Annotated in this window: 52 protein-coding genes, 6 tRNA genes and 1 pseudogene (2 of these 59 only partly in view); 31 read left to right on the plus strand and 28 right to left on the minus strand. The window is 52.9% G+C overall.

Annotated elements, in window-relative coordinates; genetic code table 11:
- From EC840_RS21905 to uraH, 3 genes are all read left to right on the plus strand, one after another.
- On the plus strand, nucleotides 1-1732 hold the 3' portion of the coding sequence (locus EC840_RS21905) for a sensor histidine kinase (protein WP_113876966.1). The gene continues 2 nt to the left of window position 1, outside the view; 1732 of the gene's 1734 nt are visible here — the last part of the coding sequence; the start codon is cut by the window's left edge — 1 of its three bases falls inside, at nucleotide 1; it ends in the stop codon at nucleotides 1730-1732.
- A gap of 63 nt (nucleotides 1733-1795) precedes the next feature.
- Nucleotides 1796-2566 (plus strand): LytTR family DNA-binding domain-containing protein, encoded by a 771-nt coding sequence (locus EC840_RS21910; RefSeq protein WP_112290750.1) that lies wholly within the window; start codon nucleotides 1796-1798, stop codon nucleotides 2564-2566.
- Nucleotides 2567-2804: 238 nt separating this feature from the next.
- Nucleotides 2805-3212: a hydroxyisourate hydrolase gene (gene uraH / locus EC840_RS21915; protein WP_112290748.1), complete on the plus strand. Its 408-nt coding sequence runs from the start codon at nucleotides 2805-2807 to the stop codon at nucleotides 3210-3212.
- Nucleotides 3213-3272: 60 nt separating this feature from the next.
- Here uraH and glk read toward each other — a convergent pair whose 3' ends face one another.
- Nucleotides 3273-4238 carry a glucokinase gene (gene glk, locus EC840_RS21920; RefSeq protein ID WP_112290747.1) on the minus strand — a complete coding sequence of 322 codons (966 nt, stop codon included), beginning with the start codon at nucleotides 4236-4238 and terminating at the stop codon, nucleotides 3273-3275.
- Between the two features lie 303 nt (nucleotides 4239-4541).
- Here glk and EC840_RS21925 point away from each other — a divergent pair, with 303 nt between their 5' ends.
- Nucleotides 4542-5804, plus strand: coding sequence for an ion channel protein (locus EC840_RS21925; RefSeq protein WP_113876965.1), 1263 nt, complete (start codon nucleotides 4542-4544; stop codon nucleotides 5802-5804).
- Here the strand turns inward: EC840_RS21925 and EC840_RS21930 are convergent.
- On the minus strand, nucleotides 5801-6499 hold the full coding sequence (locus tag EC840_RS21930; protein WP_132967070.1) for an aspartate/glutamate racemase family protein: 699 nt from the start codon (nucleotides 6497-6499) through the stop codon (nucleotides 5801-5803). The two genes, EC840_RS21925 and EC840_RS21930, sit on opposite strands and share 4 nt — an antisense overlap.
- 105 nt (nucleotides 6500-6604) lie before the next feature.
- On the minus strand, nucleotides 6605-7078 hold the full coding sequence (locus EC840_RS21935; protein ID WP_112290742.1) for a multidrug/biocide efflux PACE transporter: 474 nt from the start codon (nucleotides 7076-7078) through the stop codon (nucleotides 6605-6607).
- A 143-nt stretch (nucleotides 7079-7221) separates the two neighbouring features.
- Between EC840_RS21935 and EC840_RS21940 the strand changes: the two genes are divergently transcribed.
- Entirely contained in the window at nucleotides 7222-8109 is an 888-nt protein-coding gene (locus EC840_RS21940; RefSeq protein WP_112290740.1) for a LysR family transcriptional regulator, read from the plus strand.
- On the opposite strand, the gene EC840_RS21945 is transcribed toward EC840_RS21940, so the two are convergent.
- Nucleotides 8098-9756: an alpha-keto acid decarboxylase family protein gene (locus EC840_RS21945; RefSeq protein WP_132967072.1), complete on the minus strand. Its 1659-nt coding sequence runs from the start codon at nucleotides 9754-9756 to the stop codon at nucleotides 8098-8100. The two genes, EC840_RS21940 and EC840_RS21945, sit on opposite strands and share 12 nt — an antisense overlap.
- 328 nt (nucleotides 9757-10084) lie before the next feature.
- Here EC840_RS21945 and mgrA point away from each other — a divergent pair, with 328 nt between their 5' ends.
- Together mgrA and EC840_RS25705 are read left to right on the plus strand one after the other, a co-directional pair.
- Entirely contained in the window at nucleotides 10085-11074 is a 990-nt protein-coding gene (gene mgrA, locus EC840_RS21950) for an L-glyceraldehyde 3-phosphate reductase (RefSeq protein WP_112290737.1), read from the plus strand.
- A gap of 159 nt (nucleotides 11075-11233) precedes the next feature.
- A complete protein-coding gene (locus EC840_RS25705; protein ID WP_132967074.1) occupies nucleotides 11234-11659 on the plus strand; it encodes a DUF2502 domain-containing protein in 426 nt (141 codons plus the stop codon).
- Nucleotides 11660-11723: 64 nt separating this feature from the next.
- Here the strand turns inward: EC840_RS25705 and EC840_RS21960 are convergent, their stop codons facing one another.
- Nucleotides 11724-12953: an Nramp family divalent metal transporter gene (locus EC840_RS21960; protein WP_112290734.1), complete on the minus strand. Its 1230-nt coding sequence runs from the start codon at nucleotides 12951-12953 to the stop codon at nucleotides 11724-11726.
- Nucleotides 12954-13369: 416 nt separating this feature from the next.
- Between EC840_RS21960 and EC840_RS21965 the strand changes: the two genes are divergently transcribed.
- Complete coding sequence (locus EC840_RS21965) at nucleotides 13370-14557, plus strand: NupC/NupG family nucleoside CNT transporter (RefSeq protein WP_112290733.1); 1188 nt, start codon at nucleotides 13370-13372, stop codon at nucleotides 14555-14557.
- A gap of 138 nt (nucleotides 14558-14695) precedes the next feature.
- Here the strand turns inward: EC840_RS21965 and EC840_RS21970 are convergent.
- Both EC840_RS21970 and EC840_RS21975 read right to left on the minus strand, forming a co-directional pair.
- Nucleotides 14696-14771: transfer RNA gene (locus tag EC840_RS21970), tRNA-Ala, on the minus strand.
- A gap of 75 nt (nucleotides 14772-14846) precedes the next feature.
- Nucleotides 14847-14922, minus strand: a tRNA-Ala gene (locus tag EC840_RS21975).
- A gap of 353 nt (nucleotides 14923-15275) precedes the next feature.
- On the opposite strand from EC840_RS21975, the gene EC840_RS21985 reads away from it, so the two are divergent.
- Nucleotides 15276-16067 carry a formate/nitrite transporter family protein gene (locus EC840_RS21985; protein ID WP_113876956.1) on the plus strand — a complete coding sequence of 264 codons (792 nt, stop codon included), beginning with the start codon at nucleotides 15276-15278 and terminating at the stop codon, nucleotides 16065-16067.
- 89 nt (nucleotides 16068-16156) lie between these two features.
- On the opposite strand, the gene gltX is transcribed toward EC840_RS21985, so the two are convergent.
- Nucleotides 16157-17575 carry a glutamate--tRNA ligase gene (gene gltX, locus EC840_RS21990; RefSeq protein WP_120161621.1) on the minus strand — a complete coding sequence of 473 codons (1419 nt, stop codon included), beginning with the start codon at nucleotides 17573-17575 and terminating at the stop codon, nucleotides 16157-16159.
- Between the two features lie 263 nt (nucleotides 17576-17838).
- Here gltX and EC840_RS21995 point away from each other — a divergent pair.
- From EC840_RS21995 to EC840_RS22010, 4 genes are all read left to right on the plus strand, one after another.
- A tRNA-Val gene (locus EC840_RS21995) sits at nucleotides 17839-17914 on the plus strand.
- A gap of 46 nt (nucleotides 17915-17960) precedes the next feature.
- Nucleotides 17961-18036, plus strand: a tRNA-Val gene (locus EC840_RS22000).
- 43 nt (nucleotides 18037-18079) lie between these two features.
- A tRNA-Val gene (locus EC840_RS22005) sits at nucleotides 18080-18155 on the plus strand.
- A gap of 7 nt (nucleotides 18156-18162) precedes the next feature.
- A tRNA-Lys gene (locus tag EC840_RS22010) sits at nucleotides 18163-18238 on the plus strand.
- Between the two features lie 58 nt (nucleotides 18239-18296).
- Here the strand turns inward: EC840_RS22010 and eutC are convergent.
- From eutC to EC840_RS25325, 3 genes are read right to left on the minus strand one after another with little or no spacing between them, the layout of a single operon-like run.
- Nucleotides 18297-19106: an ethanolamine ammonia-lyase subunit EutC gene (gene eutC, locus EC840_RS22015; protein WP_112290726.1), complete on the minus strand. Its 810-nt coding sequence runs from the start codon at nucleotides 19104-19106 to the stop codon at nucleotides 18297-18299.
- An 11-nt stretch (nucleotides 19107-19117) separates the two neighbouring features.
- Nucleotides 19118-20500, minus strand: coding sequence for an ethanolamine ammonia-lyase subunit EutB (locus tag EC840_RS22020; protein WP_129639099.1), 1383 nt, complete (start codon nucleotides 20498-20500; stop codon nucleotides 19118-19120).
- 8 nt (nucleotides 20501-20508) lie between these two features.
- Nucleotides 20509-20658 (minus strand): hypothetical protein, encoded by a 150-nt coding sequence (locus EC840_RS25325; RefSeq protein WP_165353116.1) that lies wholly within the window; start codon nucleotides 20656-20658, stop codon nucleotides 20509-20511.
- A 212-nt stretch (nucleotides 20659-20870) separates the two neighbouring features.
- On the opposite strand from EC840_RS25325, the gene EC840_RS22025 reads away from it, so the two are divergent.
- Entirely contained in the window at nucleotides 20871-21383 is a 513-nt protein-coding gene (locus EC840_RS22025) for a nucleotidyltransferase family protein (protein WP_165353178.1), read from the plus strand.
- A 97-nt stretch (nucleotides 21384-21480) separates the two neighbouring features.
- Nucleotides 21481-21822: a FlxA-like family protein gene (locus tag EC840_RS22030; protein WP_129639101.1), complete on the plus strand. Its 342-nt coding sequence runs from the start codon at nucleotides 21481-21483 to the stop codon at nucleotides 21820-21822.
- 47 nt (nucleotides 21823-21869) lie between these two features.
- Here EC840_RS22030 and EC840_RS22035 read toward each other — a convergent pair whose 3' ends face one another.
- Entirely contained in the window at nucleotides 21870-22796 is a 927-nt protein-coding gene (locus tag EC840_RS22035; RefSeq protein WP_132967080.1) for a LysR family transcriptional regulator, read from the minus strand.
- Nucleotides 22797-22893: 97 nt separating this feature from the next.
- Here EC840_RS22035 and EC840_RS22040 point away from each other — a divergent pair, with 97 nt between their 5' ends.
- Nucleotides 22894-23883 carry a bile acid:sodium symporter family protein gene (locus EC840_RS22040; RefSeq protein WP_129639103.1) on the plus strand — a complete coding sequence of 330 codons (990 nt, stop codon included), beginning with the start codon at nucleotides 22894-22896 and terminating at the stop codon, nucleotides 23881-23883.
- A 79-nt stretch (nucleotides 23884-23962) separates the two neighbouring features.
- On the opposite strand, the gene EC840_RS22045 is transcribed toward EC840_RS22040, so the two are convergent.
- From EC840_RS22045 to zipA, 3 genes are all read right to left on the minus strand, one after another.
- Nucleotides 23963-24205, minus strand: coding sequence for a DUF3820 family protein (locus EC840_RS22045; protein WP_112290716.1), 243 nt, complete (start codon nucleotides 24203-24205; stop codon nucleotides 23963-23965).
- A 3-nt stretch (nucleotides 24206-24208) separates the two neighbouring features.
- On the minus strand, nucleotides 24209-26230 hold the full coding sequence (ligA, locus tag EC840_RS22050) for an NAD-dependent DNA ligase LigA (RefSeq protein WP_112290715.1): 2022 nt from the start codon (nucleotides 26228-26230) through the stop codon (nucleotides 24209-24211).
- 71 nt (nucleotides 26231-26301) lie between these two features.
- The gene (gene zipA / locus EC840_RS22055) at nucleotides 26302-27300 is read right to left on the minus strand and encodes a cell division protein ZipA (RefSeq protein ID WP_129639105.1); all 999 of its coding nucleotides are present in this window, start codon (nucleotides 27298-27300) and stop codon (nucleotides 26302-26304) included.
- A 223-nt stretch (nucleotides 27301-27523) separates the two neighbouring features.
- On the opposite strand from zipA, the gene cysZ reads away from it, so the two are divergent.
- From cysZ to crr, 5 genes and pseudogenes are all read left to right on the plus strand, one after another.
- Nucleotides 27524-28309, plus strand: a complete 786-nt coding sequence (gene cysZ, locus EC840_RS22060) for a sulfate transporter CysZ (RefSeq protein ID WP_120161611.1) — start codon at nucleotides 27524-27526, stop codon at nucleotides 28307-28309.
- 210 nt (nucleotides 28310-28519) lie between these two features.
- Complete coding sequence (gene cysK / locus EC840_RS22065) at nucleotides 28520-29485, plus strand: cysteine synthase A (protein WP_112290710.1); 966 nt, start codon at nucleotides 28520-28522, stop codon at nucleotides 29483-29485.
- Nucleotides 29486-29886: 401 nt separating this feature from the next.
- Complete coding sequence (gene ptsH, locus EC840_RS22075) at nucleotides 29887-30144, plus strand: phosphocarrier protein Hpr (protein WP_013574433.1); 258 nt, start codon at nucleotides 29887-29889, stop codon at nucleotides 30142-30144.
- A 50-nt stretch (nucleotides 30145-30194) separates the two neighbouring features.
- Nucleotides 30195-31992 (plus strand): annotated as a pseudogene (gene ptsI / locus EC840_RS22080) (phosphoenolpyruvate-protein phosphotransferase PtsI).
- On the plus strand, nucleotides 31971-32480 hold the full coding sequence (gene crr / locus EC840_RS22085) for a PTS glucose transporter subunit IIA (RefSeq protein WP_112290707.1): 510 nt from the start codon (nucleotides 31971-31973) through the stop codon (nucleotides 32478-32480). Before ptsI ends, crr begins: the two are co-directional and overlap by 22 nt.
- A 190-nt stretch (nucleotides 32481-32670) precedes the next feature.
- Here the strand turns inward: crr and EC840_RS22090 are convergent, their stop codons facing one another.
- From EC840_RS22090 to EC840_RS22135, 10 genes are all read right to left on the minus strand, one after another.
- Complete coding sequence (locus EC840_RS22090) at nucleotides 32671-34002, minus strand: ATP-binding protein (protein ID WP_205951164.1); 1332 nt, start codon at nucleotides 34000-34002, stop codon at nucleotides 32671-32673.
- A gap of 4 nt (nucleotides 34003-34006) precedes the next feature.
- Nucleotides 34007-34690 (minus strand): response regulator transcription factor, encoded by a 684-nt coding sequence (locus EC840_RS22095; RefSeq protein WP_101076260.1) that lies wholly within the window; start codon nucleotides 34688-34690, stop codon nucleotides 34007-34009.
- Nucleotides 34691-34792: 102 nt separating this feature from the next.
- On the minus strand, nucleotides 34793-35677 hold the full coding sequence (gene cysM, locus EC840_RS22100) for a cysteine synthase CysM (protein ID WP_132967082.1): 885 nt from the start codon (nucleotides 35675-35677) through the stop codon (nucleotides 34793-34795).
- A 115-nt stretch (nucleotides 35678-35792) separates the two neighbouring features.
- Nucleotides 35793-36887, minus strand: a complete 1095-nt coding sequence (gene cysA, locus EC840_RS22105; RefSeq protein ID WP_113876016.1) for a sulfate/thiosulfate ABC transporter ATP-binding protein CysA — start codon at nucleotides 36885-36887, stop codon at nucleotides 35793-35795.
- Nucleotides 36877-37752 carry a sulfate/thiosulfate ABC transporter permease CysW gene (gene cysW / locus EC840_RS22110; protein WP_112290701.1) on the minus strand — a complete coding sequence of 292 codons (876 nt, stop codon included), beginning with the start codon at nucleotides 37750-37752 and terminating at the stop codon, nucleotides 36877-36879. Before cysW ends, cysA begins: the two co-directional genes overlap by 11 nt.
- Entirely contained in the window at nucleotides 37752-38582 is an 831-nt protein-coding gene (gene cysT, locus EC840_RS22115; protein ID WP_112290699.1) for a sulfate/thiosulfate ABC transporter permease CysT, read from the minus strand. The genes cysW and cysT overlap by 1 nt, the downstream gene beginning before the upstream one ends.
- Nucleotides 38582-39604 carry a thiosulfate ABC transporter substrate-binding protein CysP gene (gene cysP, locus EC840_RS22120; protein WP_132967084.1) on the minus strand — a complete coding sequence of 341 codons (1023 nt, stop codon included), beginning with the start codon at nucleotides 39602-39604 and terminating at the stop codon, nucleotides 38582-38584. The genes cysT and cysP overlap by 1 nt, the downstream gene beginning before the upstream one ends.
- Before the next feature lie 211 nt (nucleotides 39605-39815).
- Nucleotides 39816-40715, minus strand: a complete 900-nt coding sequence (locus EC840_RS22125) for a Dyp-type peroxidase (RefSeq protein WP_113876015.1) — start codon at nucleotides 40713-40715, stop codon at nucleotides 39816-39818.
- 105 nt (nucleotides 40716-40820) lie between these two features.
- Nucleotides 40821-41450: an RpoE-regulated lipoprotein gene (locus EC840_RS22130; RefSeq protein ID WP_132967086.1), complete on the minus strand. Its 630-nt coding sequence runs from the start codon at nucleotides 41448-41450 to the stop codon at nucleotides 40821-40823.
- A 144-nt stretch (nucleotides 41451-41594) separates the two neighbouring features.
- Nucleotides 41595-42038, minus strand: coding sequence for a DUF2919 domain-containing protein (locus EC840_RS22135; RefSeq protein ID WP_113876013.1), 444 nt, complete (start codon nucleotides 42036-42038; stop codon nucleotides 41595-41597).
- Between the two features lie 203 nt (nucleotides 42039-42241).
- Between EC840_RS22135 and EC840_RS22140 the strand changes: the two genes are divergently transcribed.
- Nucleotides 42242-42640, plus strand: coding sequence for a YgiW/YdeI family stress tolerance OB fold protein (locus EC840_RS22140; protein WP_181955542.1), 399 nt, complete (start codon nucleotides 42242-42244; stop codon nucleotides 42638-42640).
- Nucleotides 42641-42713: 73 nt separating this feature from the next.
- On the opposite strand, the gene EC840_RS22145 is transcribed toward EC840_RS22140, so the two are convergent.
- Nucleotides 42714-43139 (minus strand): GNAT family acetyltransferase, encoded by a 426-nt coding sequence (locus tag EC840_RS22145; RefSeq protein WP_013574419.1) that lies wholly within the window; start codon nucleotides 43137-43139, stop codon nucleotides 42714-42716.
- Nucleotides 43140-43414: 275 nt separating this feature from the next.
- Between EC840_RS22145 and amiA the strand changes: the two genes are divergently transcribed.
- The 4 genes from amiA (at nucleotide 43415) to EC840_RS22165 (ending at nucleotide 46835) form a co-directional block, all read left to right on the plus strand.
- Nucleotides 43415-44299, plus strand: coding sequence for an N-acetylmuramoyl-L-alanine amidase AmiA (amiA, locus tag EC840_RS22150; RefSeq protein WP_112288884.1), 885 nt, complete (start codon nucleotides 43415-43417; stop codon nucleotides 44297-44299).
- A 134-nt stretch (nucleotides 44300-44433) separates the two neighbouring features.
- Nucleotides 44434-45384, plus strand: coding sequence for an oxygen-dependent coproporphyrinogen oxidase (gene hemF / locus EC840_RS22155; protein WP_132967088.1), 951 nt, complete (start codon nucleotides 44434-44436; stop codon nucleotides 45382-45384).
- On the plus strand, nucleotides 45384-45833 hold the full coding sequence (locus tag EC840_RS22160; protein ID WP_112288886.1) for a YaiI/YqxD family protein: 450 nt from the start codon (nucleotides 45384-45386) through the stop codon (nucleotides 45831-45833). Before hemF ends, EC840_RS22160 begins: the two co-directional genes overlap by 1 nt.
- 54 nt (nucleotides 45834-45887) lie before the next feature.
- The gene (locus tag EC840_RS22165; RefSeq protein WP_132967090.1) at nucleotides 45888-46835 is read left to right on the plus strand and encodes a nucleoside hydrolase; all 948 of its coding nucleotides are present in this window, start codon (nucleotides 45888-45890) and stop codon (nucleotides 46833-46835) included.
- 96 nt (nucleotides 46836-46931) lie between these two features.
- Here EC840_RS22165 and maeB read toward each other — a convergent pair whose 3' ends face one another.
- Nucleotides 46932-49217 carry an NADP-dependent oxaloacetate-decarboxylating malate dehydrogenase gene (gene maeB, locus EC840_RS22170; RefSeq protein WP_132967092.1) on the minus strand — a complete coding sequence of 762 codons (2286 nt, stop codon included), beginning with the start codon at nucleotides 49215-49217 and terminating at the stop codon, nucleotides 46932-46934.
- A gap of 385 nt (nucleotides 49218-49602) precedes the next feature.
- Here maeB and tal point away from each other — a divergent pair, with 385 nt between their 5' ends.
- The 3 genes from tal to yegD all read left to right on the plus strand — a co-directional run bounded on the left by tal (nucleotide 49603) and on the right by yegD (nucleotide 54149).
- Complete coding sequence (gene tal, locus EC840_RS22175) at nucleotides 49603-50553, plus strand: transaldolase (protein ID WP_112288889.1); 951 nt, start codon at nucleotides 49603-49605, stop codon at nucleotides 50551-50553.
- Nucleotides 50554-50663: 110 nt separating this feature from the next.
- Nucleotides 50664-52658 (plus strand): transketolase, encoded by a 1995-nt coding sequence (gene tkt, locus EC840_RS22180; RefSeq protein WP_132967094.1) that lies wholly within the window; start codon nucleotides 50664-50666, stop codon nucleotides 52656-52658.
- A gap of 138 nt (nucleotides 52659-52796) precedes the next feature.
- Nucleotides 52797-54149 carry a molecular chaperone gene (gene yegD, locus EC840_RS22185; protein ID WP_132967096.1) on the plus strand — a complete coding sequence of 451 codons (1353 nt, stop codon included), beginning with the start codon at nucleotides 52797-52799 and terminating at the stop codon, nucleotides 54147-54149.
- A gap of 75 nt (nucleotides 54150-54224) precedes the next feature.
- Here the strand turns inward: yegD and EC840_RS22190 are convergent, their stop codons facing one another.
- Nucleotides 54225-55178, minus strand: a complete 954-nt coding sequence (locus EC840_RS22190) for an aldo/keto reductase (protein ID WP_113876009.1) — start codon at nucleotides 55176-55178, stop codon at nucleotides 54225-54227.
- Between the two features lie 262 nt (nucleotides 55179-55440).
- Between EC840_RS22190 and mdtD the strand changes: the two genes are divergently transcribed.
- Complete coding sequence (gene mdtD / locus EC840_RS22195) at nucleotides 55441-56916, plus strand: multidrug transporter subunit MdtD (RefSeq protein WP_132967098.1); 1476 nt, start codon at nucleotides 55441-55443, stop codon at nucleotides 56914-56916.
- Nucleotides 56913-57118 carry the beginning of a two-component system sensor histidine kinase BaeS gene (gene baeS / locus EC840_RS22200; RefSeq protein WP_112288894.1) on the plus strand. 1180 nt of this gene lie beyond the right edge of the window, so only the first 206 of its 1386 coding nucleotides appear in the window; its start codon is at nucleotides 56913-56915; its stop codon lies off the right edge, out of view. Before mdtD ends, baeS begins: the two co-directional genes overlap by 4 nt.

Below are 57118 nucleotides of genomic sequence, written 5' to 3' on the forward strand. Positions count from 1 at the left end.
GCCTCACATTTTCGATATGTTGCTGGCGGTCTTTGACCGTGCGGCGCTGATGCTCATTTGTCTGTTTTTCCTCACGCGTACCCCGCTGTTCCGTAAACTGCTGCATAAAGAAAACGAGAGCCACACGCCGCTGGAGCTGGCGGCGGTGACCGCCATTTTCTCGCTGTTTGCGATTTTCGGTACGCTTTCCGGGATCAACGTCGAAGGCTCGCTGATTAACGTACGCACCATCGCCATTATGTCCGGCGGGATCTTGTTCGGCCCCTGGGTCGGGATTATCACCGGCCTGATTTCAGGCACGCACCGTTTTCTCATCGACATTCACGGGCCGACGTCGATTCCGTGCCTGATCACCAGTATTACTGCCGGTTTCCTTTCCGGTTACATCAACAAAAAAGTCAAAAAAGCGCTGCACTGGAAAGTCGGGATCATCGCCGGAATGCTGTGCGAAACACTGACCATGGTGCTGATTCTGCTGATGGCACGCCCATTTTCGCTCGGGCTGGATATCGTCATGAATATCGCCGCACCGCTGATCCTCGGTGCCAGTTCCATCGGCCTGATTGTGTTACTGGTGCAAAGCGTCGAAGATGAAAAGGAAGTCATTGCCGCACGACAGGCGCGGCTGGCGCTGGATATCGCCAATAAAACGCTGCCCTATTTCCGTAATATAGACGGCCGTAATATCGAAGGCCGAAATATCAACGCCGAATCCCTGGCCAGCATCTGCCGCATTATCCGCGAGGATATCGATGCCGATGCGGTGGCTATCACGGATACTAAAAACATACTGGCATACGTCGGCGTGGGCGCGGATGAATACAATATCGGTCATGAATCGCTGAGTGAGATGACCAAAGCCACACTGGAAAGCGGCGAGATCACGGTCAGAAACAATGATGAAATGGATCGCACGCCGCAGATCCACTCGCTGATTATTATTCCCCTGTGGGAAAAAGGCGAAGTGACCGGCTCGCTGAAAATTTATTATTGTGACCCGCACCGTATTACGTATTCGCTGAAAGTGATGGCCATCGGGCTGTCGCAAATAATGTCCACGCAGATGGAAGTCTCACGTACTGAACAACTGCGCGAAATGGCCAATAAAGCGGAAATGCGCGCATTGCAGAGCAAGATAAACCCGCATTTCCTGTTTAACGCGCTGAATGCGATTTCATCGTCGATCCGCGCCCGCCCTGACGTGGCGCGTCAGCTGATCATCAATCTTTCCCGTTATCTGCGCTACAACCTGGAACTGAATGACGAGCTGATCGACCTGCGCAAAGAACTGCATCAGGTACAGGATTACATCGCCATCGAACAGGCGCGTTTTGGCAGCAAACTGACGGTGATTTATGACATTGATGACGATATTTCGGTGAAAATCCCCAGTCTGCTGATCCAGCCACTGGTAGAAAACGCAATTGTTCACGGCATTCAGAAATGCAGCGGAAAAGGCGTGGTGGTGATTTCAGTTAAGCATCAGGCTGAGGGAATTAAAGTTTCCGTGAAAGACACCGGCCATGGCATTAATCAGGAAACCATTGACCGCGTAGCGCGCAATGAAATGCCCGGTAATAAAATCGGCCTGCTGAATGTGCATCACCGCGTTTCGTTGTTATACGGGCAGGGTCTGACCATCCGGCGACTGGAGCCGGGCACCGATATTTCTTTTGTTATTACTCACGCTCCTGCGAAAGTCACGGCGGCCATACAGAGCCAGATTGCCTGATCCGCAGGGCGTTTTCATTTTACCCGCCCGCCTTTCGGGCCACCGCACCAGGGAGATAATTCAGTGAAAGCAATTATCGTCGAAGATGAAGTACCGGCTCAGGAAGAGCTGAGTTATCTGATCAATACGCACAGCAGCATTCAGGTTGAAGCAATATTTGATGACGGACTGGACGTGCTTAAATATCTGCAATCGCATGAAGTGGATGCGATTTTTCTCGATATCAGCATTCCTTCGCTCGACGGCGTTTTGCTGGCGCAAAATATCAGTAAATTTGCCCATAAACCTTATATCGTTTTCATCACCGCCTATAAAGAACACGCTGCAGAAGCCTTTGAAATCGAGGCGTTTGATTACATTCTCAAGCCTTATCATGAGTCACGCATTGTCACTATGCTGCAAAAGCTGGAGTCGCATTTTCGCCGTGATAAAGAACTGGCTGGTAAAGAGACCGGAGAGAAACAGGAAGGGATCCCGCCTGTAACCGGCAACGCGCAGCGGGTGAGTCACAGTATTAATCTGATCAAAGACGAGCGGATTATTGTCACGGATATCAACGATATTTATTACGCCGCCGCGCAGGAAAAGGTGACGCAGGTCTATACCCGCAAAGAAGAATTCACCATGCCGATGAATATCACCGAATTGTGCAACCGGCTGCCGGAGGAACATTTTTTCCGCTGCCATCGCTCATATTGCGTGAACCTGTCAAAAATCCGCGAGATCGTACCCTGGTTCAACAATACCTATATTTTGCGCTTAAGCGATTTAGATTTCGAAGTACCGGTGAGTCGCAGCAAGGTGAAAGAATTCAGGCAGTTAATGCGGTTCTGATGGGGGCCTGACGGGGTCTGAGACGGAGGGCGTTATTTTTTGGCGTCTGACTCTGAATTATTACAAAAATGTCATCAACCCGTCATCCTCAGGTTAGCCAGTAATCAGTAGACTTTGTTTCGTCAAGACAGAGGATATTTCGTACTTTCTCATGTCTGTGATGAGAAAAACCTAAATATAGCTCTGCAAAATATTCTGCGTTATTAACAAATAACATTGAGTTCAAAAGGACGAACATATGTTTAAAAAGAAATTATTACTCGCCGGTATTATCAATGCTCTGTGTCTGACGTCTGCGTATGCAGCGAACCCTCTTAGCGTCCACGTTCTGAACCTGCAAAACGGGCTGCCATCACAGGGTGTAAGCGTATCGCTCGAGAAGCAGGAAGGTAACAAATGGGTGCAGTTGAGCAGCGGAGTAACCAACGAACAAGGAAGAATTCCGGCGCTGTATCCCAATGAAAATGTGATGGAGAAAGGGAATTATCGGGTAACGTTCAAAACTGGCGAATGGTTTGAAAAGCACCATACCGCTTCATTTTTCCCGGAAATCCCCGTTATTTTTAAAGCGGATGGCTCAGTGCCTCACTATCACATTCCTCTGCTTGTCAGTCCTTACGGCTTCTCGACTTACCGCGGGAATTAAAGTCAGCAAAGCAATAATGATGGGAGTTTGCTCCTCCCCTGCGATGGGGAGGAGCAAAACTTAGATCGTCATACCAATTGACTGACGTAAGTACGCACCTGCACCCAGCAACCCTGGCTGATCGTGGGTGATCAGGAATACCGGAATATCCATCAGGTAATCTTTGAAGCGGCCTTTATCTTCAAATGCGGCGCGGAAACCGGACGCTTTGAAGAATTCGAGGAAGCGCGGAACAATGCCGCCAGCGATGTATACACCGCCAAATGTCCCCATGTTCAGCGCCAGATTGCCACCGAAACGCCCCATGATCACACAGAACAGCGACAGCGCGCGGCGGCAGTCGACGTTCTCATCAGACAGTGCCAGTTCGGTCACGTCTTTCGGTTTGAAGTTTTCCGGCACGCGGTCGTCCGATTTCACGATAGCGCGATAAAGATTCACCAGCCCCGGACCGGAAAGGATCCGCTCGGCAGATACGTGGCCCATTTCGGTACGCAGCTGCTCAAGAATAATGTCTTCTTCTTCGCTGTTCGGTGCGAAATCAACATGACCGCCCTCGCCCGGCAGGCTAAGCCACTGCTTATTAGCGTGGATCAGATGCGCGACACCCAGACCGGTACCGGCGCCATAGATCACAGCCGGTTTTCCGTCCTGCGCTTTTTTACCGCCGAACTGCAATAAATCCTCTTCTTTCAACATCGGGATCGCCATCGAGACGGCGGTGAAATCGTTGATCACTTCCAGATGTTGCAGACCTAAACTTTTCTTCATTTCTGCAATGGAGAATGCCCAGGTGTGGTTAGTCATTGCCACCCAGTCGCCGGTGATCGGGCAGGCAATGGCGATGCAGGCATCTTCAATTTCCTGTTTTTGCTCAGTAAGATACTCACGGACTGTGGCTTCGAGGCTGTCATATTCCAGCCCGGAAAAGGTCTTCGCCTGCGAAATCTCGCCGCTGTCCAGCGCACAAAGCGCCAGACGGCAGTTGGTGCCCCCGACATCGCCCACCAGGGAGTATTTGGTCATGTTATTCTCCGCAAAAGTAAATTCGTTATGCTGCGCTAAAGAGTACGCTGCCAGACACGCAGATGTAAGTTGTCTTCATCAATTAAAGCGACTGGCCAAACCCCGCCTGTGGGGCAAAGCTTACAGTTTCGTGTGGGCAAAATAGCGGTAATTGCTATACGCTGCAACGCAGTTTTGAACCCGCGCACATTTATGCGGTATGTCACACAAAATAATGTTGAGCGCCCGCAAACAGACTTCGCCAGGATTCATCTAAGCTATTAGGGCAAACAAAGCGATAACGATAAATAAGGAAATTCTTGCATGTTTCATCCCCGCGCCAGAATTATGCTGGCTTTCGCCCTGCCCGCCGTCATTATCGGGGTGCTTTCCAGCCTGATTCTGGTCTTTATCATGATGATTGCTGGTGCATTGCAAAACCTGCTGTGGCAACACATTCCCGCCGTTTTACAAGTGAATACGGAATCGGCCAGCTGGACACTGTTTATGCTGACGCTGACCGGCATCGGTGTTGGCGCGATTATTAAGTATATGCCAGGCCACGCGGGGCCGGATCCGGCCACTGAATCGCTGATTGGCGCGCCGGTGGCGGTAAACGCATTACCGGGTCTGGCGCTGGCGCTGATGGTCGGACTGGCCGGCGGCGTCAGCCTCGGGCCGGAACATCCGGTCACGGTGATTAATATCGCACTGGTGGCGTGGCTGGGTGGACGTCTGATGCCTAAAGTGCCGACCACTGACTGGGTCATTCTGGCGGCAGCCGGGACTGTCGGCGCACTGTTTGGCACGCCGGTCGCGGCGGCGCTGATTTTCTCGCAAACCCTCGGTACCAATAAAGATGTGCCGTTATGGGATCGCCTGTTTGCCCCTTTGCTTGCCGCCGGTGCCGGTGCGCTGACCACCGATCAGTTCTTCCAGCCGGATTTCTCGCTCAGCATTCCTTCTTATGATTCTTCCAGCCTGATCGACATTTTCAGTGGCTCCGTCGTGGTGCTGATCGCCATCGCTCTGGGGATGATCGCCGTGTGGCTGTTCCCGCATATGCACCGGCTGTTCAATACGATTCAGAATCCGATATTACGCCTCGGCCTTGGCGGTTTTGTGCTGGGTCTGCTGGCGCTGATCGGCGGAGAAATCACGCTGTTCAAAGGTCTGGATGAAATGAAAGAGCTGGCACATTCCAATCAGCTGTTTGAGATGGGACCTCTGCTGGCGATTACGCTCACCAAACTCGCGGCATTAGTGGTCGCTGCCGCCTGTGGTTTTCGTGGCGGGCGCATTTTCCCGGCGGTGTTTGTCGGGGTATCGCTCGGGTTGATGTTGCATCAGTACGCACCGGATGTGCCCGCAGCGGTGACGGTTTCATGTGCGGTAATGGGGATGGTGCTGGTGGTGACACGCGACGGCTGGCTGAGTCTGTTTATGGCCGCCGCCGTGGTGCCGGGGCTGAAACTGTTGCCATTGCTGTGCATTGTCATGCTGCCAGCCTGGCTGATGCTGGCCGGTAAGCCGCTGATGCAGGTCGCAAAACAGCGGCTGAACCGGCAGATCACAGAAGAAGATTAATCCTGTTTTAACGCAAATTCCGCCGCCGCCAGCGCATGAATGGCGGTGGTGTCGAACACCGGTACGCTCGCGTCTTCGGCACCGACCAGCAGGGTGATTTCGGTACATCCAAGAATGATCCCTTCCACGCCCTGCTGTTCTAATTTACTAATAATCCGGCGATATTCCTCGCGGGAATCCTCCTTAATCATGCCCAGACACAGCTCTTCGTAAATGATGCGGTGGACAATCGCCCGGTCGGCTTCGTCCGGCGTCACCACGTCAATCTGATGCTTTTCCTGCAAACGTCCGCGATAGAAATCCTGTTCCATGGTGAAACGCGTGCCGAGCAGGCCGATTTTACGCATGCCCTGCCCTTTGATTTTTTCGGCCGTCGCATCGGCGATATGCAGCAGCGGCAGGCCACCGATGCGTTCGATATCGTCCGCGACTTTATGCATGGTGTTGGTGCACACGACGATGACGTCCGCGCCAGCGCGCGCCAGTGAATTCGCGGCGTTACCGAGAATTTCACCCGCCTGCTGCCAGTCACCGGCCATTTGCAGCTTTTCGATTTCATAAAAATCGACGCTGTAGAGAAACAGTTTGGCCGAATGCAGGCCGCCCAGTTGCTGTTTCACATGCTCATTGATCATGCGGTAATACGGCACGGTGGATTCCCAGCTCATACCGCCAATCAGCCCTAACGTTTTCATCTTGACGCCCTGTATTTTCCGGATGCCAAAACCATAACCGACAAAAAGCCCGCGGACAAAGAAAATGTCGGCGGGCTTTTTTGTGCTGCTTTACAGAAATGAGAATTACTGTTTAGCCGGGCAATCCTCTGCTGCCAGACGACGGTTCATCCAGCGCTGACGGAGTGTGTCGTAAACCCAGTTGTACGCCACGGTATACGGCAGGAAGAACAGGAAGAACCCGATTTCCAGCATAAAGGCGTCCAGCAGTCCGATACCCAGCCACAGCGCGGCAATCGGCAGACCAATTATGATAAATCCGCCTTCGAAGCCCAGCGCGTGCGCCACGCGGATTTTAAATGTCCGCACCACACGGGAAACCGGCCAGAATTTGTCAAACAGGCTGTTATAGACGATGTTCCAGACCATGGCTGTCGTTGACAGCATGATTGCCAGTGCGCCCATTTCCCAGACCGGTTTGTTCAGCGCCCAGGCGGCGGCCGGCGCTGAAATCAGCACGGCGAGGGTTTCAAAACCTACCGCATGGAAGATGCGTTCGCCGAATGTTTTCTGAGAGATATTCCGTGTTTGCTTAGACATAAAAACCTGCCTGATTCCTGATTGTTGTTACGTTAAATGCTACGTGACGGCTGTCACAGGCGGTCATTATCATCACTAAATGAGATAGGTAAAAGATAGAAAGTATCGATAAAATAGATGGATTGAAATCAAAGGATCATCCTATGCGTTATTCCCCGGAAGCCCTGATAGCCTTTGTCGAAGCCGCCGATGCCGGATCGTTTTCAGCGGCAGCGCGTAAGCTGCGCAAAAGTCAGTCCACCGTCAGCACGGCAATTGCCAATCTGGAAGTAGATTTAGGCGTCACATTATTTGACCGCCAGAGCCGGCATCCGGTGCTGACTCCTGCCGGACAGCGCGTGCTGAGCCACGTTCAGGCCATTCTGGCCGCCAGCGAGCGGCTCGATGAACTGGCGGTACGCTTATCAACGCAGGTGGAAACCCGCCTGACGTTTGTGCTGTCCGACACTTATCAGCCGACCCATCACGAAGCGCTGCTGCGCCGCTTTGAGCGCCGGTATCCGGATATTGAATTTGAGTGTCAGATAGCCGAAGACCAGGACGTGATCGACCTGTTGCAGTCAGGCCGCGCGCATATCGGCATGGTTGAAGTGCAGGCGAGTTATCCGCCGGATATTGGTGTGGCGCGCCTGCCGGAGCAAACGGATATGTCGATTTTTTGCAGCCGCGAGCATCCGCTGGCGAAAATGACTGACCTGCAACCGGAGCAATTAAACACCTTTCGCCAGCTCTGTCTGCAACCTTACAGCCGCCGGGAAATGCCCCGGGCGCAGGGGCAAATCTGGTCAGCGCCCAGTTATCTGATGCTGCTGGAAATGGCGGAACAGGGATTTGGCTGGGCGACGTTGCCGCACTGGCTGGTGAAACAGTTCGGACATGACAAACTGGTCAGCCTGCCGATGCGCGGCTGGCCGAAGCAGATCTCGGTGGATGCAGTGTGGAGTAAGAACAATCAGCCCGGTCCGGCGGGGTCCTGGTTCATCGACCAGCTCATTGACCCGCCGTTACCGGAAACCGATTTACTGCCCTGAGTTACGCTTTGCCAACGATTTGGTGACAGAATTTAGCAGCTCAGGGATATCCATTTTCGGCAGAACCACTTCTATCCAGGCCATCTGACGCTGCGCGGTAGCCTTTTCAATCGCGTCTTTCAGCGCCTGCGGCGACTCTGCCCGCGCGCTGAACACCTCTTTGCCGCCAAATGCCGCCGGGAACTGGGTCCAGTTCCACTGCGCGATGTCGTTATAACGCTGGGTTTCGCCGTGGATCGCCCGCTCGACGGTGTAGCCGTCGTTATTAATTACAAAAACAATCGGGGGCAGACCGTAACGGATGGCGGCACCTAATCCCTGAAGGGTCAGTTGCGCAGAACCGTCGCCGATCAGCAGCACCACGCGGCGATCCGGTACGGCAATCTGCACACCAAACGCCGCAGGCAGCGTAAAGCCAATGGAACCCCACAATGGCTGGACAACGAACTGGCAATCTTGTGGCAGATTCAGCGCCGCAGCACCGAAACAGGCGGTGCCCTGTTCGGCAACCAGCACGTCGCCCGGTTGCAGTAAATCCTGAATCTGTTGCCAGAAGGCATATTGCCCGAGGCTGTTATCGTGCGACAAAGGCAGGGTGTTACGTTTAACGGCGTAGGACGCTGAGCCGCAGCCCAGTTCGGCGGTAAGCCGGTGCATCACACTGACCGTTTTTTCGAGCGGCAACTGGTGGAAGATCTGATCACCTACACGGGCAAAAAAGGGCTGGAGGTCGATGCATTTACCGGACGGAAGTTGCTGGGTAAAACCAGCGGTGATGGTGTCGGTGAATTTCACGCCGACGGTAATCACCACATCCGCTCCTTCAATCGCTTCTCTGGTTGATGGTGCGCTGGCGGCTCCCGAGTAAGTCCCGGCAAAGTGCGCCTGCTGTTCGTTGAATAAACCTTTACCCATCAGCAATGTGGAATGCGCGAGCGGCACGTCTTCCATCCATTGTTCCAGCGCCTTTTTCACTTTAAAACGGTCTGCCAGAAAATCCGCCAGTAATGAAACGCGTTTGGCTCCCCGCAGATGCTTTTCCGCCGCGGCAACAAAAGCTTCAAGAGAGGAAGGCGAGAAAGGTGGCTGCCTGGCCGGCAGCGGATGCGCTCTGGTGCTGACCGGCAGCGCGACGACATCGCTTGGCAGCAACAGATATCCCGGACGCGAGGTGTACATCACTTCTTCGATGACGCGGTCGATTTCGGTCAGCGCATTTTCCGGCGTCAGGGAAGCCTGCGCCACGCTGACCGGTTCTGACATCCGCATAAAGTGGCTAAATTCGCCATCACCCAGCGTGTGATGCAGCAACTCGCCTTTACGTTGCGACGTCAGCGCCGGTGCGCCGACGATATGCACCACCGGCACATATTCGGCGTAACTGCCGGCAATGCCGTTCAGCGCACTCAGCTCGCCGACGCCAAAGGTGGTCAGCAATGCCGCAATCCCTTTGGTACGCGCATAACCATCTGCGCCATATGCCGCATTTAATTCATTGGTGCAGCCAACCCAGGTGATTTGCTGATGGTTAATGACGCTGTCGAGAAATTTCAGGTTGTAATCACCCGGCACGCCAAACAGTTCGGAGATCCCGCTAAATGATAAGCGGTCTAAAAGATAGTCACCTACGGTGTATTCATTTTCCATGACGATCCTCTGTTAAAAATAGAGTAAACAGTTAATCCCACTAACTGAAGTATTACTCTATTTCGGAAAATAGGATATTTATTATCCGAAACAGATAATGGAAACGCAGAGTTACAGCCCTGCACTGCATTAACGCAGGGCGCGTTATTCAGCAGTTACGGTAATACGCAGGAAGAATAGTCACGGTTATCAACCACCATGAGCCTAAGGATTGTTCCGGATGTGATCTGAATAGCTGGAAATGCTTGTGAAAGCGCATACACTAAAATCGTTTTTTTATGACATTGTTAACCTTCTGTTCACTCCTGAATTTATTATAAGGACTCACATGGTGTATCAAGCCAGTCCAACCCGTTACGAAAATATGGAATACCGTCGCTGCGGCCAGAGCGGTTTAAAACTGCCTGTCGTTTCACTCGGCCTGTGGCACAACTTCGGCGATAACGCCCATTTTGAGAATGGCCGGAAACTGATCCGCCATGCTTTCGACCACGGGATCACCCATTTCGACCTCGCCAATAACTACGGCCCCCCTCCGGGATCTGCGGAACAGCATTTTGGCCGCATCCTGCAGGAAGATTTACTGCCTTATCGCGATGAGCTGATCATCTCTTCCAAAGCCGGTTACACCATGTGGGACGGCCCTTATGGTGACTGGGGTTCGAAAAAATATCTGGTCGCCAGTCTGAACCAGAGCCTGAAACGCATGGGGCTGGAGTACGTGGATATTTTCTATCATCACCGCCCTGATCCGGACACGCCGCTGGAAGAAACCATGGCAGCGCTGGATTTGATCGTGCGTCAGGGCAAAGCGCTGTATGTCGGTTTATCGAATTATCCGGCTGATCGCGCCAAAAAAGCCTTCGACATCCTGAAAAATCTCGGCACGCCGTGCCTGATCCATCAGCCGAAATATTCCATGTTTGAGCGCTGGGTAGAAGCGGATCTGCTGGATACGCTGGCGGATAATGGTGTGGGTTCAATCGCCTTCTCGCCACTGGCGGGCGGCGTGCTGACAGACCGTTATCTGGCTGGCATTCCGCAAGATTCACGAGCCGCCAGCGACAGTAAATTCCTGACCACCGATCAGCTGACCGAAGAAAAGCTGGAGAAAGTGCGTAAGCTTAATGAGATTGCGCAAGCGCGCGGTCAGAAGCTTTCGCAGATGGCGCTGGCGTGGGTTCTGCGCGGCGACCGCGTGACCTCCGTGCTGATTGGTGCCAGTAAAACCAGCCAGATTGATGATGCGGTGGGCATGATCGCCAACCGCCAGTTCAGCGCGGAAGAGCTGGCATCAATCGAAGGCATTTTGGTGTAAACGCTTACCCGAATGAGCAAAAAACGCGCCTTTATGGAGAGTGTGTAAGCTTTGCGTTAAGGCGCGTAAATCATTCAAAACAGGATTGTAAGCAATAGAACCCGTGCCCGCTTCACCTTATAACTGTCAGCATAAATTATAAGGAATCTGGGGCCGCTCATGTTAAAGCCAGTATTATTCGCCACATTGTTCTTTGCCCTGCTCCCTGCGGCGGTACCCACCGTGCAGGCCAGCAGCTTCAGCCTGAATACGCCGGGCCTTTCTATCAATATCGGTGACCGCGATAACCGGGGTTATTACTGGGACGGCTACGACTGGCGTAACCCAGGCTGGTGGAATAGCTATCGCGGTCATCATTATGGTTACCGTGGGCCGCGTGGTCATTACTGGGATGGTTACCGCTGGCGCGATCAGGGCTGGTGGGATCAGCGCCATCCGCCGCGTCGCCCGATGCCACCGCCGCATTATTATCATGGCGACCATGGGCGTCCGCATAATGACTACGGGCGCGGTCACGGTCACGGACATGACAAAGGACGCGGCCACGACGATCACCGTGGCGGTCACGGCGATCATCGCCACTGAACAGAAACAAAAACGGGACAGTTTGCGCTGTCCCGTTTTTTATTGCCTGACGTGTGTCCGGACGCTATTTCAACATGCCGATCAGCAGATAAAGGTTGAGGCTGACGACTATCAGTACAATCAGCCGCCCTGCCCACTGCACGGTTTTGGTGTTGACCATATCGCCCATCAGGCTGCGGTTACCGGTAAAGGCCAGCAGCGGCAACAGCGCCAGCGCAATCCCGAAGCTCAGCAATACCTGGCTCATGACCAGAATACGTGTGGCGTCTAATCCCATCAAAATCACAATAAATGACGGCATCATGGTGACCGTACGGCGCACCCACAGCGGAATGTAGAATTTCACAAAGCCCTGCATCACCACCTGTCCGGCCAGTGTGCCGACCACTGTCGACGATAACCCCGCCGCCACCAGGCTCAGACCAAAAGTGGTCGCAGCGGCGTGACCGAGCAAGGGTTGCAGGGTCAGATAGGCTTCATCGAGTTCACTGATCCCGCTGTGTCCGCTGAAATGGAACGCGGCAGCAGCGGTTGCCATCATCGCCAGATTCACGAAACCGGCAATGGTCATGGCAATGCCGACATCCAGTTTGGTGGCGGAATAACGCTGCGCTTTAGATGCCTTGCCGCCCCGCTGGGTCAGCGAGGAGTGCAGATAAATGACGTGCGGCATGATGGTCGCACCGAGGACACCGGCAGCCAGATAGACGGAATCTGCCGTCGGCAGCGAGGGGATCAGCATCCCTTTACCGAGCGCCATCATGCTTGGCTGCGAGAAGAACAATTCGACAATATAAGCCGCTGCGACAAAAAGCAGTAAACCGGCGATCACCAGTTCCAGCGGCTTTTGCCCACGCTTTTGCAGCCCGAGGATAATAAAGGTGGCAATCCCGGTCAGCACCGCGCCTTGTAACAGCGATACGCCGAGAAGCAATTTGAAGCCGATCGCCGCACCAATGAATTCAGCAAGATCGGTGGCCATGGCGATGATTTCCGCCTGCACCCAGTAAGCCCACACGGCCGGGCGCGGGAAGCGGTCACGGATATGTTCGGCAAGATTTTTACCGGTCGCAATACCGAGTTTGGCAGACAACAACTGGATCAACATCGCCATGACGTTGGCCCAGACCACCACCCATAGCAACTGATAGCCATAAGAGGCACCGGCCTGAATGTTAGTCGCAAAGTTGCCCGGATCGATATAACCGATGGCGGCAATAAAGGCTGGCCCCATCAGTGAAAGCTTCATCTTTCTGGACGCGCGGCCTGAGGATTCGGCCCGGCTGTTCAGCATAGTTAGTTAACCCTTACAATTATTACGCTTACATCAATCATATCTAATTGATAATGATTATCAAGTGTATTTAGAATGATCTGAGTAATTACTCTGATAGGCAGTAGCAGTAAGCGAGAGGGTGATAACTGAAAGGTGAATCGCTCACCCGACTTCAGAAAGCCAGACGCAGCGCACTTTCCTAAAACAGACATTTACAGGCCAGATTCAGAACGCATTACGGCACATGATAAAACTAGCACAGGAAAGCTAATTGTGCTTAGTTTTATTAACATCTTGATTTTTTGTGTGATAGGCCGCGATTTGTTGCAATTCGTGTTTGTAATTTCTATATTTGCAATCGACTTCACGTTTTAAATGTACGCGTTACATAAAATGTCCGTCGAAATATAGCCTGCCTCTAATTTGGAGCACCCATGTCCCGAATATTGCACTTTGTATTAGCGTTGGCCGTTGTCGCTGCACTCGCTTTACTGGTGAGCCGTGACCGGAAGAATATCCGTTTACGTTTCATTGTTCAGCTTTTGGTCATCGAAGTCTTATTAGCCTATTTCTTCCTGAACTCTTCAATAGGTTTAGGTTTTGTGAAAGGCTTCTCAGACTTGTTTGAGAAATTATTAGGATTCGCTGCGGAAGGGACCGGCTTCGTATTTGGAGGCATGAGCGATAAAGGATTAGCGTTCTTCTTCTTGAAAGTCTTGTGTCCGATCGTGTTTATCTCTGCACTGATCGGTATTTTACAACACATTCGCGTACTGCCTTTCGTCATCCGTATTATCGGTACGGTTCTGTCGAAAATTAATGGCATGGGAAAGCTGGAATCTTTCAACGCCATCAGCTCCCTGATTTTGGGCCAGTCAGAAAACTTTATCGCGTATAAAGATATTCTGAGCAAAATGTCTGAAAAACGTATGTACACGATGGCAGCCACAGCCATGTCGACGGTTTCTATGTCGATTGTGGGTGCGTACATGACCATGCTGGAACCGCGCTTTGTTGTTGCTGCGCTGGTGCTCAACATGTTCAGTACTTTCATCGTACTGTCGTTGATCAACCCTTATAAAGTTGATTCAGAAGAAGACCTGCAAATCGGTAACACGCACCAGGGTCAGAGTTTCTTTGAAATGCTGGGTGAATACATCCTGGCCGGTTTCAAAGTGGCTATCATCGTTGCAGCCATGTTGATTGGTTTCATCGCACTGATTTCCTGCCTGAATGCGTTGTTCGACGTCGTATTCGGCATCAGCTTCCAGGGCGTGCTGGGTTATGTCTTCTATCCATTCGCATGGATGATGGGCGTACCAAGCCACGAAGCCTTGCAGGTAGGCAGCATCATGGCAACCAAACTGGTTTCCAATGAATTCGTTGCGATGTTGGATCTGCAGAAAGTTGCGACCGAACTGTCACCACGCGGCGTGGGCATCTTGTCCGTGTTCCTGGTGTCTTTCGCAAACTTCTCTTCTATCGGTATCGTTGCCGGCGCTATCAAAGGCCTGAACGAGCACCAGGGCAACGTGGTTTCACGCTTCGGCCTGAAACTGCTGTACGGCTCAACGCTGGTCAGCGTGTTGTCTGCTTCTATCGCGGGTCTGGTACTGGCGTAAGTAAGCAAACGACTGAAAGACTAAGAAACCCGCTTCGGCGGGTTTTTTTATGGCGGTAATTCAGGGATAAACAGAACGTGAGGAAATCACCGGATCGCAGAAAGCAAAAAACCCGCCGAAGCGGGTTTCTTTAATATTTGGTGGAGATAAGCGGGATCGAACCGCTGACCTCTTGCATGCCATGCAAGCGCTCTCCCAGCTGAGCTATACCCCCACACGAGGTAGTCCACATTTTACTTCTTTTGTTTCCCCTGGTAAGGAAACAGCCAACTTGCTCTGGAAAGGAAGTTGGTGGAGATAAGCGGGATCGAACCGCTGACCTCTTGCATGCCATGCAAGCGCTCTCCCAGCTGAGCTATACCCCCAATTCATGCCCGTAAAAACGGGTGAACGGGGCGCATAATATGAAACGTCGCTACCCCTGTCAACGGCTAAATCCGTTTCTGAATTCAAGCGCTGAAAAAGCCGCCAAATACCCCATTTCGCAGGGAAAAATCCGCTTCCATGAAGCAAATTTTTAGCCGGATGCATTGTTTTACAATTTGGCCGCCAGCCCGCATTTTTCCTAGCTTTCTGATCTCGCTACGCATTTTCTTAACATCTATGTCTGAATGATTAATGGAATGTTAGCAGACTATGAAAATCGTCTTGTTTTGAGATAAATCTCAGAATAGACTGCTCGCGCAATAATCATAACTTACTACATTCGAGCACTCCCATGTCCTTGTATTCACCTAAAGAAATCGCATCCATCGCTGTCACGGCGGGCGTTAACAAAAGCCATGCTTCCGTGTTGAATTTGTTAATTTTGGGCTTCCTGGCTGGCGCATTCATCGCCACCGGATTCCTGCTGGATCTGCACGTAATAGGGACGTTACCTGCATCCTGGGGTTCATTCAGTAACTTGCTGGGCGCGGCAGTCTTCCCGGTGGGCATCATACTGACGGTATTAGCAGGGGGAGAACTGCTGACCGGTAACATGATGACCTTACCTATCGCCTGGTTCGCGCGTCAGATCAGTCTTTACGCCGTTCTGCGTAACTGGTTCTGGGTGACTCTCGCTAACCTGCTGGGCAGCCTGGCAGTGGCCTATTTCTTCGGCCACGTTCTGGGTCTGACGGAAGGCGCCTTCCTGAGCAAAACCGTTGCCACTGCCACCGCGAAAGTGAACGCTGACTTTATGCACGCATTCATTTCCGGTATCGGCTGTAACTGGCTGGTGTGTCTGGCAATCTGGCTGGCCTTCGCCAGTAAAGAAGTCGGCGGCAAAGTGATCGGTATGTGGTTCCCGGTCATGGCGTTCGTGGCCATCGGCTTCCAGCACGTGGTGGCGAATATGTTCATCGTTCCAGCCGCTATTTTTGCTGGTGCGCTGAGCTGGTCTCAGTATTTCCCGAACTTCGTGGCCGTATTCCTCGGTAACGCTGTCGGTGGCGCTGGTTTCGTCGGGCTGATGTACTTCCTCGCCTACCGCCCTACCGCTCAGGCTCCTGCAACTGAACAACGTTAATTAAGACATTTTCACGCGAGCGTTTCGCAGAAAGTAAAAAAGCCAGCCGGTTTCCCGAGCTGGCTTTTTTTATCGCTTTTTAACAGCGATTACTGAGCTTGCGTTTCGCGCTCAGCAATAAAGGCTAACGCCATATCGATACGCGCCAGCACACGGCTCTGGCCGATAGCGTGAACGGTCACGTCAACACCCGGAGACTGACCTGCACCTGTTACCGCAACGCGCAGTGGCATGCCGACTTTACCCATCCCGACTTCCAGTTCATCCGCCGTGCCCTGAATAGCATGGTGAATGTTCTCAGCAGTCCAGTCAGTGATCGCAGCCAGTTTGGCGCGAACGACTTCCAGCGGCTGACGCGCAACCGGACGTAAGTGTTTCTTCGCCGCATCGGCATCAAACTCTGCAAAGTCTTCGTAGAAGTAACGGCAGGATTCTGCCATCTCTTTCAGCGTCTTGCAGCGCTCGCCCAGCAGGGTCACGATTTCGAACAGCTGCGGGCCGTTACGGGTTTCGATACCGGCCTGCTCCACATGCCACAGCAGATGGGTCGCCACGTAATGCGGATCCATCGTATTGATGTAGTGATGGTTCAGCCATTGCAGTTTTTCAGTGTTAAACGCACTGGCAGATTTGCTGACGTTCTCCAGTGAGAACAGCGCTTTCATTTCGTCGCGGCTGAAAATTTCCTGATCGCCATGAGACCAGCCCAGACGCACCAGATAGTTCAGCAGCGCTTCCGGCAGATAGCCGTCGTCGCGGTATTGCATTACACCCACCGCGCCGTGGCGTTTGGACAGTTTTTTACCGTCGTCGCCCAGAATCATGGAAACGTGCGCGTAAACCGGTACCGGTGCGCCCAGCGCTTTCAGGATGTTGATCTGACGCGGGGTATTGTTGATATGGTCTTCGCCACGGATAACGTGAGTGATTTCCATATCCCAGTCATCAACCACAACGCAGAAGTTATAGGTCGGGGAACCGTCGGTACGGCGGATGATCAGATCATCGAGCTCGTCATTGCTGAATTCGATCGGGCCGCGGATCTGGTCATCAAAGATGACAGAACCTTCCTGCGGGTTACGAAAACGCACCACGCACGGCTCATCGGCAGCGTGATGTTCGTGGCTGTCACGGCAACGACCGTCATAACGAGGCTTCTCGTTATTGGCCATTTGTTCTTCACGCAGCGCTTCCAGACGTTCTTTAGAGCAATAGCATTTATACGCGGTGCCGTTTTCCAGCATCTCATCAATAACTGCATTGTAGCGGTCAAAACGTTTGGTCTGGAAATACGGGCCTTCATCCCAGTCCAGATTCAGCCAGTTCATGCCATCCATAATCGCGTCGATTGCTTCCTGAGTGGAACGCTCGAGATCGGTATCTTCGATACGCAGCACAAACTCGCCGCCCAGGTTGCGGGCAAAGAGCCAGGAATAAAGCGCGGTACGGGCGCCACCGACGTGCAGATAGCCGGTCGGGCTTGGGGCAAAACGGGTTTTGATTTTCATCTGGGTGCAACCTTAATAACGCAACGCCGAAAAACGTCGCTATCAATTAACAAAAAGTGGCTGACATTCTACCACTCTGCCCTGATTCCTCAACGCACAACCACGGGCAGTCGTGTGGTTTAAGGCCATGAATGCGTAAAGAATCGACTACGCGGGCGAGAAACGCGTCATGTTGTCTAAAAATAAGCCGAACGATCATTTTTGTTTTTAAAAAGCGTTGACGTAATTTCAAGTATCCCTATAATGCGACTCCATCACGACGGGGGCGATTAGCTCAGTTGGTAGAGCATCTCCTTTACACGGAGGGGGTCGGCGGTTCGAGCCCGTCATCGCCCACCACTCTTTAAGAGTGCCGCGTTGTGATAAGTAGGAAGAATTGAGAAATGGGCGATTAGCTCAGTTGGTAGAGCATCTCCTTTACACGGAGGGGGTCGGCGGTTCGAGCCCGTCATCGCCCACCATTTCTCAGCAAGTTTCTTCTTACGTGGGGAAGTACCCAGAAGTGGGCGATTAGCTCAGTTGGTAGAGCATCTCCTTTACACGGAGGGGGTCGGCGGTTCGAGCCCGTCATCGCCCACCACTTCTGCGGGCCGTTAGCTCAGTTGGTAGAGCAGTTGACTTTTAATCAATTGGTCGCTGGTTCGAATCCAGCACGGCCCACCAATTCAGAGAAAAGCGCCTTTAGGCGCTTTTTTCGTTTCTGTGTCTCCAAAAACATCCCCTATTCCAGCTTAAACATCGGCACGACTTTATTGTGCAGCGCCGGGTTATCGCTTTCATCCTTCAGATTTACCCCCGACAATTTCCGCTGGAAAGATTGTTCGAGCAGCCACGCTAGCTTAAAAGCCGCCTGCGGATAGTTCAGCCCTTCCGGACGCACATTCGAAATACAATTTCGTTCTGATTCCAGCCTTTTGGTATGCGGCTCCCAGGTCATGTAAATCCCTAAACTGTCGGGAGATGACAATCCCGGACGCTCGCCGATCAAAATTGCCACTGCTCTGGCTTTCATCGCCTGCGCAATATCATCGCCCAGCGCAACCCGTGACTGATGCGCCAGCACTACCGGCCCGATTTTCAGCTCCAGCGTGCGCAGATAGGGCAATAATGCCGCAATCAGCGGCACGGCCTGCCGGTGTACTGCTTTCGATGATAAACCGTCGGCGATGACCAGCACCACGTCAGCAGGCTCCGGCGTGAGCCGTTGTAATGCCTGACGGCTTTGTTCAGATAATTTGCGTCCGAGATCCGGACGGCACAAATAGGTCGCCCTGTCAGGCGCTGCGCTGGCCACCGTCAGGGTATCCAGCCCGAGCGCGAATAATTCAGGCTCAAGCGACTGACTGTCGAATGGCTGATGCACTGCGTCACGCGCCTGCGCATGGGCTAAACCAAAGCGCAGCAGCTCGTCCGTCGGCAAACTCGAACCGGTGCGCCCCAGCGCGATACGTGCGGCGGTAAACTGACGCAGCGTTTCCCACGGGTTGTTATGCACCAGAGGCGACACCTCCTGCCCTTTTTCTTTATTCATCAGCACAGACCTCAGCTCAGTTGCGGCAACTGACGCAGTAACGGATGGGATGCACGGGTATCCTGCAAGGCGCCCTGCGGATCAATTATTTTCATTTTCTCCAGCCAGACGGCAAATTCCGGCGCATGTTTAAGCCCGAGTAATTCGCGGATGTACAACGCATCGTGGAAAGACGTGCTCTGATAATTGAGCATGATGTCATCCGCGCCCGGTACGCCAATCAGGAACGTCAGTCCGGCGGTGCCGAGCAGCGTCAGCAAAGTGTCCATATCATCCTGATCCGCTTCAGCGTGGTTGGTGTAACACACATCGCAGCCCAGCGGCACGCCGAGTAATTTGCCGCAAAAATGATCTTCAAGTCCGGCACGAATGATTTGTTTACCGTCATACAGATATTCCGGGCCGATAAAACCGACCACGGTATTGATCAGCAGCGGCGAAAAATGGCGGGCGATGGCATACGCGCGCGCCTCACAGGTTTGCTGATCGACCCCGAAATGCGCATTGGCGGATAAACAACTGCCCTGCCCGGTTTCGAAATACATTACGTTATCGCCCAGCGTGCCGCGTTTCAGGCTGAGAGCCGCCTGTTGTGCTTCCGCCAGCAGCGCCAGATTGATACCAAAACCGCTGTTCGCCGCTTCGGTTCCTGCAATCGACTGAAACACCAGATCGACCGGCGCGCCACGTTCCACCAGTTTGATGGTGTTGGTGACATGCGTCAGAACGCAGGATTGCGTGGGAATTTCAAAACGCGTAATGATGTCATCCAGCATGTAATTCAGATTTTCCAGCAGCGGCAGACTGTCGCTGGCGGGATTAATGCCAATCACTGCATCGCCGGAACCGTACAGCAAACCGTCGAGCATACTGGCGGCAATGCCCTGCAAATTATCCGTCGGATGATTCGGTTGCAGGCGCACGCTCATGTGTCCCGGCAACCCGATGGTATTGCGAAATTTGGTGATCACCCGGCATTTCTTCGCCACCAGGATCAGATCCTGATTGCGCATCAGTTTGCTGACCGCAGCGGCCATTTCCGGCGTGATCCCACGGGCGACAGCCGCCAGCACATGGCTGTCGGTTTTCTCACTCAACAGCCAGTCACGAAAATCCCCGACGGTCAGATGTGAAATCGCAGCAAACGCCGCGACATCGTGGGTATCAACAATCAGCCGCGTGACCTCATCGTCTTCATAGGGCACCAGCAACTGTTGCAGGAACGTTTTGAGCGGCACGTCGGCCAGCGCCATTTTCGCCGCCATGCGTTCTTCTGCGCTGGAGGCAGCCACTTCAGCCAGATAGTCTCCCGACCGTGCGGGCGAGGCCTTTGCCATCAGTTCGCGCAAATCCTTAAACTGATAACTGCGGTGATTTAATGTCGTCTGAAACATAACACTCCTTAGCTCACCGGGTTATTTACCCCTTTTTGCAGGCACCGGTCGCAGGCCAGCAACATCATGGCGGCGAAGATCAGAAACAGTAAGGTATTGTAGTAAATCATAGCCATCAGGCAGACTGTTGCAAAGGCTGTACCACTTGAGAAACCCATAGCCGCCGCGGCCTGGCGCCGTATTCACGGACTGTCTGCTTCATTTTGGCGCGGGCTCCGGGAGCGGCGAACCCGAAACGGTGCGCTGAAAAAACGTCACAAAATCGCGTTACAATTCGGGCATCGCCAAAAAAGGAGTACTGCACGTGATCAACCGGAAACTGCAAATTATCACCTGGCTCAGGGAAGAACCGTTGCATCTGCGGGCGCTGATGCAGGCCAGCGAACTGGGGCTGAACGATGCCTGGCTGGCGGCGGGATTTGTTCGCAATCTGGTCTGGGACCGGCTGCACGGTTATGAAAATGCCACGCCGCTTAACGATATCGACGTGGTGTATTTCAATCCTGAGGATTGTTCGGCAGAAGCAGATGAGCGGTACGAGCAACTTCTGCAGGAAAAATCTCCAGACTTGCCCTGGTCGGTAAAAAATCAGGCACGCATGCATGAACGCCACGGACACGCGCCTTATGTTTCCAGCGCAGAGGCCATAAGTCATTGGGTTGAGGTGGAAACCGCCATCGGCGCAAGGATGAATGACGCCGGACAAATTGAGCTTAACGCCCCGCTCGGGCTGGATACCCTGTTTACCTTCACCATCACGCCCAATCCGCGCCATGCGATTGCGAGCGTTTTTGCCGGACGCGTCAGCAGTAAAGGCTGGCTGGAACGCTGGCCGAAGCTAAAAGTGCAGGGTTTGAACGAAAGAAAATCGTTAAATCTGTAAGGAATATGAAAAGCAGGTAAAGCCTCACAGCGCGATGCCGATACCAGTTAAGCACCGGTACGTGCAGAAAATTTGATTCCCACAAAGTGAGGCTTTTATGACGACTATCAGCGCCACCAGCAGTTCGGTGAGCACGGCGTCCACCAGTGACTCCGGCAGTGCCAGCCAGATTGCCCAGCTGACTAAACAGATTGCCAAACTGACTGAGCAGGTGAAAAACCTGAGCAGCTCAGGCGGCAGTTCTGAAGACGTTCAGCAGCAGCAGGAACTTCTGCAACAGCAAATCGAGATGCTGCAACAGCAGATTGCTCAAATCGAACAGCAGCAGGCTCAGAAGGCACTTCAGCAGCAGCAACAACAGCAAGCCGCGGCCGAAGCGAAAAAAGAAGTAGGTGTGAATAAACCTTCGGAAACCAACGCCATCGACATTTACGTCTAATAACATACGTGTCATCGCAGTTAATGCAGGAAACAGCCGGCAAGACGTCAGGATCCAAACACGCCCTGCTGGCTGCGTTTTTCACTCAGTAATGCCGCCTGCTCTTTGACTACCTGCCAGATAGCCTGCGCCGCGGGCGATAAAGACCGGTTTTTACGTTTCACCAGCATCAGTACGCGGTTGATTTCCGGCACCAGACTTTTAACCACCAGCTTGCTCCCTTCCGGTCCGGGCAACGCCAGCGCCGGGATAACGCTGATACCAATTCCGGCTTCCACCATCGGGAATAACGTAGCCGGATGGCCTATTTCCTGGACAATCTCCGCCTTCACTTTCTGCGCCTTTAGCGCGCCGTCGATCAGGATCCGGCTGCCTGACGCGTAGTCCTGCAGCACCAGTTTCTGACCGTTCAGCGCCTGCCATTTAACCTCCGGCAGCGCAGCCAGAGGATGATCTTCGCGGCACATCATCAAAAACGGTTCATGCAAAATCGGTTCGCAATCCAGATCAGTATTCTCACCGGGATCAATCACAATCCCGAAATCTACTTCGGCGTTTCTCACACTGTTAAGCACCAGTTGCTGAGCCTGGTCGCGCAGTATCACGCGGATATCGGGATATTGCAGCGCACCGCTGGCGATACATTGCGGCATCAGTTGCGCGGAAATGGTCTGGCTGGAAGCAATACGCACGCGACCATTGTGCTGCGTACCGAAACTGCGGGTATCGAGCAACATGGCGTGGAGTTCATCGAGCAGCGGTTCGACACGGTTGGCCAGCCGCAGACCGGCGTCAGTCAGCGCGACTTCACGCGTGGTTCTGTCCAGCAACCGCACGCCCATTTCGGCTTCCAGTTCTTTCATACTGTGGCTGACCGCCGACTGACTTAAACCAATGGACTCACCAGCCCGGCTGAAGCTGCCGTAGCGTGAAACCGCCACAAATACGCGAAGCTGTCGGAGAGAATAATTCATGAATTTTCTGCATTAATGGATTAAATAAATCAATTTTTTAATTGTATCGCAAAGGCACAGAATAGCCGCATTCAGAAACAACTATTCGAGACTTGTTATGCGCTTCTTACCCGATCGCTTTACCCTGACACTTATCGCCGTCGTCCTGCTGGCCACCTTCTTTCCGGCCAGCGGCATGTTTGTGGCGTTCTTCAATAACCTGACGATTTTCGCCATCGGCCTGCTGTTTTTCATGCACGGCGCCAAACTTTCGCGTGAAGCGATTTTTCAGGGCAGTAATAACTGGCGGCTGCATTTGTGGGTAATGTTCAGCACCTTCATTCTGTTCCCGATCCTTGGCCTGCTGTTCCAGTGGTGGCATCCGGTAGATGTCAGCCCGCAGATTTACAGCGGCTTTGTCTATCTGTGTATTCTGCCTGCCACCGTGCAGTCGGCGATTGCATTTACCTCACTGGCGGGCGGTAATGTGGCGGCCGCGGTGTGCAGCGCGTCGGCGTCAAGCCTGCTGGGAATATTTGTGTCGCCGCTGCTGGTCAGTTTGCTGATGCATGTGCAGGGCGAAACTGGCAATGGTCTGGCGCAGGTCGGGCATATCGTGTTGCAACTGCTGGTGCCGTTTATCGCCGGACATTTGTTGCGTCCGCTGATCGGCGGCTTTGTAGAGCGTCACCGTAAGATGATCGGCAAAACTGACCAGACGTCGATTCTGCTGGTGGTCTATTCCGCTTTCAGCGAAGCGGTCACACAGGGGATCTGGCATCAGGTAGGCCTCGGTTCACTGCTGTTTATCGTGGTGTTCAGTCTGGTGCTGCTGGCCTTTATTCTGGTGATCAACACCTACATGGCGCGCTGGATGGGCTTTAGCAAACCGGACGAAATCACCATTGTATTCTGCGGTTCGAAGAAAAGCCTGGCGAACGGTATCCCGATGGCGAACATTCTGTTCCCGGTCAGCGCGATTGGCATGATGGTGCTGCCGCTGATGATTTTCCATCAGGTGCAGCTTATGACCTGTGCGGTTCTGGCGAAGCGTTACCAGAAAAAACAGCGGGAAGCGGCGCTGAAACAAAAGCCTGTGACTGAATAAGCTGGCTGGATAGCAGGCAGAAAAAAGGCGCTGAGTTCAGCGCCTTTGTTTTAGAGAAGTGACTCGTTCTGAACAGCGTTTATTCGTCGGTACCGCTCAGTCCGGGGCCATTACGGCGCAGCGGATTGATCAGGCTTTGCAGCCCTTCCGTTTTAATCGCCAGCGTCAGCTGCATCAGTTCACCCAGTTTTCCCTGCGGAAATTCGTCTTTACGGGCGAACCACAGCAAATATTCTTCCGGCAAGTCGATCAGCACCCGTCCGGCATATTTACCGAACGGCATCACCACATTGGCAATCTGGATCAGATCTTCTTTTTCCATCTTTTATTCACCCAGCAGGCGGATCATCTCCGCTTCGTCGATCACGTCGATCCCCAGTTCCTGCGCTTTCGCCAGTTTGGAACCCGCGGCTTCACCGGCGATCACCAGATCGGTTTTCTTCGACACGCTGCCGGACACTTTCGCACCCAGCGCGGTCAGACGATCTTTGGCTTCATCGCGGGAAAGGATCGACAGTGATCCGGTTAATACCACGGTTTTACCGGCAAACGGACTGTCGATTTCTTCCGGTACAATGACCTGCACTTCAGGCCAGTGAATGTTGATTTCCGGGCTTAACAGCTCGTCAATCACCTGCTGGTTATGTTCTTCCGACAGGAAATTCACCACGTGTTTGGCGACCACTTCACCAACGTCCTGGACGGTTTTCAGTGATTCGATATCCGCCGCTCTCAGTGCTTCCACTGAACCGTAATGCGCTGCCAGATTGGCCGCCGTAGCCTCACCCACTTCACGAATACCCAGAGCGTACAGGAATCGCGCCAGCGTGGTTTCTTTGGCTTTCTCCAGCGCATTCACCACGTTTTGCGCCGATTTCGGCCCCATGCGATCCAGACCAGTGAGCTTGCCTGCCGTCAGACGGAACAGGTCAGCCGGCGTTTTGACATATTCTTTCTCGACCAGCTGGTCGATGATTTTATCGCCCATGCCGTCAACGTCCAGCGCGCGGCGGGAGACAAAATGCTTCAGCGCTTCTTTGCGCTGTGCACCGCATATCAGGCCAGCGGTGCAACGCGCCACGGCTTCGCCTTCGACACGCTCGACATCAGAATGACAGACCGGGCACTGCGTCGGGAATACCACTTCGCGGGCATTTTCCGGACGTTCATCCAGCACCACACCGACTACCTGCGGGATAACATCACCGGCACGGCGCACTATCACGGTATCGCCGATACGCAGGCCAAGACGCTCGATTTCATCGGCGTTATGCAGCGTGGCATTGCTGACCATCACGCCCGCCACCAGAACCGGCTCCAGACGTGCCACCGGCGTGATCGCACCGGTACGCCCTACCTGAAACTCGACGTCTTTCACCAGCGTAATTTGTTCCTGCGCCGGGAATTTGAAGGCTGTTGCCCAGCGCGGCGCACGCGCCACAAAGCCCAGCGTTTCCTGAATATCCAGCGAGTCAATTTTCACTACCACGCCGTCAATATCAAAGCCCAGTGACGGACGGTCGGCTTCGACCTGACGATAGAACGCCAGCACTTCCTCACTGCCGGTGCACAGGCGGACGCGGTCACTGACCGGCAAACCCCAGGCCTTAAATTGTTGCAGGCGGGCAATATGACTGCGAGGCAGTTCACCGCCTTCCAGCAGACCCACGCCGTAGCAGAAGAAAGTCAGCGGACGTTTGGCGGTAATGCGCGGATCCAGCTGACGCAATGAACCGGCAGCGGCATTACGCGGGTTGGCAAACACTTTGCCCCCGGTGCGGCGCGCTTCGTCATTCATCGCCTCAAAGCCCGGTTGCGGCATAAACACTTCACCACGCACTTCGAGACGAGCCGGAATATTGTCGCCATGCAGACGCAGAGGAATGGCGCGAATGGTACGCACGTTAGCGGTGATGTTCTCACCGGTCGTGCCGTCGCCACGCGTGGCTGCCTGCACCAGTTCGCCATTCTCATACAGCAGGCTTACCGCCAGACCATCGAGTTTCAGCTCACAGCAGAACGTCAGCGGTTCAGTGGTTTTCAGCCTGTCCTGCACACGCTTGTAAAACGCCAGATAGCTTTCTTCATCAAATACGTTGTCCAGCGACAACATCGGCACCTGATGTTTTACCTGTTCGAAAGCAGAAAGCGGCGCGGCGCCCACGCGCTGCGTGGGAGAATCCGCAGTGATCAGCGTTGGATGCGCGGTTTCCAGTTCCCGCAATTCACGCATAAGACGGTCATATTCGGCATCAGGCACTTCCGGTGCGTCCAGAACATGATACTGATATTCATGATGGCGCAGCTGAGTGCGTAAGTGATTGATTTGTTCTTCGATAGTGGCCATGACTCACCGTGGAGATAAAAAACCCCCGGCAAGCGGGGGTTTGGGGAAAGGGTATTTCACGAACGCCAGAATCAGGCGGTCGCTTCGAGGACCTCGCGGATCCGCGCTTTGTACGTTTCGAGCTTCTGCGGCGTAATCATACGACGCTCATCGTCAAGCACCATCGCACCGACATCATCGGCAATGCGCTGTGCGGACTGCAACAGCAGTTTGAAGTTCTGATGCGCGTCGCCATAGCAAGGCACCATCATGAACAACGTCACACCAGGTGTAGAGAAGTCGGACATATTGTCAGGGTCAAAAGAACCCGGTTTGACCATATTTGCCAGACTGAACAACACCGGACCGCTGCCCGCCGGGCTAACGTGACGATGGAAAATATTCATTGCGCCAAACTGGAAGCCGGACTGAAGCACGCTGTTTAACAGGACTTCACCACCGATAACGCCGCCCTGATGCGCTGCAACGTGCAGCACCAGCACCGTTTCTTTCAGTTTCGCTTTCTCTGCCGGCGCTTCTTCTGCCGGAGCAAAAGGCGCAGGCTGAGGTTCAGCTTTGGCAGCAGGTGCCGCGTCCGCATGAATTTCCTGCGGCGGAACCGGTGCTTTCGCTTTAGGTTCAGGCGCATATTCCTGCGGTGCAAAATCAGCAACAGGTTCGCGTCGCGGTGCAACTGCAGGTTCAGCGGCTGAATAACCACTCAGCAACGGATCATCCTGCACAGCATGATGCTGTGGCTGAGCCGGTGGCTGGGGACGAGCAACAGGTGCTGGCGCTGGCTGCACAGGTTGACCCTGCGGCTGACGTGGCGGTGCAGTCTGTTCTGGCTCATCATACTGACCAAAAGTCGGTTCATCCTGAGGATAAGCAGGACGCACGCGCACTTCCCCCACTCCATCGACGAAATCGTCAGGCGGAGATTGTTCCCGTTCTTTTTTCACACGTTTAGCTGGACGATCGCGAAACAGCGAAGAGCGTTCTTTACGGCTGGTCCACAAACCGTGTAACAACAACGCTATTATGGCGATCGCGCCAACAACGATTAATATCAGACGCAAATCCTGCATCATTGCTATCTCTGTTGTTCTAATACATTGCCACCACGGCAAACATTCACAATATTAACTCTATTTGCCCACGTAGATAAGTGCAAGTCTGGACTCTACTTTCTGCTAATAAATAGGGCAGTTGCACCTTTTTTTGCTGTTTTTTCAGCCAATCCACTGGTAGCCAGTGGAAAATCATACCGATATGATAGCCCATGTCATTCAACTCAGAGAGAAAATTTCGTTTATGACTTCATCGCAAAGCGCCAGACAAGAAAACGGCGTGCATTATTTCAAACAGGGCTGGACGCTCATTTCCTTACCAGGGATACGACGTTTTGTGATTTTACCGCTGGCGGTCAACGTATTGCTGATGGGCGGCGCGTTTTGGTGGCTGTTTACCAAACTGGGAGAATGGATCCCCGCCATGATGAGTAAGGTTCCGGCCTGGCTGAGCTGGCTGGATTATCTCATCTGGCCGGTAGCGGTACTATCCGTGGTGCTGGTGTTCAGCTATTTCTTCAGCACCATCGCCAACTGGATTGCGGCACCGTTTAGCGGATTGCTCGCCGAACAACTCGAAGCGCGCCTGACCGGTAAACCGCTGCCGGATACCGGCATCTGGGATATCATGAAAGACCTGCCGCGCATCATGAAACGCGAATGGCAGAAACTGGCGTATTACCTGCCGCGAGCCATCGTCTTATTTGCGCTTTACTTTATTCCGGTGATTGGCCAGACCGCCGCGCCGGTGCTGTGGTTCTTCTTCAGCGCCTGGATGGTGGTTATCCAGTATTGCGATTATCCGTTCGATAATCACAAAGTGAGTTTTGCGGATATGCGCCGCTCGCTCGGCAGCAACAAAATCGACAATATGCAGTTTGGTTCGCTGGTCAGCCTGTTTACGATGATCCCGGTGCTCAATCTGGTGATCCTGCCGGTGGCGGTGTGCGGTGCTACCGCTATGTGGTGCGACCGCTATCGGCATGTTTACGTTAAAAACAATGTTGACGTGAATTCCACCCGCGCATAACGTTTTTTCTTCACAGCCGCCTGCGGGCGGCTGCCTGCTATGCTTGACTTTTCGTCCTCAAACTTATTTCTTAATAACGTATCGATATACCAAATACCAAAACCTTACTTCACTGGGAAAGCGGTTCGCGTATGCTTTCTCGATTCCCACTAATTTCATAGTGTTGAAAGCTTCACACCGTGAATATTTCATACAGTTAAAGGACGGGTTATGAGCAAGATCTATGAAGACAATTCATTAACAATTGGCCATACGCCACTGGTTCGCCTGAACCGTATCGGTAATGGTCGTATTCTGGCTAAGGTCGAGTCACGTAACCCGAGCTTCAGCGTGAAATGCCGTATCGGTGCGAACATGATCTGGGACGCTGAAAAAAAAGGCATCCTGACCAAAGATATCGAACTGGTTGAACCGACCAGCGGAAACACGGGTATTGCACTGGCTTACGTCGCTGCCGCGCGCGGTTATAAACTGACGCTGACCATGCCGGAAACCATGAGCGTTGAGCGTCGTAAACTGCTGAAAGCCCTCGGCGCCAATCTGGTGCTGACCGAAGGCGCGAAAGGTATGAAAGGCGCAATTGCAAAAGCCGAAGAAATTCAGGCCAGCGATCCTTCCCGTTATCTTATCCTTCAGCAGTTCAGCAACCCGGCCAACCCGGCTATCCATGAGCAAACCACCGGTCCGGAAATCTGGGAAGACACCGATGGCGCAGTCGATGTGCTGATTGCAGGCGTGGGCACCGGCGGTACCATCACCGGCACGGGTCGTTATCTGAAAAGCAAAAAAAGCAGCGTGAAGCTGGTGGCCGTTGAGCCAACGGATTCGCCGGTGATTACTCAGACGCTGAATGGCGAAGAAGTGAAACCGGGCCCGCACAAAATTCAGGGCATCGGTGCTGGTTTCATTCCGGGCAACCTGGATCTGGAACTGCTGGATCGCGTCACGCTGATCACTAACGATGAATCCATTCAGATGGCACGTCGTCTGATGGAAGAAGAAGGTATTCTGGCGGGGATTTCTTCCGGTGCTGCGGTTGAAGCTGCGGTGAAATTATCTAAAGAACCCGAGTTTGCGGATAAAACCATCGTGGTTATCCTGCCATCTTCCGGCGAACGCTATCTGAGTACCGCATTATTTGCAGATTTGTTTACTGAAAAAGAATTGCAACAATAATGCCACATCCCTAAAAGCGGATAAAAAAGCACCTTTCGGGGTGCTTTTTTGTGGGCTACATCAAAGTTTACACCACTCTGTCATTGATTTTACCCGCCAGGTTTAGTATTTAACCGGTCAATTATTTCGATGCGCGAAATTAATCGCCTCCATGAACCCGCCCGCTGAATCGATTTACCGATTTGTTACAAGAGGGGAAATCACGGCATAATGGAGAAATAACAGAAAAGCCTAGATCTAGGGCAAAGAGTTTTATCGCTGAGTGCGTTATTTTCTCTTTTCTGTTGCATCTGAACCTGCCCCTGAACCATAGTCAGGCGCTAATCTCTACAGGCTAAAGTGAAGCGCATAAGCTAAACTTTAGCTCCACAACATTACTTTAATAAGTTGGGGAAACAACAATGTTCCAGCAAGAAGTTACAATTACCGCTCCTAATGGTCTGCACACTCGCCCTGCTGCACAGTTCGTGAAAGAAGCTAAAGGTTTCGCTTCTGACATCACTGTGACTTCAAATGGCAAAAGCGCCAGTGCGAAAAGCCTGTTTAAACTGCAAACTCTGGGCCTGACCCAAGGTACCGTTGTGACCCTCTCAGCTGAAGGTGAAGACGAGCAGAAAGCCGTTGAACACTTGGTAAAACTGATGGCAGAGCTCGAGTAACACTCAGCCGCTCTTATATCGTTTAAACCAGTCAAGAGAAAGGTAGGGTTATGATTTCAGGCATTTTAGTATCTCCCGGTATCGCTTTCGGCAAAGCACTTCTGTTGAAAGAAGATGAAATTGTCATCAACCGGAAAAAAATCTCTCCTGATCAGGTTGATCAGGAAGTTGAACGTTTCCTCGCTGGCCGTGCGAAAGCCTCAGCTCAGCTGGAAGTGATCAAGACCAAAGCCGGTGAGACCTTCGGTGAAGAGAAAGAAGCCATCTTCGAAGGCCACATCATGTTGTTGGAAGACGAAGAGCTTGAACAGGAAATCATAGCCCTTATCAAAGACGAGCATGCTTCTGCTGACGCTGCTGCTTTCTCTGTCATTGAAGGTCAGGCGAAAGCCCTGGAAGAGCTTGATGATGAATACCTGAAAGAACGTGCGGCTGACGTACGTGATATCGGTAAACGTCTTCTGCGCAATATTCTCGACATGACCATCGTTGATCTGAGCTCCATCCAGGACGAAGTTATCCTGGTTGCGACCGATCTGACGCCGTCAGAAACGGCTCAGCTGAACCTGAACAAGGTTCTGGGTTTCATTACTGATTTGGGTGGTCGTACTTCTCACACCTCAATCATGGCGCGTTCCCTGGAATTACCTGCAATCGTAGGTACCAGCGATGTGACCAAACAAGTCAAAAATGATGACTACCTGATCCTCGACGCTGTAAACAATAAAATCTATGTCAACCCGACAGCAGACGTTATTGACGAGCTGAAAGCCGTTCAGAACCAGTACATCTCAGAAAAAGACGAACTGACTAAACTGAAAGATTTACCGGCTATTACGCTGGATGGTCATCAGGTTGAAGTTTGTGCCAACATCGGTACCGTGCGCGACGTCGCCGGTGCAGAGCGCAATGGCGCTGAAGGTGTCGGCCTGTATCGTACAGAATTCCTGTTCATGGACCGTGACAGCCTGCCTACCGAAGAAGAGCAATTCCAGGCATATAAAGCCGTTGCTGAAGCGATGGGCTCACAGGCAGTTATCGTCCGTACCATGGACATCGGCGGTGATAAAGACCTGCCGTACATGAACCTGCCAAAAGAAGAAAACCCGTTCCTGGGCTGGCGTGCAATCCGTATCTGTCTGGACCGTAAAGAAATTCTTCACGACCAGCTGAAAGGTATTCTGCGTGCTTCTGCGTTCGGTAAACTGCGCATCATGTTCCCGATGATCATTTCTGTTGAAGAAGTGCGTGAACTGAAAGCAGAACTGGAAATGTTGAAAGCTCAGCTGCGTGAAAAAGGCCAGGCATTCGATGAAACTATCGAAGTAGGCGTGATGGTTGAAACCCCGGCTGCTGCAGTGATTGCTCATCACCTGGCAAAAGAAGTCGATTTCTTCAGTATTGGTACAAACGATCTTACCCAGTATACTTTGGCTGTGGATCGCGGTAACGAACTGATTTCTCATCTGTACAACCCAATGTCTCCGTCAGTACTTGGTTTAATTAAGCAAGTTATTGACGCATCTCATGCTGCCGGTAAATGGACAGGGATGTGCGGCGAGCTAGCCGGTGACGAACGTGCTACACTTCTTCTATTGGGCATGGGGTTAGATGAGTTCAGCATGAGCGCTATCTCTATCCCACGCATCAAGAAAATTATTCGCAATACAAACTTCGAAGATGTGAAAGCGCTGGCAGATCAGGCCCTGGCCCAACCTACGGCGCAAGAGTTGATGAACCTGGTTAACAAGTTCATTGAAGAAAAAACACTCTGCTAATTGCGCGATGCTGGTAAAGCTGCCCAAATTAATGCTTAGGAGAAGATCATGGGTTTGTTCGATAAACTGAAATCATTGGTTTCTGATGATAAAAAAGACGTTGGCACTATTGAAATCGTAGCGCCGATCTCTGGTGAGATTGTCAACATTGAAGACGTGCCTGACGTTGTTTTCGCTGAGAAAATCGTAGGTGACGGTATTGCTATCAAACCATCTGGCAACAAAATGGTTGCTCCGGTTGATGGCACTATCGGTAAAATCTTCGAAACTAACCATGCTTTCTCAATCGAATCCGACAGTGGCATTGAGCTGTTCGTACACTTCGGTATCGACACCGTTGAACTGAAAGGCGAAGGCTTCAAACGCATCGCTGAAGAAGGCCAACGTGTTAAGAAAGGCGATTTGGTTATCGAGTTCGATCTGCCTCTGCTGGAAGAGAAAGCGAAGTCTACCCTGACTCCGGTTGTTATCTCTAACATGGACGAGATCAAAGAGCTGATTAAACTGACAGGTAGCGTGACTGTGGGCGAAACCCCAATCATCCGCATCAAGAAGTAATTCGCTCAGCGAGTTGTAAAGCAAGAAGTTAAAAACGGCGCCTAATCAGCGCCGTTTTTTATTGCCTGTAAAAAAGCTATCCGCAAAATAATTCGAGTCGCAGAAAGGCGGCAAACGAAGCCATCCCGATGAGCTTACAAAAGTAAGTGATTCGGGTGGCTGAGAGTAGCCAACGCCTCTGCGGCTCGGATTATGAAGCGGATTTCCAGTGCGGAACCTGAAGGCTGATGATCAGGCCATGAGGCTGTGCGTTACGCGCATCCACTTTACCTTCATGCGCCAGCATCACTTTACGGGTAATGGCCAGCCCCAGACCATAGCCTTTGCCTGACAGCGGCGATTTCACTCGCACGAACGGGTCGAAGATACTCGACAACTTATCTTCTTCCACACCCGGCCCCTGATCGGCCACTTCAATTTGCAGATACTCTTCAACCTGCGCCAGTGAAACAGTGATTGTTTGCCCGCGCGCAGAAAAACGCAGTGCATTGCGTACCACGTTATCGACAGCACGTCGCATCAGCTCAGCATTGCCTTTCACGGTGTAATCCAGGTCATCCGCTGATTCGGGAAAGAGCGCAATCTCCACGCCCGGTAACTGCGCCTCATAGCGCGCGTCGTTCACCACCGCTTCCAACAGGCCGTACAGATCGAAGTACTCTTCATCCGGGATTTCACTGCTTTCAGTTCGCGACAGCGCCAGCAGCTCCCCGATCATCTTGTCCAGACGTCCCGCTTCATGTTCAATGCGACTCAGCGAGCTTTCAACATTTGAAGGATTCTGTCGCGCCAGGCCGATGGCCAGTTGCAAACGCGCCAATGGAGAACGCAGCTCGTGAGAAACGTCATGCAGAAGTTCTTCACGCGCCTTCACCAGAACCTGTAAACGTTCGGCCATGGAGTCGAAATCGCGAGCCACTTCTGACAGCTCATCGTGCCGCTTACCCATGCTGGTAAACAGGCGTACCGATAAATCGCCCTGCGCCACCCGCCCGAAAGCTTTACGCATTTGCAGCATAGGTCGGGTCAGGTTCCACGCCAGCATCGCGCTGAAGAGTAATCCGCCCAGTCCGCCCAGCCATAACAACGGCGGAGGCATATTCAGCCAGTCCCTGTGACGTCTCGGGCGATATTCATGCATCAGCCCGTCTACATCATATTTCAGCCGGTAGCCCTGCCCGTCCGGCCCCTGCACAAACTGCACGACTTCATGCGGGATTTTACCAGGTTCCAGATCCTTAATCGTATTGCCTTTGGCAGGCAGCAAAGAAGGTGTTACGGAGAAAAACTGCCTGTCATCATCCGGCCAGTCCGCCATCATCGCGTTAAGTGCAGGCATACCGCCGTTGTGCAGCGTTGACACCGCTGACGTAATTTGCAGTTTTACAAAGCGTCGTGCAATGCCGCTTTCCGGCGGTTCGTGCGGATTATAAAAAGCAAAAACCACCCAAAGTCCCTGAGTGATCGCCACAAAAGTGAACCAGAATCCCAGCAGGATTTTCCAGAACAGTTTTCCGCGCATTCGTTTAGCGTATGCGATAGCCAATGCTGCGCACCGTTTCAATAGTCAGAATATCGCCACCTTCCAGTGACCCCAGTTTTTGGCGGATATTACTGATGTGAACATCAATGCTGCGATCATAAGCTTCACGCGGACGGCCGAGGCCTTTTTCTGACAACTCATCTTTTGAAACCACGCGTTCCGGAGACCGCAGTAACAGCTCCAGCAGATTGAATTCAGACGCCGTCAGGTCGAAAGGAACCCCACGCCATTCGCTGCTGCGGGTAGCCGGATTCAGCGTCAGGTCACCGTAGTTTACGGATGAAGAATCAGAGTGCGATTCCTGTTGCTCTTCCACACGGCGCAATACTGCACGCAGACGCGCAACCAGTTCGCGCGGGTAACAAGGTTTAGGCATGTAATCATCGGCGCCCATTTCCAGGCCGATAACGCGATCGATATTGTCGCCCTTGGCGGTCAGCATGATGATCGGCAGACGGCTGTTTTTACGCACCTGACGCAGGACATCAATACCGCTCATATCCGGCAGCATAATGTCGAGGATCATCGCGGTATATTCGCCGGACATCGCCCCTTCCACGCCCGCTTTACCGGTCAGCACCAGAGAAGCGTCAAAACCTTCTGCAATCAGATATTCGCTGAGCATGGTTCCTAATTCGAGATCGTCATCGACTAATAAAATTTTCATTCTTTATTTCCGCCTGGCTAAAATTTTGGTCATTTTTACCACTAACCCTGCATTACGCAGCCGCTTTTACTCTAATTTTACATTCACCAGCCGAATATAAAATTAAACGTTAAAAACACCAGTGGATAAATAACGGTCACCGCGATCGCAGACAATTGCCACAATCACACTGCCGGGATGACTTCTGGCGACACGCAATGCGCCCGCAACAGCGCCGCCAGAACTCACGCCACAGAAGATGCCTTCTTGCCGCGCCAGAGCCCGCATGGTGTCTTCCGCTTCGCCCTGCCCCATATCCATCACTTCATCGACCAGTTCAGGGCTGAAAATACCCGGCAGATATTCCTGCGGCCAGCGGCGTATGCCCGGAATGCTGCTGCCTTCAGAAGGTTGCAACCCGACAATTTGCACACCCGCGTGCTGACTGCGCAGAAAGCGACTGACACCCGTGATGGTGCCAGTCGTCCCCATGCTCGACACAAAATGCGTAATACGCCCTTGCGTCTGCTGCCAGATTTCCGGGCCGGTAGTCGTAAAGTGCGCGAGCGGGTTGTCCGGATTATTGAACTGATCCAGCACTTTCCCCTGCCCCTGCAGTTCCATTTCCTGCGCCAGGTCCCTCGCACCTTCCATCCCCTGCGCGCGGCTGACCAGCAATAATTCAGCGCCGTAAGCGCGCATTGATGCCTGCCGCTCTAAGCTCATATTTTCCGGCATCAGCAATTTCAGCTTATAACCTTTGAGTGCCGCAATCATCGCCAGCGCAATACCGGTATTACCACTGGTGGCTTCAATCAGCGTATCACCGGGATGAATTTCACCGCGCTTTTCCGCCTGCTCAATCATGAACAGCGCTGCACGGTCTTTTACTGAGCCCGCGGGATTATTGCCTTCCAGTTTGACCCAGATCTCGCTGTCGAGTCCCTCGGTCAGACGCTGTAATTTCACCAGAGGTGTATTACCGATGTAGTGTTCGAGCGGACTCACGGGCTTGCCTTATATTAAAAAGGTATATTGACTGATAAAAAAAACATAAACAGATATCAGACGATAAAAAGGGCGGCTCGAAGACCGCCCTGAGAAACATGCTGATTAAAAAATATCAGGCGCTCTTCGCTAACGCAACGGGTTGTAGCTGCTGATCACCGGCATACAGGCGGCCATTCAGCCCGCCGACATAAAAACGATCGCCGCGCTGAGGTGCGCTATTACCGTGAGCTTCAGAAAGCACCACGGAAAGCGGTTCATCGTGCCAGCCGTCCGCCTGCACGATAAGCTGCCAGAAATGACCACGCGGGCTGACCTCCAGCACTTTTACCGGCAACGGGCAGCGCGCAGTACTGTGCGCGGTAATTTCCATTTCCCACGGACGCAGGAACAAATCGACCGCGCCCTGATGTAGCGGCGGGTTCTCCAGCGGCCAGTGATGCGCGCCGACATACAACTGAGAACCGCGAATTTCACCACCGATTTTATTCACTTCACCCATAAATTCCAGCACGAAGCGGGTTGCCGGTTCACGCCAGATTTCTTCCGGAGCGCCCACCTGTTCAATATTCCCCTGGCTCATGACCACCACGCGGTCGGCGACTTCCATCGCTTCTTCCTGATCGTGGGTCACAAACACGCTGGTGAATTTCAGCTCTTCATGCAACTGACGCAGCCAGCGGCGCAGCTCTTTACGCACCTGCGCATCCAGCGCACCGAAAGGCTCATCCAGCAGCAGAATTTGGGGTTCGACCGCCAGCGCACGGGCCAGTGCTACACGCTGTTTCTGACCACCAGAAAGCTGTGCCGGATAACGGTTAGCCAGATGGGCTAACTGCACCATCTCCAGCAGTTTAGTGACTTTCTGTTTAATCGCTTCGGCGTTCGGACGCTCGCGGCGCGGCAGCACCGTCAGGCCAAAGGCGATGTTGTCGAACACCGTCATATGGCGGAACAGCGCGTAATGCTGAAACACGAAACCGACCTGACGATCACGGGCGTGGAGACGCGTCACGTCTTTACCGTGAAAACTCAGATGTCCGGCGCTCTGGTTTTCCAGCCCGGCGATAATGCGCAGCAGCGTGGTTTTACCGGAACCTGAAGGCCCGAGCAGCGCCACCATCTCTCCGGAAGCAATATCGAGCGAGATATCATTGAGCACTTTCGTGCGGCCAAAATATTTGTTGATACCGTTAATTTCAATGCTCATGACTTTCCTCCCGCTCAAGACGGTCGTTATGGCGTTTCAGACGCCATTGCAGGCCGCTTTTCAGAAACAGTGTGACAATCGCCATCAGGGTCAGCAACGCAGCGGCAGTAAACGCGCCTGCGGTGTTGTAGTCCTGATGCAGTAACTCAACTTGTAATGGCAGCGTGTAAGTTTCGCCGCGGATAGAACCGGAAACGACAGATACCGCACCAAACTCCCCGATCGCACGGGCATTGGTCAGCACCACGCCGTACAGTAATGCCCAGCGGATATTCGGCAAGGTCACGCGGCGGAACATCTGCCAGCCTGACGCGCCCAGTAACACCGCCGCTTCATCTTCATGGCTGCCCTGGCTCAGCATCACCGGCACCAGCTCACGGATAACAAACGGACAAGTAACGAATACCGTTACCATCACCATGCCCGGCCAGGCGAACATAAACTGAATATTATGCGCATCCAGCCAGCCGCCAATCGGGCCGTTAGTACCGTAAAACAGCAGATACAACAGACCGGCAACCACCGGCGAAACCGCGAACGGGATGTCGATCAGCGTCAGTAACAGCTGACGCCCCGGGAAATTAAAGCGCGCCACCAGCCAGGCTAGCAGCGTGCCGAAAATCAGGTTCACCGGCACGGTAATCAGCGCCATCAGCACGGTCAGCCAGATGGAATGCAACATGTCAGAATCAGACAGGTTCTTCCAAACAGCAGCAATCCCGTCGGAAAAGGCCAGCACGAAAATGCTGATCATCGGGATCACCAGCAGCAAAATACAAATCAGTAAACCTGTGCCGATCAGCGACCATTTTACCCAGTCGATACGCTGGCGTTTCTCGCCTGCAAAAGCCGGAATATCAGACATTACTGGCCTCCCAGACGACGGCCATAACGGCTCTGTAAGGTGTTAATTGCAAACAGCAACAGCAGCGAGGCGGCGAGAATAACCGATGCAATCGCGCTGGCTGCCGGATAATCAAATTCCTGCAAGCGGATGAAAATCATCAGCGAGGTCACTTCAGTTTTCCACGCAATGTTACCGGCGATGAAAATCACTGCACCGAATTCGCCCAGGCTGCGGGTAAAGGACAGCGCCGTGCCCGCCATCAGAGAAGGCATGACTTCCGGCAATACCACGCGACGGAAACTCTGCCAGCGCGAAGCGCCCAGCGTTTCAGCAGCTTCTTCATATTCCGGGCCTAATTCTTCCAGCACCGGTTGCACGGTACGAACCACAAACGGAATGCTGGTAAAGGCCATCGCCACTGCAATACCAAGCCAGGTGTATGCCACTTTGATATCAAAATGTGCCAGCCACTGACCGTAAAATCCGGTGGTAGAAAACAGGCCTGCCAGCGTTAAACCAGCCACGGCGGTCGGCAAGGCAAACGGCAAATCCATCAGCCCGTCCACCAGGCTTTTACCGGGGAATTCGTAACGGGTCAGGATCCATGCCATCAGCATGCCGAAGAAACAGTTAAAAATACTCGCCACACCCGCCGCCAGCAGCGTCACTTTGTACGCCGCAACAACCTGACCGTTGGTGATCACATCCCAGTATTGCGCCAGCGTCATTTGTGACAACTGCATCACCAGCGCACTCAGTGGCAGCAACAACACCAGGCAGACGAACAGCAGGCTGCTGCCGAGGCTCAGGGTGAATCCGGGTAATACGCGTTTGCTCGACAACAACATTACTTGTGACCTTGCTCTAACAGTTTGTCCAGCTCACCGCCGGTACTGAAATGGGTTTCCATCACTTGTGGCCAGCCACCGAACTGCTCTTCGACTTTGAACAATTTGGTATCCGGGAACTGCCCTTTCGCCGCCGCCATCGCCGTTTTGTCATACACCCGGTAGTTAAAACTGGTGATGATTTTCTGCGCCTGCGGGCTCCACAAATAATTCAGGTAATCTTTTGCGGCTTTTTCTGTGCCATTTTTCTCGACGTTTTTGTCCACCCAGGCCACCGGGAACTCAGCCAGAATGTCCACTTTCGGCACAATCACTTCGTATTTATCGTCACCGTACTGCTTACGGATATTGTTCACTTCAGATTCGAAACTGATCAGCACATCACCCAGTCCGCGTTCCACAAATGTGGTTGTCGCGCCACGGCCGCCGGTATCAAACACCTGCACGTTTTTCAGGAAAATCGCCATTTTCTCGCGGGTTTTCGTCTGGTTTTTATTATCTTCCAGATTGAACGCGCCCCAGGCACCCAGGTAGGTATATCGGCCATTGCCGGAGGTTTTGGGATTCGGGAACACCAGGCTCACGCCCGGACGCGCTAAATCGTCCCAGCTGTGAATGTTCTTTGGATTGCCCTTGCGGACCAGAAACGCCATGGTGGAATAAAACGGCGAACTGTTGTTGGGCAAACGACTTTGCCAGTCGGCAGGGATCAGATTGCCGCGGTCATGCAAAATCTGCACATCGGTCACCTGATTGTAAGTGACGACATCGGCTTTCAGACCCTGCAAAATCGCCAGTGCCTGCTTGGAAGAACCAGCATGCGACTGTTTAATATCGAGTTTGTCACCGTCGTTTTGATCAGCCCACTGTTTCTGGAATGGCGGGTTCAGAGCAGCAAAAAGTTCACGGGACACATCATAAGAACTGTTGAGCAATTCAGTCGCCGAAGCCGCGCCGCTGGCCAGCAGCAGTGCCGCCACGGAACCTTTCAGCACGCTGCCTGTAAATCCGAATGTTTTCATGCTTAGCCTTAGGTGAGTGAACCGATATGCGACGCTGATAAATGCCGCTCAATATCACACAGTGTATTTATAACTGAGGGTCAGGCTGTAACGGTTTTATATACCATTTGGTGATTTTCAAGCATGAAAAGCTATAAGGCATTAACAAACGCAGGGGGAATAACAGAAGGGGAAGAGGCAGCGCGTCCGTGAAGGAACGCGCTGAAGGAACTTAAAGCGCTAAAAGACGTGTCAGTGATGGGGCGAAATAATAGCTGCCGGTCACCGGACGGGTGAAACGCAGCATCGCATCACGTTTACCATCGAGATCGCCAAACATGCTCAGCAGTTGTTTTTCGATGTTCCACAGACGGGCGCAATAGCTGATGAAATACAAACCGTGTTCGCCGCTTGCCGTGCCATAAGGCAGGCTCTGGCGCAGAATTTTCAGGCCCTTGCCGTCTTCTTTCAGGTCAACACGACTGACGTGGGAAGTGTCCGGGCGAGTTTCTGAATCCAGCTCTTCATCGGTGTCTTTGGTACGCCCGATGACGTCTTCCTGCTGCTGCACGGAGAAACGTTCCCATTGCACCAGATTATGTTTCCAGCGCTGAACCATCACGTAGCTGCCGCCAGCATCGACGCTGCCTTCAGGAATAATCGCCACCTGTGCGCGGGCCTCTGCTTTCGGATTTTCAGTGCCGTCAACAAAACCGCTCAGATCACGTTCTTCGATCGCACGGAACCCGTGGGTTTCTTCTTCAACGACAATGGAACTGCCGAACGCTTTCAGTGCCGCCCGTGCCAGCGCAAAGTTAACGTCATGACGAAGGGACTGTATGTGCAACAACATATCGCGCTGCGTAGCAGGTGCCAGACCTTTGCCCAGCGGTTGGAAAGATTTCAGTTCATCCGCGCCCTGATTGCCGGATAAATCACGCCACACATCGTTGCCAAAGGCTACGACCGCACCAAGATGTTCGGTGGGAAATTTTTTCTGCATGTCTTCCAGTACAGCCACAAATGCACGGCAGCCCTGCCGGAGCGCATCCAGGTCACCCTGAGCTTTCGCTTCGATGTAAATCGCGAAACGGCAATGTTCGGGCAAAATGCCGCTCTGAACCTGAGTCATCTTCTCATCCTCGTTAATTTGACCGGCGACATCATACCGGATGTCAATAAAAATGCCTTGCGCGAAGGCAAGGCATTGAGGAGTTATTACGCTGAGAAACAGGTTTTACTGAGCAGTGGAAGCCTGAGCCGGATTAGCCCGCCAGATAATTTTACTTACCTTCCAGTCTTTCAGCGCGTCGTCCGAAGGCATCAGTGATTCCGGGCCATGCCAGATCCCGCTGAAGACATAGGTGACGTGAGAACTTTGCGGCGCTTTACACTCGACGTTCTGCGCATCATCTCCCTCGCCTTTTACACACACATCGAAGGCTTTGCTGTAAAGGCTGCTGAATGACGTGCCGATTTTAACGCCCCATTCGCTTTCTACTTTAGGATCCACCACGTCAACACGCTGAACGTTGCCTTTCGGCTCGCCGCTGATCGACATTTTCACGTCCTTGCCGTCCATCGCCTGGAAGAAGCTCAGCATTTTTCCGCCGCTCATCGACATGCCACTGCGCAAGGTATAATCACCGTCCAGCGCATCGTTAATGGCCGTTTCTGTCAGCGCCGTACTACCTGTTATCCCGCCTACTCCTTTATCGCTGACCGTCAGGCTGCTGCCAAACCAGTTGAGCGGATTCATGCTCGACCAGGAAACACTTGGCCACGACATGTTAGACATCGACGAACAGCCAGTCAGGATCAGTGGCAGCACCAGCAACAGGGGGCGAACCCGCAAGCGAACAGTCATTCCATACTCCTTTTCTGCCCGTTCCCGTTGGCCGGCGCGGCCTGGCGGACAAACCGACAGTGAATTAATATTTTAACAATTATTGTTAAGCGCCAGTTCGAGTGTATTTCTGGCAAAAAAGTTCAGCCCAAAAGGGAATATGCTTCAGGCCAGACGGTGTGAGGCATCAAAACAGGCGCGCAAACGGCGGCTCAATAACCAATACGCCAGTGCGGCCGCATCCAGTAATGCCAGCACGATATCCACACCAGAAATTATGTCAGTACTTTGCCATAATCCCAGAGCCTGCAATGCAAAAGTGACAAACATCCCGGCAAGAAGTAACCAGTATCCGGCCTGCCAGATGCGCGGCCAGACATGACGACGACCACTGAGCAAAAACACCAGCGCGGGCGGCAACCCCAGCAACATCCCGGACCAGAAACTTTGCTGATCGGGGTAAAACAGCGTCAGCAAATCACTTCCCTGCTGGCGGGAAGCACCCGCCATCACAAACAACAACCAGGTTCGTGCCTGCAAAATTAAAATCGTCCAGAACCACAGCGGCAATCGCAACATACCGTGGTCGTTATAATCATCCGGGTTCATAAAAAGAACAACGTTCCTGCAAATAAGGTTAAATCTAACAATCCCCAGTGACATACCTAAAATAATTTGATGTATGCCGGGTATACGCTTAAGAAACTGTTAAGAACAGTCTGCTTTAATGGTCTCCAGCACGGCAAGACATCCGAAACGATGTCATAGTTGTCGTTACTCCGGAAACGTTAAATTAAGGAAGACCTATTATGATGAAGAAGATCACTCTGGCAACCCTCATTGCACTTTGTTCAGCGACGGCGTTTGCCCAGCAAACCGGCGGCTTTAACGGTCCGTCAGCACAGGAAACGCAAACACAGCCTGCAGCACAGGGCGGTTTCACCGGTACCACGGCGCTGAGCACCGTGAAAGACGCGCAAACCATGAAAGATGATCAATGGATCATGCTGGAAGGTTTTATCGATCAGCGTATCGACCACGATAAATACATTTTCCGCGATAACACCGGCACCCTCAATGTAGAAATTGACGGCAAGCGCTGGCAGGGACAGAACGTATCGCCGAAAGATAAAATCCGCATCGAAGGTAAAGTCGATAAAGACTGGAACTCTGTGGAAGTTGACGTCAAGAGCGTTAAAATTATCAAGTAATTCATGATGTAAAAAGCCCCGGCAGAAGTGATTCTGCCGGGGCTTTTTTATTCAATGAAGAACAACGGGTAGATTAATATTCCTGATCTTCGATCAGCCGCTTACCCAGTAAAAGCGTATCCGAAATTTCATAACCCAGTTTTTCGTACATGCTGACCACGGCATCGTTTTCTGCACGCACCATTAAATTCATTTTCGGGCAGCCGCGGGCAATCAGTTTTTTCTCCAGACGATTAACCAGCGCGTTAGCGATGCCTCGTCCGCGATAATCCGGATGTACGCCGAGATAGTTAGCCGAACCGCGATGGCCGTCGTAGCCGCCCATCAGGGTGCCGACCACTTCGCCACCCACTTCTGCCACCAGGAAAAACTCCGGGCTGTGGTTAATTTTACGTTCGATATCCAGCTCAGGATCGTTCCACGGGCGCAGCAGATCGCAACGCTCCCATAAGGTCAGTACTTCTTCAAAATCTTCTTGACGGTATACGCGAATTTCCATCACTGTTCGCCGCTGTTAATAGGGGTTTACTTGATTATCGCGTGATCTGTTTGATACGCAACATCAAAATCACAGATTGTCTGCTTTAAGAATGAATTTAAACCGCAAATTCAACATCTGAAGAAGATATTCCCGCCCGTTACCGGACATTTATTCGGCCCTGATTTCATCCGCGACACAATATTCATAAAAAGTAATAGTTCTCAGATCGAAACTATAAAAAAGATACTCTATAACATAGAGCATTCTGCCTTTTTTCTGACGGTAACGGACTGATGTTAAACCCCCTGAACAAATTTCTACATTTCCAGCCGCTTCCTGCTGCCGCCACACGCCGCCAGTTACTGCTTTCCGGACTCGGTTTAGCGATTGCCGCCTTTGGTTCCCGCTCTGCCAGCGCAGCACAACAGGCACACATCACCAAATCCGCCCCGGCACCTAAGCCGCCTGGCGCGAAGAAACTGGTGATGATCGATCCCGGCCACGGCGGTATTGATTCCGGCGCTGTCGGTCATGAGGGTTCGGAAGAAAAACACGTGGTGCTGGAAATCGCCAACTATGTGCGGGAATTTTTGGGCGAGCAAAGCCATATTGAAGTCAAACTAACCCGCGATTCCGACCACTTTATTCCACTTTATCAGCGTGTTGAACTGGCACATCAGCATCAGGCAGATCTGTTCGTTTCCATTCACGCCGATGGTTACACCAGCCCGACGGCCTCCGGTGCGTCGGTTTTTGCTCTTTCCAACCGCGGTGCCAGCAGCGCCATGGCGCGCTATATGTCGAAGAAAGAAAATGACGCCGACCTGGTTGCCGGAGCGAAGTACGCCAAAGAAGACAACAATTATCTGCAGCAGGTGTTATTCGATCTGGTGCAGACCGACACCATTAAAAACAGCCTGACGCTGGGGCATCACGTGCTCGACAGGATCCGGCCTATCCATCACCTGCACAGCCAGCAAACTGAACAGGCCGCATTTGCCGTTCTGAAATCCCCGTCGATCCCGTCAATTCTGGTGGAAACATCGTTTATCACCAACCATCAGGAAGAACAGTTGCTCAGCACAACAGCGTTCCGCCGTGAAATTGCTCAGGCCATTTCCCAGGGTATCGTGAACTTTTTCAGTTACTTCGATGCCAACGAGCGCAAGCCCCGATAACGTTTCCCCCACACCCAAAGCAGCCGCCTTTGGTGACCCGCAGGGTTTTGGGTATATAATAACGTCCACTTTTCTATCATTCAGCGCCCGCAAGGCGCTGAATGTCTTTTCAGTCAACGTCTGCGAGTTAGCCTGTGAGCCAATCCATTCCCGACATCCAGCAAGTCAAAACCTTCCTGCTAAAGCTTCAGGACCACATTTGCCAGCAACTGGCCGCTGCCGATGGCAAAGGTCATTTTGCTGAAGACCAGTGGGTTCGCGAAGAAGGCGGTGGCGGTCAGAGCCGGGTTATGACCCATGGCGCAGTGTTCGAACAAGCTGGTGTGAACTTCTCGCATGTTTCCGGCGCGACCCTTCCGGCTTCCGCCACGGCACATCGCCCTGAACTTGCCGGGCGTAGTTTTCAGGCCATGGGCGTCTCACTGGTCATTCATCCGCTGAGCCCTTACATTCCGACCAGCCACGCCAATGTGCGTTTCTTTATTGCCGAAAAGCCGGGTGAAGCGCCGGTCTGGTGGTTCGGTGGGGGTTTTGACCTCACACCGTATTATGGTTTTGAAGAAGATGCCCGCCACTGGCACCTCACCGCGCAGCAGCTTTGCCAGCCATTCGGCGATGACGTGTATCCGAAATACAAAAAATGGTGTGACGATTACTTCTTTATCAAACACCGCAATGAAGCACGCGGGATCGGCGGTTTATTCTTTGACGATCTGAACTCGCCAGATTTCGATACCTGTTTCAGCTTTATGCAGGCCGTCGGCAACGGCTTCACTGACGCCTATCTGCCCATCGTGGAAAAACGCAAAGCAATGCCGTGGGGCGAACGCGAGCGTCAGTTCCAGCTTTACCGCCGTGGCCGCTACGTCGAATTCAATCTGGTGTGGGATCGCGGAACACTGTTTGGCCTGCAAACCGGCGGGCGTACAGAATCTATCTTGATGTCGATGCCGCCGCTGGTGCGCTGGGAATATGGCTACGAGCCGGAAGCTGGCAGCCCGGAAGCCGCGCTGTACAGCGATTTCCTGCCGGTTCGCGACTGGCTGGCTGAAAAAGGATCCTCTGTAAATGGAGAGGCAAGCTAATGCAAATCTGGGTTGATGCCGATGCCTGTCCGAATGTCATCAAGGAAGTGCTGTTCCGCGCCGCTGAGCGCACCGGCATGATGGTGACACTGGTGGCTAACCAAATCATCCGCACTCCACCGTCGAAATTCCTGCGTACTTTGCGCGTGGAAGCCGGTTTTGACGTCGCGGATAACGAAATCGTTAAACGCACCGAGCCCGGCGATCTGGTGATCACCGCAGATATTCCTCTCGCGGCGGAAGTGATTGAAAAAGGCGGTGTAGCGCTCAACCCTCGCGGCGAGCGGTACACCACTGAAACCATCAAAGAGCGCCTGAATATGCGTGATTTTATGGACACCATGCGCGCCAGCGGCGTGCAGACCGGCGGACCGCCTGCGCTTAATCAGCGCGACCGCCAGCAATTTGCCAATGAACTGGATAAGTGGCTGCAACAAGCCAAAAAATAATCCGGTCTGGCTGTCGAAACCGAAGTACCACTACATTAATTAAAGGAATAAGAAATGGTCAAAAAGATCATCCTTGACTGCGATCCGGGGCACGACGACGCTATCGCGATGTTACTGGCTCACGGTAACCCTGACATCGAACTGCTGGCCGTCACCACGGTGGTCGGCAATCAGACGCTGGAAAAAGTCACCCGCAATGCGCTGGCAGTCGCCCGCGTGATCAATCTCACCGGCGTGCCGTTTGCCGCAGGCGCAACGCGTCCGCTGGTGCGTCAGATTGAAGTGGCTGACGAAATCCACGGCGAATCAGGTCTTGACGGACCGGTGCTGCCGGAAGCCGCCATTACACTGGAGCCGGTACACGCTATCGATTTGATCATTGATTTGATCATGTCCCACCCGCCGAAAACCATCACGCTGGTGCCCACCGGCGGGCTGACCAACATTGCGATGGCGGTACGCAAAGAGCCGCGCATTGCTGACCGTGTCAAAGAAGTGGTGCTGATGGGCGGCGGTTATCATGTAGGTAACTGGAGCGCAGTCGCCGAGTTTAATATCAAAATTGACCCGGAAGCCGCCCATATCGTGTTCAACGAAAAATGGCCGCTGACCATGGTCGGGTTGGATCTCACCCATCAGGCACTTGCCACGCCGGAAGTCGCTGCGCGTATTGCTGCGGTCGGCACACAGCCCGCCAAATTTGTCGGTGAGCTGCTCGATTTCTTCGGTATGAGCTACAAAGATCGTCAGGGCTTTGATTCCCCGCCGGTTCATGACCCCTGCGCAGTGGCTTACGTGATTGATCCGAACGTAATGACGGTGCAAAAAGTGCCGGTGGATATTGAGCTGACCGGCACGCTGACGCTGGGCATGACTGTTGCCGATTTCCGCACCCCACCGCCGCCGGATTGCCACACGCAGGTCGCGGTAAAACTCGATCATCAGCGTTTCTGGGATCTGATCGTCGATGCGCTGGAGCGGATCGGCGAAGTGAAATACTGAGCCCGTCATTTCATGAAACAGGGCGCCCGTTGCGGCGCCCTTTCAGGTTTAAGCAGGCAGGTTCAAAGAGTCAGGGTTAAAGAGTTAGAGTTAGAGTTAGAGGTAAAGAGGCTCGGTCTGCGCCTCGACCACGGCTAAAGCCACCATATTCACAATCCTGCGTACCGAAGCAATCGGTGTCAGAATATGTACCGGTTTCGACACCCCCATCAGCACCGGCCCGACGGTCACGCCTTCAGAGCACGATACCCGCAGCAGGTTGTAGCTGATACGCGCCGATTCCATATTCGGCATAATCAGGATATTGGCCGAACCTTTCAGCGGACTGTCCGGCATGATGTCCTGACGTATGCTTTCCACCAGCGCCGCATCGCCATGCATTTCACCGTCGATTTCCAGCTCTGGATCAAGCTCGTTTACCAGCTCCAGCGTACGTCGCATTTTCAGCGCCGCCGGACTGTCTGACGTGCCAAAACTCGAATGCGAAAGCAATGCAACCTTTGGCTCAATACCAAAACGCCGCACCGTTTCTGCCGCCATGAGCGTGATTTCTGCCAGCTGTTCCGGCGTCGGATCGTCGTTAACGTAAGTGTCTGCAATAAACGTATTGCCGCTTGGCAGCAGCAACGCATTCATCGCGCCGGCAACGTGCGCTCCTTCGCGAAAACCAAACACTTTCTCCACGATGTCGTAATGCTCGTGATAGGTACCGACCGTACCGCAAATCATCGCATCAGCTTCACCACGCAACAGCATGATGGCGGAAATCAGTGTCGGATTACCAATCACCGCGCGCCGCGCCTGCTCCTGCGACACACCGCGCCGTTTCATCAGCTCATAATATTCACGCCAGTACTCATTGAAGCGCGGATCAGATTCGTTATTCACCACTTCGAAATCGCGGCCTGCTTCCAGTTGCAGCCCCAGCTTTTTAATGCGCATGGCAATAACGCTTGGCCGCCCGACCAGAATAGGTTTGGCCAACCCAAGGGAAATCAACTCCTGCGTGGCCTGTAATACGCGTTCTTCTTCACCTTCCGCCATCACCACCCGCCGGGCATCTTTCTTCGCCTGCGAGAAAATGGGCTTCATAAACAAATTGGTTTTATAGACGAATTCCGTCAGCTTCTCGGCGTACGCATCCAGGTCTTTAATAGGGCGCATCGCCACACCAGAATCCATTGCCGCTTTGGCAACCGCCGGTGCAATTTTCACAATCAGCCGCGGGTCAAAGGGTTTCGGAATGATGTAGTCCGGGCCGAAAGACAGCTCTTCTTCTCCATAGGCGGAAGCCACCACATCACTTTGTTCTGCCATCGCCAGATCGGCAATCGCATGAACACAAGCCAGTTTCATTTCTTCATTGATGGTGGTTGCACCAACGTCCAGCGCGCCCCGGAAAATGAACGGGAAGCACAGCACGTTGTTGACCTGATTGGGATAATCCGAGCGACCTGTACAGATGATGGCATCAGGGCGAACCGCTTTCGCCAGCGGTGGCAGAATTTCCGGTTCAGGATTGGCAAGCGCCAGGATCAACGGATCCTTCGCCATGGTTACCACCATCTCCTGCGTCAAAACGCCGGGGCCGGAACAGCCGAGGAAGATGTCAGCTTGCGGAATGGCATCGCCCAGCGTGCGCTGCCCGTTGTCGTCAATGGCATACGCTGCTTTGGTTTCGGCCATATTTTCTTCGCGGCCTTTATAGATAACGCCACGGGAATCACAGGCCGTAATGTTGTGGCGCTTAAGTCCGAGCGCGACCAGCAGATTCAGACAGGCAATAGCAGAAGCCCCCGCGCCGGACACCACCAGCCGGACATCCGAAATATTTTTGCCCACCACGCGTAAACCGTTGAGTACCGCCGCCGTACAGATAATCGCGGTGCCGTGCTGATCGTCATGAAACACCGGGATCTTCATGCGTTCGCGCAGCTTTTTCTCGATGTAAAAACATTCCGGCGCTTTGATGTCTTCAAGGTTGATGCCGCCAAATGTCGGCTCCAGCGCGGCTATCACGTCGATCAGTTTATCCGGATCGTTTTCATCGACTTCGATATCGAACACGTCGATACCCGCGAATTTTTTGAACAATACGCCCTTCCCTTCCATCACCGGTTTACCGGCCAGCGCGCCAATATTACCCAGTCCGAGAACCGCGGTTCCGTTCGAAATTACCGCCACCAGATTGCCGCGAGCTGTGTATTTGTAAGCGGCCTGCGGATCTCTGGCGATCTCCAGACAGGGAGCGGCAACACCGGGTGAATAAGCCAGCGCCAGATCACGTTGTGTGGCGAGGGGTTTGGTGGGCGAGACCTGAATTTTTCCGGGCACCGGGAATTCATGAAAATCGAGCGCACTTTGCTTGAGTTGTTCGTCCATCGTAGGGTCCTTTTCTTGTTTCTTATTTTTTGCAGAGACAACAGGGTACGGGTAAACATCACCATCAGGTTTCCCGCTGACCAGTATAGATAACCCTGCCACGACGAAGGGTGAATAACGACCAAAAATTGACCGTTACATTGTTTGCTTTTCATTCATGGAAGACGTCTCGTAAAAATCAACTAAGCTTAAAGTTTGTCCTTGCGCTTTTCTCGTCAGACGCCCAATTTAAGCAGCAACAAAGGCCGCCATTGTTGAGACCCATTGCAGTAATCAGAAAAAGCGCATTCAGTTTGTTAACAGAATGATGCAGGGTAGGAGCCCTACGAACCAGAGTCAGACGACCTTATTGCTGTATCGTTTTTTCTCGCTAAGGAGCTAAGAGATGAACCAGTTAGACGCACTAAAAAAAATCACCACCGTCGTTGCCGACAGCGGTGACATTGAATCTATCCGTCATTTCGAGCCTCAGGATGCGACCACCAATCCTTCGCTGATCCTCAAAGCAGCCGACCTGCCGCAATACCAAAACCTGATTAAAGACGCGCTGGACTATGCCCGTAAGCAAGGCGGCAGCAAAGAGACTCAGGTGATCAATGCCACAGATAAACTGGCCGTTAATATCGGGGGGGAAATCCTGAAAAGCGTACCAGGCCGCATCTCGACTGAAGTCGATGCCCGCCTGTCTTTCAATAGTGAATTGTGTATCGAAAAGGCCCGTAAACTGATTGGCCTGTATCAGGATCAGGGCATTGATAAATCCCGTATTCTGATCAAACTGGCTTCCACCTGGGAAGGGATCAAAGCCGCAGAGAAGCTGGAAAAAGAAGGCATCAACTGTAACCTGACCCTGCTGTTCTCATTCGCTCAGGCACGCGCCTGTGCAGAAGCCGGCGTCTACCTGATTTCTCCGTTCGTTGGGCGTATTTACGACTGGTACAAAGCCAAAGAGCCGAACGCAACGTATGACGTGGAAAAAGATCCGGGCGTGAAATCGGTTCGCGACATCTACGACTACTACAAATCTCACGATTACCCGACCGTCATCATGGGTGCCAGCTTCCGTAAAGTGGAACAAATCCTGGCGCTGGCAGGTTGTGACCGCCTGACCATTTCTCCAAATCTGCTGGAAGAACTGAAAGCCAGCAATGAACCGGTTGAACGTAAATTACAGCCTTCCGGCAAGGGTGGGGAAAAACCCGCACCTCTGACACAGGCTGAATTCCTCTGGGAACACCATCAGGACGCCATGGCCGTTGAAAAACTGGCGGAAGGTATCCGCGCATTCGCCGTCGATCAGAAGAAACTCGAAGATATGCTTTCAGCACAGCTTTAGTTTCAGCCGTAGTTTAAAAAATCTAACCTCAGCTGAGTCACCTGGCAGAACGGTGGCAACTCCGCACTTTTGTCATCTGGCTCAGCAAAGTGACCCATCCGGAGAAAAATATGCCTTCTCGTAGAGAACTAGCGAATGCTATCCGTGCACTTAGCATGGATGCCGTCCAGAAAGCGAATTCCGGACACCCCGGCGCCCCGATGGGGATGGCCGATATCGCCGAAGTCTTGTGGCGTGATTACATGAATCACAACCCGACCAACCCGAAATGGGCCGATCGTGACCGCTTCCTGATGTCCAACGGCCACGGCTCGATGCTGCAATACAGCCTGCTGCACCTGACCGGCTACGACCTGCCAATGAGCGAACTGGAAAACTTCCGCCAGTTGCATTCTAAAACACCAGGACATCCTGAATACGGTTATACGCCGGGCGTGGAAACCACCACCGGCCCGCTGGGTCAGGGCGTTGCCAACGCCGTGGGTTTTGCGATTGCTGAACGTACGTTAGGCGCGCAGTTTAACCGTGAAAATCACGAAATCGTCAACCATCATACCTACGTCTTCTTAGGGGATGGCTGCATGATGGAAGGGATTTCCCACGAAGCCTGCTCGCTGGCCGGTACCCTGAAACTCGGCAAACTGACCGCGTTTTATGATGACAACGGCATCTCCATTGACGGACACGTCGAAGGCTGGTTTACCGATGATACGGCCAAACGTTTCGAAGCTTACGGCTGGCATGTCATCCGTGGAATTGACGGCCAAAACTCCGACGCCATAAAAGCGGCAATCGAAGAATCTCATAAAGTCACTGACCGCCCTTCCCTGCTGATGTGCAAAACAGTGATTGGTTTCGGTTCGCCGCACAAAGCCGGGACTCACGAAGCACATGGTGCCGCACTGGGTGCCGACGAAGTCGCCGCCACCCGCAAGGCGCTGGGCTGGAACTATCCGGCCTTTGAAATCCCGCAAGATATTTATGACGCCTGGGATGCTAAAGAAGCGGGCAAAGCCAAAGAAAAAGCCTGGAACGATAAATTCGCCGCTTATGCCAAAGCCTATCCTGAGCTGGCCGCTGAATTTGACCGCCGCGTTAATGGCAAATTACCTGCGGACTGGGAATCCAAAGCACAGGCATTCATCAAAGGTTTGCAGGCCAAACCTGCGAATATCGCCAGCCGTAAAGCCTCACAAAATACTCTGGAAGAGTTTGGCAAAATTTTGCCTGAATTCCTCGGCGGTTCCGCAGACCTTGCGCCAAGTAACCTGACCATGTGGTCGGGCTCAAAATCACTGATTGAAGACCACGCCGGCAACTACATCCACTACGGCGTGCGTGAGTTCGGCATGACGGCCATCTCCAACGGTCTCGCGCTGCACGGCGGTTTCCTGCCTTATTCTGCGACCTTCCTGATGTTCGTTGAATATGCCCGAAACGCGGTACGTCTGGCGGCGCTGATGAAAATACGCAACGTCTTCGTGTATACCCACGATTCGATCGGTCTGGGGGAAGACGGACCGACGCACCAGCCGGTTGAGCAAATGGCCAGCCTGCGTGTGACGCCAAACATGAGCCTGTGGCGTCCGGCTGATCAGGTCGAATCTGCCGTGGCATGGAAATATGCCATCGAGCGCAACGACGGTCCGGTTGCACTTATCTTCTCGCGTCAGAACCTGACCCAGCAACCGCGTACCGCTGAGCAACTGGCAAACGTCGCACGCGGTGGTTATGTGCTGAAAGACTCAGACGGCACGCCGGATGTGATTCTGATTGCCACCGGGTCTGAAGTAGGTATTACGGTAGAAGCCGCGGACAAACTGGCTGCAGCGGGTACTAAAGTGCGGGTAGTCTCTCTGCCTTCTACTGATGTGTTCGACAAACAGGACGAGGCTTACCGCGAATCTGTGCTGCCGAAAGCCGTGACTGCGCGCGTGGCGGTGGAAGCCGGTATCGCCGATTACTGGTACAAATACGTCGGCCTCAACGGTGCAATTGTCGGCATGACCTCTTTCGGGGAATCTGCACCAGCAGAGCAACTGTTTAAAGAGTTTGGCTTTACGGTTGATAACGTTGTCGCAAAAGCGCAGGCGCTGTTGAAGTAAAAGATGTGAAGTAATTCTGTGTAGTTTATTCCCTCTTCATCTCAGGAGAGGGAATTCCTTCTATTTCCGCCCCGCTGACTTGATGAATCTGCCTCTCTCCGGTAAAGTCCCGTCCCTTCTTTGGCATGGGGAACAATGATGTTTATTGGATTTGACTACGGTACAGCGAATTGCTCAGTTGCAGTAATGCGCGATAATAACGCCCATCTGCTGGCGTTAGAAAATAACGATCCTTATTTACCCTCCATGCTTTGTGCACCGACACGTGAAGCGGTCAGCGAATGGCTGAACCGTCACGGACAGGTTCCGGCAGGCAGTGATGAAAATCTGGCACTGTTGCGCCGCAGCATCAGCTTTAACCGCGAGGAAGATATTCCGGTTAATGCTAACAGCGTGCATTTCGGTTTGCAGGCGCTTTCGACCTATATGGAAGATCCGGAAGAGGTGTACTTTGTCCGCTCTCCGAAATCCTTCCTGGGTGCGAACGGCCTGAAACCTCAACAGATTGCCCTGTTTGAAGATCTGGTCTGCGCAATGATGTACCACATTAAGCGTCAGGCCGAATCCGTCTTGCAGGAAAGTATTGAACAGACAGTGATCGGCCGCCCGATCAACTTTCAGGGTATGGGTGGTGAAGAGGCCAATGCTCAGGCGCAGGGTATTTTACAACGTGCCGCTGAGCGCGCCGGTTTCCGCGATATTGCGTTCCAGTTTGAACCGGTCGCCGCAGGTCTGGATTTCGAAGCGACACTGACGGAAGAGAAAACCGTGCTGGTCGTCGATATCGGCGGCGGTACCACGGACTGCTCGGTATTGCTGATGGGCCCGCAGTGGCGCGATAAAGCAGAGCGTCAGAACAGCCTGCTCGGTCACAGTGGTTGCCGCGTTGGCGGTAATGATCTGGACATCATGACTGCGTTCAAACAGCTCACACCGCAGTTTGGTATGGGCAGCGAAACGCAAAAAGGGATCGCTATCCCGGCCCTGCCTTACTGGAATGCAGTGGCGACCAACGATGTTCCTGCACAGTTAGATTTCTACAGCGTGGCGAATGCCCGTATGTTGCGGGATCTGATCCGCGATGCCGCGCAACCGGATCTGATCAAACGCCTGCTGAAAGTCCAGCAACAGCGTCTGAGTTATCGTCTGGTGCGTGCCGCAGAAGAAAGTAAAATTGCACTTTCTGAACGTGAAAGCGTTACGGCTGCGATGGACTTTATTGAATCCGGTCTGGCGGAAACCATCAGCCAGCAGCAACTGAGTGACGCGATTTCTCAGCCGCTGGAACGCATTCAGGAACAGGTCAGTCTGGCACTGGCCAGCAGCGAAATTAAACCTGACGTAATTTACCTGACCGGCGGCAGTGCGCGTTCGCCGCTGCTGCGTGCTGCATTACAGACGCAGTTACCGGGTATTCCGCTGGTCGGTGGCAATGATTTCGGCTCGGTCACCGCTGGCCTGGCCCGCTGGGCACAAACGTTGTTCCGTTAAGTTTTAAAGATGCAGATAAACAAAAACCGCCTGATTTGAATTGAAGGCGGTTTTTTTATGGCTCAGATTTAGTGTTTACCAGGCGCTGGCGTCGTTTAAGGTCTTAATATCCGCATCATCCAGTTTGAGGGTGGCTGCCTGCGCCAGCTCATTCAGTTGTTGCAGTGACGTCGCGCTGACAATCGGCGAGGTAATACTCGGGCGGGCAATCTGCCAGGCCAGTGCAACTTGTCCTGGCTGTGCGCCGTGCTTCTCAGCCACCTGATCCAGCCCCGCCAGCACTTTCAGGCCGCGTTCATTCAGGCAACGTGCGATCACGCTTTCACCGCGCTTACTTTTACCGGCATCCGCTTTGGTACGGTATTTCCCGGTCAGGAACCCGGCGGCCAGACCATAGAAGTTGATCACGCCTAAACCGTTATCCCTGACGACTTTTTCAAGTGCTTCTTCATACACTTTGCGGTCGTACAAATTGTACTGCGGTTGCAGCGTTTCATAACGCGCCAGCCCGTTTTCCTGACTGACTTTCAGCGCTTCGGCCAGGCGTGGTGCGCTGTAGTTTGAAGCGCCAACGGCACGCACTTTACCTTCTTTAATCAGCGCATCGAATGCCGCCATGGTTTCGGCCAGCGGCGTATCGGCATCATCATCATGCGACTGATATAAATCGATATAATCCGTTTGCAGGCGTTTCAGAGAGGCTTCGACCGCTTCTTTAATATAGCGTGGCGATAAACCCACTTTGCCTTCGCCCATCGGTTTGCCGACTTTGGTCGCCAGAATAATCTGGTCACGCTTACCGGTTTTTTTCAGCCAGTTGCCGATAATGGTTTCCGATTCGCCCCCTTTGTTGCCTTCAACCCAGCTTGAATACACATCGGCGGTGTCGATAAAATTCAGTTTATGATCCAGCAAGGCATCGAGCAGGTTAAAGGAAGCCGCCTGATCGACCGTCCAGCCGAATACGTTGCCGCCAAACGTCAGCAACGGCACCTGAATACCTGAACGACCCAGTTCTCTTTTGCTCATTATTCTCTCCCTTTCATAAGGTCAGATTTAACTTACTTTGCATGCGAACGATTTGCGATCAAAGGTCAACCATAGCATTTTGATATAAAATGTCAGGCTGAAAGCTATTCTTTATTGTCAGAAGAATTGTCAAAAAATGGGAAAGACTCTCCTTATTTCCTCCATTTTCTGCTGAAACATTCTGGCTACACTGTGAGCCTGGTTTTAAGGTGGATCTCCCTCCTGAAATGCCGCGACAATGATTGTGCTGATGCGATAACCCATGAAATCTGAAAACACAGACACCTTACCGCCTTCTGCTCCCCTGCCGCCTTCGGTGCGCTGGCAGCTGTGGATTGTCGCCTTCGGCTTTTTTATGCAGGCCCTCGACACCACGATTGTGAATACTGCACTGCCTTCGATGGCACGCAGTCTGGGTGAAAACCCGCTGCACATGCATTCGGTGGTTGTAGCTTATGTGCTGACGGTCGCCGTGATGCTGCCTGCCAGTGGCTGGCTGGCGGATAAGGTCGGTGTGAAATGGGTATTCTTTTCGGCCATTGTGCTGTTTACGCTTGGCTCGCTGTTATGCGCGCAATCGGAAAGTCTGCGTGAACTGGTGATGTCGCGCATCGTTCAGGGGATTGGCGGTGCGATGATGGTGCCGGTCGGGCGGCTGACGGTGCTGAAAATTGTCCCGCGAAGCGAGTACATGGCGGCGATGACGATGGTCACGTTACCCGGCCAGGTCGGTCCGCTTCTGGGCCCGGCGCTGGGCGGTTTCCTGGTGCAATACGCCAGCTGGCACTGGATCTTCCTGATTAATCTGCCGGTCGGTCTGGCCGGTTGTATCGCCACTTTAATGATTATGCCCAATTACAAAATGCAGACCCGCCGCTTTGATATCAGCGGGTTTGTGATGCTGGCCGTGTGCATGGCGACGCTAACCCTGGCGCTGGAAGGCAGCCGCAGTATGGGGCTGAGCGTGCTGGAAATTTTTCTGCTGGTGGTGGTCGGTGGCGGCGCGCTGGGGGTTTACTGGATGCATGCGCGCGGCAATCTTTCTGCGCTGTTTTCACTGCGTTTGTTCCATACCCCGACCTTTAAAATTGGCCTGATCGGTAGTTTGCTCGGGCGTATCGGCAGCGGCATGTTGCCGTTCATGACGCCAGTATTTCTGCAACTCGGTATGGGCTTTACGCCTTTCCACGCAGGACTGATGATGATCCCCATGGTGCTCGGCAGTATGGGGATGAAGCGCGTGGTGGTCCGGCTGGTCAATCAGCTCGGCTACCAGAAGGCACTGGTCAGCGCCACCTTGCTGCTGGCGCTGATCACGCTGATTTTCCCGCTGGTGGCGATTTACGGTGCGGTCTGGATGATCCCGATTGTATTGTTCTTCCAGGGCATGGTGAACTCCCTGCGCTTCTCGTCGATGAATACGCTGACGCTGAAAGATCTGCCGTCGCGCCTTGCCAGCAGCGGCAACAGTTTGCTGTCGATGATCATGCAGTTGTCGATGAGTCTGGGCGTCAGTGTCGCCGGTTTGCTGATTGGAGTGTTCGCCCACCAGCAGGCCATTACACCGGACAGCGCCACCATGCACACCGCCTTCCTGTATTGTTATATGTCGATGGCGCTGGTGATCGCCCTGCCAGCCTGGGTATTTTCCAAAGTGCCACCTGATACGCAGAAAAATGCCATTATCGACCGTCGTCGCGCTGCGGCCGGCTCCCCTGATCCGATGAGAAAATCATGAAACCTGGTATTACCGCCAAGTTGTTTATGGCCATTTTTTGTACCTGCGCACTGGTGCTGATCACCATGAACTGGGGCGTGAGGATGAGCTTTGAACGGGGCTTTATCGACTATATCCGTCAGAGCAACGAACAGCGCGTCGAACTGCTGGCTGACACCCTGCAGGAGCAGTACAAACAACACGGCAGCTGGGAGTTTCTGGA

The organism is Rahnella sp. JUb53 (assembly GCF_004346065.1).
Taxonomy (GTDB): domain Bacteria; phylum Pseudomonadota; class Gammaproteobacteria; order Enterobacterales; family Enterobacteriaceae; genus Rahnella; species Rahnella variigena.

What these genes read in the sequence shown, in the direction of transcription:
- mgrA (WP_112290737.1), top strand. Translation starts at nt 10,085, where the DNA reads ATGGTGTATCAAGCCAGTCCAACCCGTTACGAAAATATGGAATACCGT.
- cysT (WP_112290699.1), bottom strand. Translation starts at nt 38,582, where the DNA reads ATGTTGTTGTCGAGCAAACGCGTATTACCCGGATTCACCCTGAGCCTC.
- EC840_RS21960 (WP_112290734.1), bottom strand. Translation starts at nt 12,953, where the DNA reads ATGCTGAACAGCCGGGCCGAATCCTCAGGCCGCGCGTCCAGAAAGATG.
- EC840_RS21925 (WP_113876965.1), top strand. Translation starts at nt 4,542, where the DNA reads ATGTTTCATCCCCGCGCCAGAATTATGCTGGCTTTCGCCCTGCCCGCC.
- gltX (WP_120161621.1), bottom strand. Translation starts at nt 17,575, where the DNA reads ATGAAAATCAAAACCCGTTTTGCCCCAAGCCCGACCGGCTATCTGCAC.
- eutC (WP_112290726.1), bottom strand. Translation starts at nt 19,106, where the DNA reads ATGAATAAAGAAAAAGGGCAGGAGGTGTCGCCTCTGGTGCATAACAAC.
- EC840_RS25325 (WP_165353116.1), bottom strand. Translation starts at nt 20,658, where the DNA reads ATGGGTTTCTCAAGTGGTACAGCCTTTGCAACAGTCTGCCTGATGGCT.
- EC840_RS21940 (WP_112290740.1), top strand. Translation starts at nt 7,222, where the DNA reads ATGCGTTATTCCCCGGAAGCCCTGATAGCCTTTGTCGAAGCCGCCGAT.
- EC840_RS21935 (WP_112290742.1), bottom strand. Translation starts at nt 7,078, where the DNA reads ATGTCTAAGCAAACACGGAATATCTCTCAGAAAACATTCGGCGAACGC.
- EC840_RS22145 (WP_013574419.1), bottom strand. Translation starts at nt 43,139, where the DNA reads ATGGAAATTCGCGTATACCGTCAAGAAGATTTTGAAGAAGTACTGACC.
- EC840_RS22035 (WP_132967080.1), bottom strand. Translation starts at nt 22,796, where the DNA reads ATGAATTATTCTCTCCGACAGCTTCGCGTATTTGTGGCGGTTTCACGC.
- EC840_RS22135 (WP_113876013.1), bottom strand. Translation starts at nt 42,038, where the DNA reads ATGAACCCGGATGATTATAACGACCACGGTATGTTGCGATTGCCGCTG.
- cysP (WP_132967084.1), bottom strand. Translation starts at nt 39,604, where the DNA reads ATGAAAACATTCGGATTTACAGGCAGCGTGCTGAAAGGTTCCGTGGCG.
- EC840_RS25705 (WP_132967074.1), top strand. Translation starts at nt 11,234, where the DNA reads ATGTTAAAGCCAGTATTATTCGCCACATTGTTCTTTGCCCTGCTCCCT.
- tkt (WP_132967094.1), top strand. Translation starts at nt 50,664, where the DNA reads ATGCCTTCTCGTAGAGAACTAGCGAATGCTATCCGTGCACTTAGCATG.
- EC840_RS22165 (WP_132967090.1), top strand. Translation starts at nt 45,888, where the DNA reads ATGGTCAAAAAGATCATCCTTGACTGCGATCCGGGGCACGACGACGCT.
- glk (WP_112290747.1), bottom strand. Translation starts at nt 4,238, where the DNA reads ATGACCAAATACTCCCTGGTGGGCGATGTCGGGGGCACCAACTGCCGT.
- EC840_RS22040 (WP_129639103.1), top strand. Translation starts at nt 22,894, where the DNA reads ATGCGCTTCTTACCCGATCGCTTTACCCTGACACTTATCGCCGTCGTC.
- uraH (WP_112290748.1), top strand. Translation starts at nt 2,805, where the DNA reads ATGTTTAAAAAGAAATTATTACTCGCCGGTATTATCAATGCTCTGTGT.
- EC840_RS22020 (WP_129639099.1), bottom strand. Translation starts at nt 20,500, where the DNA reads ATGTTTCAGACGACATTAAATCACCGCAGTTATCAGTTTAAGGATTTG.
- mdtD (WP_132967098.1), top strand. Translation starts at nt 55,441, where the DNA reads ATGAAATCTGAAAACACAGACACCTTACCGCCTTCTGCTCCCCTGCCG.
- EC840_RS21930 (WP_132967070.1), bottom strand. Translation starts at nt 6,499, where the DNA reads ATGAAAACGTTAGGGCTGATTGGCGGTATGAGCTGGGAATCCACCGTG.
- cysZ (WP_120161611.1), top strand. Translation starts at nt 27,524, where the DNA reads ATGACTTCATCGCAAAGCGCCAGACAAGAAAACGGCGTGCATTATTTC.
- EC840_RS22190 (WP_113876009.1), bottom strand. Translation starts at nt 55,178, where the DNA reads ATGAGCAAAAGAGAACTGGGTCGTTCAGGTATTCAGGTGCCGTTGCTG.
- maeB (WP_132967092.1), bottom strand. Translation starts at nt 49,217, where the DNA reads ATGGACGAACAACTCAAGCAAAGTGCGCTCGATTTTCATGAATTCCCG.
- yegD (WP_132967096.1), top strand. Translation starts at nt 52,797, where the DNA reads ATGTTTATTGGATTTGACTACGGTACAGCGAATTGCTCAGTTGCAGTA.
- EC840_RS22140 (WP_181955542.1), top strand. Translation starts at nt 42,242, where the DNA reads ATGAAGAAGATCACTCTGGCAACCCTCATTGCACTTTGTTCAGCGACG.
- EC840_RS22160 (WP_112288886.1), top strand. Translation starts at nt 45,384, where the DNA reads ATGCAAATCTGGGTTGATGCCGATGCCTGTCCGAATGTCATCAAGGAA.
- cysK (WP_112290710.1), top strand. Translation starts at nt 28,520, where the DNA reads ATGAGCAAGATCTATGAAGACAATTCATTAACAATTGGCCATACGCCA.
- crr (WP_112290707.1), top strand. Translation starts at nt 31,971, where the DNA reads ATGGGTTTGTTCGATAAACTGAAATCATTGGTTTCTGATGATAAAAAA.
- EC840_RS22045 (WP_112290716.1), bottom strand. Translation starts at nt 24,205, where the DNA reads ATGGAAAAAGAAGATCTGATCCAGATTGCCAATGTGGTGATGCCGTTC.
- amiA (WP_112288884.1), top strand. Translation starts at nt 43,415, where the DNA reads ATGTTAAACCCCCTGAACAAATTTCTACATTTCCAGCCGCTTCCTGCT.
- EC840_RS22030 (WP_129639101.1), top strand. Translation starts at nt 21,481, where the DNA reads ATGACGACTATCAGCGCCACCAGCAGTTCGGTGAGCACGGCGTCCACC.
- EC840_RS21945 (WP_132967072.1), bottom strand. Translation starts at nt 9,756, where the DNA reads ATGGAAAATGAATACACCGTAGGTGACTATCTTTTAGACCGCTTATCA.
- tal (WP_112288889.1), top strand. Translation starts at nt 49,603, where the DNA reads ATGAACCAGTTAGACGCACTAAAAAAAATCACCACCGTCGTTGCCGAC.
- cysW (WP_112290701.1), bottom strand. Translation starts at nt 37,752, where the DNA reads ATGTCTGATATTCCGGCTTTTGCAGGCGAGAAACGCCAGCGTATCGAC.
- EC840_RS22125 (WP_113876015.1), bottom strand. Translation starts at nt 40,715, where the DNA reads ATGACTCAGGTTCAGAGCGGCATTTTGCCCGAACATTGCCGTTTCGCG.
- zipA (WP_129639105.1), bottom strand. Translation starts at nt 27,300, where the DNA reads ATGATGCAGGATTTGCGTCTGATATTAATCGTTGTTGGCGCGATCGCC.
- EC840_RS22090 (WP_205951164.1), bottom strand. Translation starts at nt 34,002, where the DNA reads ATGCGCGGAAAACTGTTCTGGAAAATCCTGCTGGGATTCTGGTTCACT.
- EC840_RS22130 (WP_132967086.1), bottom strand. Translation starts at nt 41,450, where the DNA reads ATGACTGTTCGCTTGCGGGTTCGCCCCCTGTTGCTGGTGCTGCCACTG.
- cysA (WP_113876016.1), bottom strand. Translation starts at nt 36,887, where the DNA reads ATGAGCATTGAAATTAACGGTATCAACAAATATTTTGGCCGCACGAAA.
- EC840_RS22095 (WP_101076260.1), bottom strand. Translation starts at nt 34,690, where the DNA reads ATGAAAATTTTATTAGTCGATGACGATCTCGAATTAGGAACCATGCTC.
- EC840_RS21965 (WP_112290733.1), top strand. Translation starts at nt 13,370, where the DNA reads ATGTCCCGAATATTGCACTTTGTATTAGCGTTGGCCGTTGTCGCTGCA.
- EC840_RS22025 (WP_165353178.1), top strand. Translation starts at nt 20,871, where the DNA reads ATGCAGGCCAGCGAACTGGGGCTGAACGATGCCTGGCTGGCGGCGGGA.
- ptsH (WP_013574433.1), top strand. Translation starts at nt 29,887, where the DNA reads ATGTTCCAGCAAGAAGTTACAATTACCGCTCCTAATGGTCTGCACACT.
- EC840_RS21985 (WP_113876956.1), top strand. Translation starts at nt 15,276, where the DNA reads ATGTCCTTGTATTCACCTAAAGAAATCGCATCCATCGCTGTCACGGCG.
- ligA (WP_112290715.1), bottom strand. Translation starts at nt 26,230, where the DNA reads ATGGCCACTATCGAAGAACAAATCAATCACTTACGCACTCAGCTGCGC.